This is a genomic window from Variovorax sp. AC194, assembly GCF_979257995.1.
Window position 1 is genome coordinate 4,654,678 of the sequence record NZ_OZ409823.1, and the last position, 55,061, is coordinate 4,709,738.

At 67.9% G+C, this 55,061-nt stretch carries 55 protein-coding genes and 2 pseudogenes (2 of these 57 only partly in view); 16 read left to right on the top strand and 41 right to left on the bottom strand.

Features of this window, described 5'->3' with window-relative positions; translation table 11 throughout:
• From ACZYRS_RS22095 to ACZYRS_RS22125, 7 genes and pseudogenes are all read right to left on the bottom strand, one after another.
• A protein-coding gene (locus ACZYRS_RS22095) for a hypothetical protein (protein ID WP_463420984.1) crosses the window boundary here: on the bottom strand, nt 1-111 show its 5' end (the start). The gene continues 966 nt to the left of window position 1, outside the view; only the first 111 of its 1,077 coding nucleotides appear in the window; it begins with the start codon at nt 109-111; its stop codon lies off the left edge, out of view.
• 63 nt (nt 112-174) lie between these two features.
• Complete coding sequence (locus ACZYRS_RS22100) at nt 175-1,764, bottom strand: MFS transporter (RefSeq protein ID WP_463420985.1); 1,590 nt, start codon at nt 1,762-1,764, stop codon at nt 175-177.
• Complete coding sequence (locus ACZYRS_RS22105; protein ID WP_463420986.1) at nt 1,761-2,132, bottom strand: YciI family protein; 372 nt, start codon at nt 2,130-2,132, stop codon at nt 1,761-1,763. Before ACZYRS_RS22105 ends, ACZYRS_RS22100 begins: the two co-directional genes overlap by 4 nt.
• A complete protein-coding gene (locus tag ACZYRS_RS22110; protein ID WP_463420987.1) occupies nt 2,129-2,491 on the bottom strand; it encodes a YciI family protein in 363 nt (120 codons plus the stop codon). Before ACZYRS_RS22110 ends, ACZYRS_RS22105 begins: the two co-directional genes overlap by 4 nt.
• 103 nt (nt 2,492-2,594) lie before the next feature.
• Nucleotides 2,595-3,848 carry an RNA polymerase sigma factor gene (locus ACZYRS_RS22115; protein ID WP_463420988.1) on the bottom strand — a complete coding sequence of 418 codons (1,254 nt, stop codon included), beginning with the start codon at nt 3,846-3,848 and terminating at the stop codon, nt 2,595-2,597.
• An 18-nt stretch (nt 3,849-3,866) separates the two neighbouring features.
• Entirely contained in the window at nt 3,867-4,358 is a 492-nt protein-coding gene (locus ACZYRS_RS22120) for an SRPBCC family protein (protein WP_463420989.1), read from the bottom strand.
• 146 nt (nt 4,359-4,504) lie between these two features.
• Nucleotides 4,505-4,720, bottom strand: a pseudogene (locus ACZYRS_RS22125) (ArsR/SmtB family transcription factor); the annotation flags it as partial.
• A 191-nt stretch (nt 4,721-4,911) separates the two neighbouring features.
• Between ACZYRS_RS22125 and ACZYRS_RS22130 the strand changes: the two are divergent.
• From ACZYRS_RS22130 to ACZYRS_RS22165, 8 genes are all read left to right on the top strand, one after another.
• Entirely contained in the window at nt 4,912-5,334 is a 423-nt protein-coding gene (locus tag ACZYRS_RS22130; RefSeq protein WP_198785960.1) for a cupin domain-containing protein, read from the top strand.
• A gap of 82 nt (nt 5,335-5,416) precedes the next feature.
• Nucleotides 5,417-6,352, top strand: coding sequence for a DUF2167 domain-containing protein (locus tag ACZYRS_RS22135; RefSeq protein ID WP_463420990.1), 936 nt, complete (start codon nt 5,417-5,419; stop codon nt 6,350-6,352).
• Nucleotides 6,353-6,377: 25 nt separating this feature from the next.
• Nucleotides 6,378-7,106 carry a site-2 protease family protein gene (locus ACZYRS_RS22140; RefSeq protein ID WP_463420991.1) on the top strand — a complete coding sequence of 243 codons (729 nt, stop codon included), beginning with the start codon at nt 6,378-6,380 and terminating at the stop codon, nt 7,104-7,106.
• 154 nt (nt 7,107-7,260) lie between these two features.
• Nucleotides 7,261-8,370: an ABC transporter substrate-binding protein gene (locus ACZYRS_RS22145; RefSeq protein ID WP_463420992.1), complete on the top strand. Its 1,110-nt coding sequence runs from the start codon at nt 7,261-7,263 to the stop codon at nt 8,368-8,370.
• 1 nt (nt 8,371) lies between these two features.
• Nucleotides 8,372-9,406, top strand: coding sequence for an adenosine deaminase (locus tag ACZYRS_RS22150; RefSeq protein ID WP_463420993.1), 1,035 nt, complete (start codon nt 8,372-8,374; stop codon nt 9,404-9,406).
• Nucleotides 9,403-10,236 (top strand): ABC transporter ATP-binding protein, encoded by an 834-nt coding sequence (locus ACZYRS_RS22155; protein ID WP_463420994.1) that lies wholly within the window; start codon nt 9,403-9,405, stop codon nt 10,234-10,236. The genes ACZYRS_RS22150 and ACZYRS_RS22155 overlap by 4 nt, the downstream gene beginning before the upstream one ends.
• Nucleotides 10,233-11,117, top strand: a complete 885-nt coding sequence (locus ACZYRS_RS22160; RefSeq protein WP_463420995.1) for an ABC transporter permease — start codon at nt 10,233-10,235, stop codon at nt 11,115-11,117. The genes ACZYRS_RS22155 and ACZYRS_RS22160 overlap by 4 nt, the downstream gene beginning before the upstream one ends.
• 40 nt (nt 11,118-11,157) lie before the next feature.
• On the top strand, nt 11,158-12,162 hold the full coding sequence (locus ACZYRS_RS22165; protein ID WP_463420996.1) for an isopenicillin N synthase family dioxygenase: 1,005 nt from the start codon (nt 11,158-11,160) through the stop codon (nt 12,160-12,162).
• Nucleotides 12,163-12,183: 21 nt separating this feature from the next.
• Here the strand turns inward: ACZYRS_RS22165 and ACZYRS_RS22170 are convergent, their stop codons facing one another.
• The 7 genes from ACZYRS_RS22170 to ACZYRS_RS22200 all read right to left on the bottom strand — a co-directional run bounded on the left by ACZYRS_RS22170 (nt 12,184) and on the right by ACZYRS_RS22200 (nt 18,586).
• Nucleotides 12,184-13,149, bottom strand: coding sequence for a LysR family transcriptional regulator (locus ACZYRS_RS22170; protein WP_198785953.1), 966 nt, complete (start codon nt 13,147-13,149; stop codon nt 12,184-12,186).
• 84 nt (nt 13,150-13,233) lie between these two features.
• Nucleotides 13,234-14,022 carry an enoyl-CoA hydratase-related protein gene (locus ACZYRS_RS22175; RefSeq protein ID WP_463420997.1) on the bottom strand — a complete coding sequence of 263 codons (789 nt, stop codon included), beginning with the start codon at nt 14,020-14,022 and terminating at the stop codon, nt 13,234-13,236.
• A gap of 1 nt (nt 14,023) precedes the next feature.
• Nucleotides 14,024-14,854, bottom strand: a complete 831-nt coding sequence (locus ACZYRS_RS22180; protein ID WP_463420998.1) for an SDR family NAD(P)-dependent oxidoreductase — start codon at nt 14,852-14,854, stop codon at nt 14,024-14,026.
• 42 nt (nt 14,855-14,896) lie between these two features.
• Nucleotides 14,897-15,316 carry a MaoC family dehydratase gene (locus tag ACZYRS_RS22185; protein ID WP_463420999.1) on the bottom strand — a complete coding sequence of 140 codons (420 nt, stop codon included), beginning with the start codon at nt 15,314-15,316 and terminating at the stop codon, nt 14,897-14,899.
• 14 nt (nt 15,317-15,330) lie between these two features.
• Complete coding sequence (locus ACZYRS_RS22190) at nt 15,331-15,771, bottom strand: MaoC family dehydratase N-terminal domain-containing protein (protein WP_463421000.1); 441 nt, start codon at nt 15,769-15,771, stop codon at nt 15,331-15,333.
• Between the two features lie 10 nt (nt 15,772-15,781).
• Nucleotides 15,782-16,966, bottom strand: a complete 1,185-nt coding sequence (locus tag ACZYRS_RS22195; RefSeq protein ID WP_198785948.1) for a lipid-transfer protein — start codon at nt 16,964-16,966, stop codon at nt 15,782-15,784.
• A gap of 60 nt (nt 16,967-17,026) precedes the next feature.
• On the bottom strand, nt 17,027-18,586 hold the full coding sequence (locus ACZYRS_RS22200) for a long-chain-fatty-acid--CoA ligase (protein WP_463421001.1): 1,560 nt from the start codon (nt 18,584-18,586) through the stop codon (nt 17,027-17,029).
• A gap of 110 nt (nt 18,587-18,696) precedes the next feature.
• Here ACZYRS_RS22200 and ACZYRS_RS22205 point away from each other — a divergent pair, with 110 nt between their 5' ends.
• The gene (locus ACZYRS_RS22205) at nt 18,697-19,773 is read left to right on the top strand and encodes an AraC family transcriptional regulator (RefSeq protein WP_463421002.1); all 1,077 of its coding nucleotides are present in this window, start codon (nt 18,697-18,699) and stop codon (nt 19,771-19,773) included.
• On the opposite strand, the gene ACZYRS_RS22210 is transcribed toward ACZYRS_RS22205, so the two are convergent.
• The 6 genes and pseudogenes from ACZYRS_RS22210 to ACZYRS_RS22235 all read right to left on the bottom strand — a co-directional run bounded on the left by ACZYRS_RS22210 (nt 19,770) and on the right by ACZYRS_RS22235 (nt 26,365).
• On the bottom strand, nt 19,770-20,879 hold the full coding sequence (locus tag ACZYRS_RS22210; RefSeq protein ID WP_463421003.1) for an acyltransferase family protein: 1,110 nt from the start codon (nt 20,877-20,879) through the stop codon (nt 19,770-19,772). The genes ACZYRS_RS22205 and ACZYRS_RS22210 overlap by 4 nt on opposite strands.
• Before the next feature lie 70 nt (nt 20,880-20,949).
• Nucleotides 20,950-21,911 (bottom strand): annotated as a pseudogene (locus ACZYRS_RS22215) (NAD(P)H-dependent flavin oxidoreductase).
• Between the two features lie 89 nt (nt 21,912-22,000).
• Complete coding sequence (locus ACZYRS_RS22220) at nt 22,001-23,791, bottom strand: acyl-CoA dehydrogenase (RefSeq protein ID WP_463421004.1); 1,791 nt, start codon at nt 23,789-23,791, stop codon at nt 22,001-22,003.
• Nucleotides 23,792-23,865: 74 nt separating this feature from the next.
• Nucleotides 23,866-24,798, bottom strand: coding sequence for an electron transfer flavoprotein subunit alpha/FixB family protein (locus tag ACZYRS_RS22225; protein ID WP_463421005.1), 933 nt, complete (start codon nt 24,796-24,798; stop codon nt 23,866-23,868).
• A 2-nt stretch (nt 24,799-24,800) separates the two neighbouring features.
• Nucleotides 24,801-25,550, bottom strand: a complete 750-nt coding sequence (locus tag ACZYRS_RS22230; RefSeq protein ID WP_463421006.1) for an electron transfer flavoprotein subunit beta/FixA family protein — start codon at nt 25,548-25,550, stop codon at nt 24,801-24,803.
• A 170-nt stretch (nt 25,551-25,720) separates the two neighbouring features.
• Nucleotides 25,721-26,365, bottom strand: coding sequence for a CGNR zinc finger domain-containing protein (locus ACZYRS_RS22235; RefSeq protein WP_463421007.1), 645 nt, complete (start codon nt 26,363-26,365; stop codon nt 25,721-25,723).
• A 216-nt stretch (nt 26,366-26,581) separates the two neighbouring features.
• Between ACZYRS_RS22235 and ACZYRS_RS22240 the strand changes: the two genes are divergently transcribed.
• Nucleotides 26,582-27,265 carry an alpha/beta fold hydrolase gene (locus ACZYRS_RS22240; protein WP_463421008.1) on the top strand — a complete coding sequence of 228 codons (684 nt, stop codon included), beginning with the start codon at nt 26,582-26,584 and terminating at the stop codon, nt 27,263-27,265.
• On the opposite strand, the gene ACZYRS_RS22245 is transcribed toward ACZYRS_RS22240, so the two are convergent.
• The 5 genes from ACZYRS_RS22245 to ACZYRS_RS22265 all read right to left on the bottom strand — a co-directional run bounded on the left by ACZYRS_RS22245 (nt 27,262) and on the right by ACZYRS_RS22265 (nt 32,312).
• Nucleotides 27,262-28,032: an SDR family oxidoreductase gene (locus tag ACZYRS_RS22245; protein ID WP_463421009.1), complete on the bottom strand. Its 771-nt coding sequence runs from the start codon at nt 28,030-28,032 to the stop codon at nt 27,262-27,264. The two genes, ACZYRS_RS22240 and ACZYRS_RS22245, sit on opposite strands and share 4 nt — an antisense overlap.
• A 49-nt stretch (nt 28,033-28,081) precedes the next feature.
• Nucleotides 28,082-28,852, bottom strand: a complete 771-nt coding sequence (locus tag ACZYRS_RS22250; RefSeq protein WP_463421010.1) for an SDR family oxidoreductase — start codon at nt 28,850-28,852, stop codon at nt 28,082-28,084.
• A gap of 29 nt (nt 28,853-28,881) precedes the next feature.
• The gene (locus ACZYRS_RS22255) at nt 28,882-29,733 is read right to left on the bottom strand and encodes an alpha/beta fold hydrolase (protein ID WP_463421011.1); all 852 of its coding nucleotides are present in this window, start codon (nt 29,731-29,733) and stop codon (nt 28,882-28,884) included.
• Nucleotides 29,734-30,038: 305 nt separating this feature from the next.
• Nucleotides 30,039-31,319: a mechanosensitive ion channel family protein gene (locus ACZYRS_RS22260; RefSeq protein ID WP_463421012.1), complete on the bottom strand. Its 1,281-nt coding sequence runs from the start codon at nt 31,317-31,319 to the stop codon at nt 30,039-30,041.
• A 39-nt stretch (nt 31,320-31,358) separates the two neighbouring features.
• On the bottom strand, nt 31,359-32,312 hold the full coding sequence (locus ACZYRS_RS22265; protein ID WP_463421013.1) for a histone deacetylase family protein: 954 nt from the start codon (nt 32,310-32,312) through the stop codon (nt 31,359-31,361).
• Between the two features lie 80 nt (nt 32,313-32,392).
• Here ACZYRS_RS22265 and ACZYRS_RS22270 point away from each other — a divergent pair, with 80 nt between their 5' ends.
• The 6 genes from ACZYRS_RS22270 to ACZYRS_RS22295 all read left to right on the top strand — a co-directional run bounded on the left by ACZYRS_RS22270 (nt 32,393) and on the right by ACZYRS_RS22295 (nt 40,080).
• The gene (locus ACZYRS_RS22270; protein ID WP_093433976.1) at nt 32,393-33,313 is read left to right on the top strand and encodes an AAA family ATPase; all 921 of its coding nucleotides are present in this window, start codon (nt 32,393-32,395) and stop codon (nt 33,311-33,313) included.
• Nucleotides 33,310-34,287, top strand: a complete 978-nt coding sequence (locus ACZYRS_RS22275; protein ID WP_463421014.1) for a DUF58 domain-containing protein — start codon at nt 33,310-33,312, stop codon at nt 34,285-34,287. Before ACZYRS_RS22270 ends, ACZYRS_RS22275 begins: the two co-directional genes overlap by 4 nt.
• 10 nt (nt 34,288-34,297) lie before the next feature.
• Nucleotides 34,298-36,319, top strand: coding sequence for a transglutaminase TgpA family protein (locus tag ACZYRS_RS22280; protein WP_463421015.1), 2,022 nt, complete (start codon nt 34,298-34,300; stop codon nt 36,317-36,319).
• Between the two features lie 53 nt (nt 36,320-36,372).
• Nucleotides 36,373-37,485, top strand: coding sequence for a lytic murein transglycosylase B (mltB, locus tag ACZYRS_RS22285; RefSeq protein WP_463421016.1), 1,113 nt, complete (start codon nt 36,373-36,375; stop codon nt 37,483-37,485).
• 4 nt (nt 37,486-37,489) lie between these two features.
• Nucleotides 37,490-38,113 carry an HD domain-containing protein gene (locus ACZYRS_RS22290; RefSeq protein WP_463421017.1) on the top strand — a complete coding sequence of 208 codons (624 nt, stop codon included), beginning with the start codon at nt 37,490-37,492 and terminating at the stop codon, nt 38,111-38,113.
• Nucleotides 38,114-38,718: 605 nt separating this feature from the next.
• Nucleotides 38,719-40,080, top strand: a complete 1,362-nt coding sequence (locus ACZYRS_RS22295) for a carbohydrate porin (RefSeq protein WP_463421018.1) — start codon at nt 38,719-38,721, stop codon at nt 40,078-40,080.
• Between the two features lie 42 nt (nt 40,081-40,122).
• Here ACZYRS_RS22295 and ACZYRS_RS22300 read toward each other — a convergent pair whose 3' ends face one another.
• The 16 genes from ACZYRS_RS22300 to glpD all read right to left on the bottom strand — a co-directional run.
• Nucleotides 40,123-40,626 (bottom strand): hypothetical protein, encoded by a 504-nt coding sequence (locus tag ACZYRS_RS22300; protein ID WP_463421019.1) that lies wholly within the window; start codon nt 40,624-40,626, stop codon nt 40,123-40,125.
• Nucleotides 40,627-40,649: 23 nt separating this feature from the next.
• Nucleotides 40,650-41,723: a beta-ketoacyl synthase N-terminal-like domain-containing protein gene (locus tag ACZYRS_RS22305; RefSeq protein ID WP_198785929.1), complete on the bottom strand. Its 1,074-nt coding sequence runs from the start codon at nt 41,721-41,723 to the stop codon at nt 40,650-40,652.
• Nucleotides 41,720-41,950 (bottom strand): acyl carrier protein, encoded by a 231-nt coding sequence (locus tag ACZYRS_RS22310; RefSeq protein ID WP_198786157.1) that lies wholly within the window; start codon nt 41,948-41,950, stop codon nt 41,720-41,722. Before ACZYRS_RS22310 ends, ACZYRS_RS22305 begins: the two co-directional genes overlap by 4 nt.
• An 80-nt stretch (nt 41,951-42,030) precedes the next feature.
• On the bottom strand, nt 42,031-43,188 hold the full coding sequence (locus ACZYRS_RS22315; protein WP_463421020.1) for an ABC transporter permease: 1,158 nt from the start codon (nt 43,186-43,188) through the stop codon (nt 42,031-42,033).
• 9 nt (nt 43,189-43,197) lie between these two features.
• Nucleotides 43,198-44,106: an ABC transporter ATP-binding protein gene (locus tag ACZYRS_RS22320; protein WP_463421021.1), complete on the bottom strand. Its 909-nt coding sequence runs from the start codon at nt 44,104-44,106 to the stop codon at nt 43,198-43,200.
• A gap of 4 nt (nt 44,107-44,110) precedes the next feature.
• Nucleotides 44,111-45,091 carry a BtrH-related acyltransferase DarH gene (darH, locus tag ACZYRS_RS22325; RefSeq protein WP_463421022.1) on the bottom strand — a complete coding sequence of 327 codons (981 nt, stop codon included), beginning with the start codon at nt 45,089-45,091 and terminating at the stop codon, nt 44,111-44,113.
• Nucleotides 45,088-45,483, bottom strand: coding sequence for a DarG family dialkylresorcinol biosynthesis protein (locus ACZYRS_RS22330; protein WP_198785925.1), 396 nt, complete (start codon nt 45,481-45,483; stop codon nt 45,088-45,090). Before ACZYRS_RS22330 ends, darH begins: the two co-directional genes overlap by 4 nt.
• A gap of 2 nt (nt 45,484-45,485) precedes the next feature.
• Nucleotides 45,486-46,622 carry a beta-ketoacyl-ACP synthase III gene (locus ACZYRS_RS22335; protein ID WP_463421023.1) on the bottom strand — a complete coding sequence of 379 codons (1,137 nt, stop codon included), beginning with the start codon at nt 46,620-46,622 and terminating at the stop codon, nt 45,486-45,488.
• Nucleotides 46,612-47,637, bottom strand: a complete 1,026-nt coding sequence (locus ACZYRS_RS22340; protein WP_463421024.1) for a dialkylrecorsinol condensing enzyme — start codon at nt 47,635-47,637, stop codon at nt 46,612-46,614. Before ACZYRS_RS22340 ends, ACZYRS_RS22335 begins: the two co-directional genes overlap by 11 nt.
• 187 nt (nt 47,638-47,824) lie before the next feature.
• Nucleotides 47,825-49,558 (bottom strand): ABC transporter substrate-binding protein, encoded by a 1,734-nt coding sequence (locus ACZYRS_RS22345; protein ID WP_198785923.1) that lies wholly within the window; start codon nt 49,556-49,558, stop codon nt 47,825-47,827.
• Nucleotides 49,559-49,646: 88 nt separating this feature from the next.
• Nucleotides 49,647-49,955, bottom strand: a complete 309-nt coding sequence (locus ACZYRS_RS22350; RefSeq protein WP_198785922.1) for a DUF2160 domain-containing protein — start codon at nt 49,953-49,955, stop codon at nt 49,647-49,649.
• Nucleotides 49,956-49,970: 15 nt separating this feature from the next.
• Complete coding sequence (locus tag ACZYRS_RS22355; protein WP_019656045.1) at nt 49,971-50,783, bottom strand: carbohydrate ABC transporter permease; 813 nt, start codon at nt 50,781-50,783, stop codon at nt 49,971-49,973.
• Complete coding sequence (locus tag ACZYRS_RS22360; protein ID WP_093434003.1) at nt 50,780-51,670, bottom strand: carbohydrate ABC transporter permease; 891 nt, start codon at nt 51,668-51,670, stop codon at nt 50,780-50,782. The genes ACZYRS_RS22355 and ACZYRS_RS22360 overlap by 4 nt, the downstream gene beginning before the upstream one ends.
• Nucleotides 51,667-52,737, bottom strand: a complete 1,071-nt coding sequence (locus ACZYRS_RS22365; RefSeq protein WP_463421025.1) for an ABC transporter ATP-binding protein — start codon at nt 52,735-52,737, stop codon at nt 51,667-51,669. The genes ACZYRS_RS22360 and ACZYRS_RS22365 overlap by 4 nt, the downstream gene beginning before the upstream one ends.
• A gap of 1 nt (nt 52,738) precedes the next feature.
• A complete protein-coding gene (locus ACZYRS_RS22370; protein WP_463421026.1) occupies nt 52,739-53,812 on the bottom strand; it encodes an ABC transporter ATP-binding protein in 1,074 nt (357 codons plus the stop codon).
• A protein-coding gene (glpD, locus tag ACZYRS_RS22375; protein ID WP_463421027.1) for a glycerol-3-phosphate dehydrogenase crosses the window boundary here: on the bottom strand, nt 53,812-55,061 show its 3' portion. The gene runs 427 nt beyond the window's last position; 1,250 of the gene's 1,677 nt are visible here — the last part of the coding sequence; the start codon falls outside the window, past its right edge; it ends in the stop codon at nt 53,812-53,814. The genes ACZYRS_RS22370 and glpD overlap by 1 nt, the downstream gene beginning before the upstream one ends.

Here is a 55,061-nt window from a genome sequence, read left to right on the forward strand (position 1 = left end):
GAAGAAGACAAGGACAAACAGTCCGCCGACTGTCATCACCGTGGTCGCAAATGTCTTTATTGGATTAGTGAGAACGAAATTCCAGAGAGGCTTTTTGTCATCTTTCATCATTTGCGATCAGGCAGTTTTCCCTCTTCGACGATAACTGCTTGAGCGCCTCATCCTGCCGAGTTTTTACTCTGGGCAATTCACACTGGCCGGCACTGACGCACCAGATCTCATGGCTCTTGGCAGCCGAAAGGCGACGAGGCCGGCCACGATGAGAAGCACCGCGGCGCAGATGCCGGCCGTCAGGCGCAGGCCGTGCAGCAGCGCGGCGCGGCCCGCGTCTAGCAGCTCGGTGCCCGCGCTGCCCGTGAGTTGGCCAGCGAGCGCGACCGCCCCGCCGAGCGTGCTGCGCGCGGCCTCGACCTCTACCGCGCCCGCCAGCCCCGCGGGCACCGCATCGGCCATCGTGCTGCGGTAGATCGCCGCGCCGATGCTGCCGAGGATCGCGATGCCCAGCGCGCCGCCGAATTCCGAACTGGTCTCCGAAATGGCCGAGGCCACGCCGGCCCGCTCGGGCGGCGCGCTGCCCACCACCACGTCGGTGGCCAGCGTGAACACCGGCGCGAGGCCCAGCGACGAGATGACCGCGCTCGCGACCAGCCACGCGAGCCCGCCCTGCGCGGCGGACGCGGGCAGCACCACGAGCATCGCGAACCCCACCGCCGCCACGGCCAGCCCGCCGCCCATCACGTAGGCCGGGCGCATGCGCCGCACGAGCGCCGAGACGACCATCGAGCCGACGATGAAGGCGCCCGCGCCCGGCACGCTCCACAGGCCCGCATGCAGCGGCGACATGCCCAGCACCAGCTGCAGGTACTGCGCGTTGTACAGAAAGAGCCCGAACATCACGAAGCACGCGAGCATGTAGGCCGCGAGCGAGACGGTGAAGGCCGGCAGGCGAAAGAGCTGCAGGTCGATCATCGGATTGGCGAGCCGCTTCTGCCGCCGCGCGAACACCCAGCCGAGCGCCGCGCCCACCGCGATCGACAGCGCGGGCACGACGCCCGGCCCGTGCTCGGCGATCTGCTTGATGCCGTAGATGACCGCCAGCACCGCGCCCAGCGACAGCGCCACGCTGGCCAGGTCGAGCCGCCCCGCATCGGGGTCGCGGTACTCGGGCAGAAGGATCGGCCCGAGCACCAGCAGCAGCACCATCACCGGCACGCCGATGAGAAACACCGAGCCCCACGGAAAGAACTGCAGCAGCACCCCGCCCAGCACCGGGCCGATGACGGCGCCGGCCGAATAGCTCGATATCCACACGCCGATGGCCACGGTGCGCTGCGCCGGGTCGAGGAACATGTTGCGGATCAGCGAGAGCGTCGAGGGCGCGAGCGTCGCGCCCGCCACGCCGAGCAGCGCGCGCGTGGCGATGAGCATGTTCGCGCTGGTGGAAAACGCCGCCAGCACCGAGGCGATGCCGAACGCGGCCGCGCCGATCAGGAGCAGCCGGCGCCGCCCGATGCGGTCGCCCAGCGTGCCCATGGTGACCAGGAGGCCCGCAACGAAGAAGCCGTAGATGTCGACGATCCACAAGAGCTGCGAGGCCGTGGGCTTGAGCTCCTCGCTGATCGAGGGGATCGCGAGGTTCAGCACCGTGAGGTCCATCGAATAGAGCATGCACGGCAGCGCGATGACGGCCAGGCCGGTCCATTCGCGCACCGTGGCACGCGCAGGGGGCGCGGCGGGCGGCGTCGCGGGCGGCGCGCCGCTCATGGCGTTCGCTCCGCGCCGCGCGTGCTGCCCTTCACGCGCCGCACTTCGACGCTGCTGAAACGCGCGGACGGAATGCCGGCCGCGAGTTCGAGCGCCTCTTCGTCGCTGCCGGCTTCGACCAGGTAGAAGCCGCCGAGGTATTCGCTGGTTTCGGCGAACGGGCCGTCGGTGACCGAGAGCTTGTTGCGGCGCATGCGCACGACGGTCGCCGTCTCGGCGGGCTGCAGCGCCTCGGAGGCGACGAGCTTGCCGCGGGCCTGGAGGGCGTGGTCGTAGTCGAGGTGTTCGTTCACGTAGTGGTCCATTTCGCGGGGAGAGAAGTGCGCGGTCTCGGCGTCGGTGCCGTAGATGATGCAGAGGTACCTCATGCCGCTCTCCTTTCGAGGGTTTCCACAGGCCGGACTTCGATGGCGCCGTAGCGCGCCATCGGAATGCGCCCCGCCAGCTGGATCGCCGCATTGAGGTCGCGCGCCTCGATGAGGATGAAGCCGCCGAGCTGCTCGCGCGCCTCGGCGAACGGGCCGTCGACGTGGGAGCGCTTGCCGCCGCGCACCTGCACGACCTTGGCAGTCTTCACGGGTTCGAGCGCGTTCGAGGCGATGTAGTGGCCGGCCCGCTCGAGCGCGCGGTCATAGGCGGCCGATTCGTCGCCCAGCGCCTTGAGTTCATCGGGCGGCATCGTGTCGATCACCGCTTCGTCGTAGTGAACGAGGCAGAGGTATTTCATGGCGGTATCTCCTTGAAAAGGGAATGAAGGGAATGTAGACACCACTGGTCGATTGGCCATGGCGGAAATCGACATGTCCGGCACACCTGATCCAAAAAAATTTCTACTTGAGGTGCAGCAGGGTCAGTTGCCGCTCCAGGAATTTCCGCTCGGGCAGCTGATGCGCCAGCGACAGCGCACGCTCGTAGGCGCCGCGCGCGTCGCCGATGCGCCCGAGGCGCCGGCACAGTTCGGCGCGGGCGCCGTGGGCCAGGTGGTAGTCGGCCAGCTCGCCGCGCGCGAGCAGCGCATCGATGAGCGCCAGCCCCGCCGCGGGCCCGTCGCGCATGGCGATGGCGGCGGCGCGGTTGAGCTCGGCCACGGGCGAGGGGTCCAGGCGCAGCAGCACGTCGTAGAGGCCGACGATCTGCGGCCAGTCGGTGGTGGCGGCATCCTCGGCTTCCGCATGCACGGCGGCGATGGCGGCCTGCAGCGCGTAGGGGCCGAAGCGGCGCGACAGCAGCGCGCGCTCGACCAGCGCCGCGCCCTCTTCGATCTGCGCGCGATGCCAGAGGCGGCGGTCCTGCGCATCGAGCAGCACGAGCTCGCCGCCCGGCGAGGTGCGGGCCGCGCGGCGCGAGTCGTGCAGCAGCATCAGCGCGAGCAGGCCGAGCGCCTCGGGGTCGGGCAGTAGGCCGGCGAGCAGGCGGCCCAGCCGGATCGCCTCGGCCGAGAGATCGGCGCGCGTGACGCTCTCGCCCGACGAGGCCGCATAGCCCTCGTTGAACACCAGGTACACCACGCGCAGCACCGCATCGAGCCGCTCGGGCAGCTCTGCCAGCGAAGGCACCTGGTACGGAATGCGCGCATCGCGGATGCGGGCCTTGGCGCGCACGATGCGCTGCGCGATGGTGGGCGCGGGCACGAGAAAGGCGCGGGCGATTTCCTCGGTCGCGAGGCCGCACACCTCGCGCAGCGTGAGCGCCACCTGCGCATCGGGCGCGAGCGCCGGGTGGCAGCAGGTGAAGACCAGGCGCAGGCGATCGTCTTCGAGGTCTTCGGTGCTGTCGTCGTCCCATGCCGGGGCGGGATCGGCCAGCGCCGCGGTGTGCTCGGCCGCGTCGTCCCACGCGGTGAAGCGCGCCTGCCGGCGGATGCCGTCGATGGACTTGAAGCGCCCCGCCGACACCAGCCAGGCGCGCGGGTTCGCGGGCACGCCATCGCGCGGCCATTGTTCGAGGGCGCTGCGGAAGGCGTCGTGCAGCGCCTCTTCGGCCAGGTCGAAATCGCCGAGCAGGCGCACCAGCGTGGCGAAGATGCGGCGCGACTCGGTGCGGTAGATCGCGTCGAGCGTGTCGGCGATCGGTGCGGTGGTCATGCGGTGGTCATGCGGTGTTCATGCGGTTGCGCCGTGCAGCCGCTGTTCGAGCTTGACGAGGGCGCCGCTCCAGCCGTGCGCGTGCGCGTCGCGCGCCGCCTGGTCGAAGAACTGCTCGTGCATCAGCACCAGTTCGCAGCCGTTGCCATCGGGCTCGATCTGCACGGTGACGCGCGATTCGCGCTCGGGCGTGCTGCGCCAGGCCCAGCTGAAGACCAGCTTGCGGTTGGGCACGATCTCCAGGTAGGTGCCGCTCACGTCGTGCGTCTGGCCGTCGTCGGCGAGCATGGTCACGCGAAAGCGCCCGCCGACGCGCAGGTCGATTTCAACGAGCGGCACCGAGACGATTTCGCCGGGGCCGAACCAGAGCCTCAGCGCTTGCGGGTCGGTCCACGCGCGCCAGACCTTGTCGGGCGCGACGCGGTAGTGCCGGCGGAGGGTGAGCGCGGGGCGCCCTTGTTCTTCGGCTTCTCGGTCGGGATGGGGGTCGGGGTCGGCAGGGTGTGCCATTCGGTCTCCTCCTGTTGGTAGAGAAAGCGCGCCAGTGCATCGAGGCGCCCGGTCCAGAATTTCTCGTAGCGCGTGAGCCACACGGCCGCCTCCTGCAGCGGCCGGGGCGACAACTCGCAGCGCACGATGCGGCCCTCTTTCGTGCGGGAGATGAGGCCTGCGTTCTCCAGCACGCGCAGGTGCTTCATGAAGCCGGTGAGCGACATGCCGTGCGGCGCGGACAGCTCGGTGATGCTGAGGCTGCGCTCGCCCAGGGTTTCGAGCACGGTGCGGCGCGTGGGGTCGGACAGCGCGGCAAAAACAGCGTCGAGGGTGGCGGCGTCAAGGGTGGCTGCTTCGGGCGGGGCGGCGGGGTGAACCATGCGGTTGAGTATGGGAAGGGGGTCGGGGAGCGTCAAGGGTGTTCATCGAGGGCTGAGGTGGCGTGAATGCCGTGGGCCCTCACCCCGCCCTCTCCCAGAGGGAGAGGGAGAAAGTCAAGAAGCGCCCCCATCGTCAGGAACGCTTTATGCGTGCTGCGCCGCAACACAACCACCCTGCGAAGGAGCGCCCCATGCTGGACCGTACCGCCACCCAGTTCTCCCACGTCAAGCCCGGCGACACCGAGTTCGTGCCGGGGGGCCTGCGCGATTTCTTCGTGTACCGCGACCTGGGCGTGGCCGAGGCCACCAACGGCAAGGTCATCGCGCATCTGGTCAAGGCCAACATGGCACCGGAAACGGGCACCGGCTGGCACCGCCACGAGGCGGACTTCCAGATCGTCATCATGGTCAAGGGCTGGGCCCGCTTCATGTACGAGGACAAGGAAACCCTGGTCGAGGCCGGCGACGTGGTGCACCAGCGGCCGGGCATCCGGCACTTCTTGTTCGACTACTCGCCCGACATGGAGTACCTGGAGATCGTCTCGCCGGCGGACTTCAAGAGCATCGACGTCGAGCCGGTGTGCGAGATTCCGCCGCCCACGCCCTGGCCCTGAAAACGCACTGTTGGGCGCAAGCAAGAGCGCCGATAAACTCCTCGCGTCTCACAAAAACCGACAACAACCGAGGAGAGAGAACTTGCGTATTCATACTGCCCGCCTGACGGCCGGCTTGCTGCTCGCGTGCGCCCTTGCGGCCACCAACACCGGCAACGCCGCGCCCCCTGCCACTTCCACCGCGCCTGCCACGGCCTCCGCAGCGAACTCGCTCGAAGCCGAACAGGAAGCCGCCTTCAAGGCCGCCAAGGCCGTGCAGAAGGCCGGCCCCGCCGACATCCCGTTGCGCGACCAGGCGCACCTGAAGCTGCCCGAGGGCTACATCTGGGTGCCCACGCCCGCGGCCGCGCAGCTCATGCGCAGCATGGGCAACCGCACCGACGACACCTTCATCGGCGCGATCTTTCCCGCCGACGACGCCGACTGGATGGCCGTCGTCAAGTTCGTGAAAGAGGGCTACATCAAGGACGACGACGCGAAGGACTGGAACGCCGACGACCTGCTCAAGAGCCTGAAGGAAGGCACCGAGGCCGCCAACGAGGAGCGCGCCAAGCGCGGCATCCCGGGCATCGAGGTCACGGGCTGGGCGCAGAAGCCGCAGTACGAAGCGCAGACGCACCGCCTCGTGTGGTCGGCCCTCTCGAAGAAGAAGGGCGACACGGGCGACAGGCAGGGCGTGAACTACAACACCTACGCGCTGGGCCGCGAGGGCTACCTGAGCCTGAACCTCATCACCAACGCCAAGGACCTGGACACCTACAAGCCCGATGCCGCCAAGCTCCTGGCCGCGCTGCAGTACGACGACGGCAAGAAGTACGCGGACTTCAATTCGTCCACCGACAAGGTCGCCGCCTACGGCCTGGCGGCACTGGTGGCCGGCGTTGCGGTGAAGAAGCTGGGCCTCTTCGCGCTCGCCCTCGCGTTCCTGGCCAAGTTCGCGAAGATCGCGGTCGTGGCCGGCGGCGCGGCGCTCTGGGGCATCGCCAAGATCTTCAAGAAGAAGACGCCCGAGGCCTGAGCGCCGAAGGACTGAAGGGCGATCCATGGTCAAGCTGCTGCTGGTCCTGCTGAGCGCGGGCAAGCTGGGCAAGCTGCTGCTCTCGGGCGGCACGATGCTGCTGTCGGTGGTGGCCTATGCCTTCGTGTTCGGCTGGCGCTATGCGGCGGGGTTCGTCGCGCTCATCCTCGTGCACGAGATGGGCCACTACCTCGCGGCGAAGCAGCGCGGCCTGGATGTCGGGCTGCCCACCTTCATTCCGTTCGTGGGCGCATGGATCGAACTGAAGGACCAGCCGCACGACGTGGAGACCGAAGCCTGGGTCGGCTTCGGCGGCCCGCTGCTCGGCAGCCTCGCGGCGCTGGCCTGCTATTTCGTGGCGCGCGAATCCGACAGCCGGCTGCTGCTGGCGCTCGCGTATGCGGGCTTCTTCATCAACCTCTTCAACCTGATTCCGCTCTCGCCGTTCGACGGCGGGCGCATCACCGCGGTGCTCACGCCGCGCGTGTGGCTGGTGGGCGTGCCGGTGCTCGCGGCCCTCTTCTTCTGGCGGCCGAGCCCGATGCTGATCCTGGTCGCGGTGCTCGCCGCGCCGCAGGTGATGCGGGCCTGGAAGTACAACCCGAAGGACCCCGCCAACCAGCAGTACTACGCCGTCTCCACCGAGACGCGGGTGACGTACAGCGTGTACTACATCGGCCTCCTGGCGTTCCTTGCGGTGATGGCGCACGACACGCACGAGATGCTGGGCGCGGCGCGCGTGCTGGGCGGCTGACGGCAGCGCCGCGCGGCGCTGCCTGCACCGGAACGGCGGGCGCTCCCGCTCGGCCAATGTACGAAAAATCAGAACAATATTGACGGAATATTGATCCAAAGCGATTGGTTTCCGGGACTAATCTCGCAGCGATCCGAGCACCACAGGATCGTTCATGTCCCCTCACCTCCACGCCGTCTTCGCCCGCCTTGCCGCAGGGCTTGCCACCCTGGGCCTCCTGCTGTCGGGCCCCGCTGCGCAGGCCCAGAACAAGCCGCTCAAGCCCGTGACCATCGCGCTGGGCACGCAGGTGGTCAATGTCACCTACCCCTGGCTCACGCTGCCCATTGCGCTCGGGTACTGGAAGGCCGAGGGCTACGACGTGAAGATCGTCACCACCGGCGGCTCGCTGCAGGGCATCCAGCAGATGGTGGCCGGCGGCGTCGATTTCGCTCAGGTCAACTCCACCGGCCTCATCCAGGCCAACACCGACAACAACGTCGCCGTGCGCGGGCTCATGGGCACCGGCGTGATCGACTGGGGCATCGGCGTGCCGCAGGACAGCCCCGTGAAGACGGTGGCCGACCTCAAGGGCAAGAAGATCGGCATCTTCAGCCTGGGCACGGGCGGCATGCCGCTGCTCAAGGGGTACCTGCGCGCCAACGGCATCAACCCCGACACCGAGGTGCAGATCATCGCCACCGGTGCCGGCGCGCCGGCGCTGGAGGCGATGCGCGCGGGCCGCGTGCAGGCGCTGATGTTCTGGGGCTCCGCGCTCACGGGCTTCCAGAACGCGGGCGCGAACATGCGCGTGCTGTTCGACCCGGCGTGGCGCTCGCTGCCCGACTTCACTTTCGCCACCATGCAAAAGACCATCGATGCCGACCCGGCGATGGTCGAGGCCATCGCGCGCGGCGCGGCCAAGGCGACGCTGTTCGCGCAGACCGCCCCCGAGTGCGCGCGCCAGATCCACTGGAAGTACTTTCCCGGCGGCAAGCCCACGGGCGCCGACGAGGCCACGCTCGCCAAATGGGACCTGGCGCTGCTGAAGACGCAGCTGGAGACGATGGCCGATGCGCAGACCATGAACGGCGGCAAGCTGATCGGCGCGATGAGCCCCGCCGCCTACGGCCGCATGCAGGACGCGATGCAAAAGGACGGCCTCATCAAGCGCACGCTGCCGCCCGAGTCGATGCTGTACCTGAAGCCCGGCTTCGTGGAAGCCATCAACCGCTTCGACCGCAACGCCGTCATCGAGGCCGCCAAGGCCTGCAAGGGGCTGTGACATGACCCCCGAACAATTCGTGGCGGGCCTGCCCAAGGCCGAACTGCACATGCACATCGAAGGCTCGATCGAGCCTGCGCTCTTCCTGCAACTGGCCCGGCGCAACGGCGTGGCGCTGCGCTGGCAGACCGAAGACGAGCTGCGCGAGGCCTACCGCTTCACCGACCTGCAGGACTTCCTGAACCTCTACTACGACGGCTGCCGCGTGCTCGTGCAGCCCGAGGACTTCCACGACGTGACGCGCGACTACCTGCGCCGCGCCCATGCCGACCGCGTGCTGCATGCGGAGATGTTCCTCGGCGTGCAAGGCCACACCAGCCGCGGCGTGCCGCTGACCACGGTGATGGAGGGCGTGTTCGGCGCGATGGCCGCCGCGCAGGCCGGGGACGGCATCAGCGCGGGCCTGATCGTCGTCGTGCAGCGCCACCGCAGCGAAGACGAGGCGCTCGCGCTGCTGGAGGAACTGCACCCGTGGTACGGCAGGCTGCTGGGCTTCGGCCTCGGCGGCGCGGAGGTGGGCAATCCGCCGTCGAAGTTCGCCGAGTTCTTTCGCCGCTGCCGCGAGCGCGGCTTCAGGGTGGTGGCGCATGCGGGCGAGGAAGGGCCGGCCGCGTACGTGCGCGAGGCGGTCGAGCTGCTGCAGGTGCAGCGCGTGGACCATGGCAACGCCTGCCTGGACGACCCCGCGCTCGTCGCGCAACTGGTGCAACGGCGCATTCCGCTCACGGTGTGCCCGCTGTCCAACCTGAAGCTGCGGCTGGTGCCCTCGATGGCCGCGCATCCGCTGCGCAGGCTCATGGACGCGGGCCTGTGCGTGACCGTCAACTCCGACGACCCCTCCTACTTCGGCGGCTACGTCAACGACAACTACCTCGCCTGCCAGGAGGCGCTGGGCCTCGGGCGTGACGAGCTGGCGAGCCTGGCGCGCAACAGCTTCGAGGCCGCCTTCATCACGCCCGAGCAGCGTTCGGCCGCGGTCCGCGCCGTCGATGCGTGGGTCGCCCTGGCCGGCGGCGAGCAGCAGGCGGCGGCATGAGCGCGCTGGTCCAGTTCCCCGTAGAGCGAACGACGCTGCACGAGGCATCGGGCGCCGTGCCGGCGTTCCGCTTCCAGGGCCTGCACAAGACCTTCCGCTCGAAGGACGGCGCCGACGTGGTCGCGCTGCACGACGTGAGCTTCAGCGTCGCGCGCGGCGAGTTCGTCACCGTGGTCGGCCCGAGCGGCTGCGGCAAGAGCACGCTGCTGCGCATCCTGGCCGGGCTGGAGCGCGCGAGCCGCGGCACGGTCGAGCTGGGCGGGCGGCGCCACAGCGGGCCGAGCCGCGACATCGGCGTGGTGTTCCAGTCGCCCGTGCTGCTGCCGTGGCGCAACATCATCGACAACGTGCTGGTGCCCGCGCAGATCCAGGGCCGCGATGCGAAGGTGGCGCGCGAACGCGCCCTGCACTACCTGCATCTGGTGGGCCTGGAAGGCTTCGAGACCAAGTACCCCGGCGAGCTCTCCGGCGGCATGCAGCAGCGCGTGGGCATTGCGCGCGCGCTGGTCAACGACCCCATGCTGCTGCTGATGGACGAGCCCTTCGGCGCGCTCGACGCCATGACGCGCGAGACCATGAACGTGGAGCTGCTCAAGCTGCGCGAGCGCACCGGCGCCACGATCATGCTGGTGACGCACAGCATTCCGGAGGCCGTGTTCCTCGGCGACCGCGTGATCGTCATGTCGCCGCGGCCGGGACGCGTCACGCAGGTGATCGAGGTCGACCTGCCCGCCGTGCGCACGCTGGACCTCATCAACACCGAGCGGTTCGGCAGCCACGTTCGCGGCATCCGGACCAACCTGAACGCCAGTGGAGGGCTCGACGGATGAACACCGCGCACATCACCAACACCACCAACACCACCAACACCGAAAGCATCGAGAACATCGAGCGCATCGGGAGCACCGACTTCGAGCCGCCCGCCCCATGGCTCACCCCCGCGCGCCGCAAGGTGCTGATCGTGGCCGTCTTCGTGGCCGTGGTGGCCGCGTGGCAGCTCGCGGTGAGCGCGCTGGGCGTGTCGCACCTGATCTTTCCGGGGCCGGTGGGCGTGGCCCGTTCGATCCACGACATCTTCCAGTCGGGCGAGGTGTGGCCGCACCTGTGGGTGACGCTCTACGAGATCCTCGCGGGCTTCGCGCTCGGCGCGTTGGCGGGCTTCGTGCTGGGCGCGCTGATCGGCCAGAGCGCGCTGCTCGAGCTGGTGCTCTACCCCTACGTGGTCGCCTTCCAGACCGTGCCCAAGGTGGCGGTGGCGCCGCTGTTCGTGCTGTGGTTCGGCTTCGACACCACCTCCAAGGTGGTGATCACCGCGACCATCGTCTTCTTTCCGGTGCTCGCCAACACCATCGTGGGCCTTCGCTCGGCGCCCCGGGACCAGATCGACCTGATGCGCGCGTTCACCGCCTCGCCCTGGCATGTGTTCCGCATGGTGCGGCTGCCGCATGCGCTGCCCTATGTGTTCGCGGGATTGGACATCGGCATCGTGCTGGCCGTGATCGGCGCGATCGTGGGCGAGTTCGTGGGCGCGCAGGCGGGCCTGGGCTACCTCATCCTGCAGCGCAACTTCTCGATGGATGCGGCGGGCATGTTCGCCATCCTCGTCGTGCTCTCGGCCATCGGCATCGTGCTGCACGGCCTGATGAAGGCGATCGCGCGGCGCGTGGTGTTCTGGGCCGAGGCGTTCACCGACCTGTCCCGCGGCACCTGAAGCAACAACAACCCAACCCCGACAAAAAAGGAGCAACGCAATGAACCCCGACGAACAGAAGCTCGAAGCCCCCCGCAGGGCCTCGGCGGAGGAGATGCCGATCCTGGACCTGGGCCCGTGGCTGGCCGGCGGCCCGATCGGGCCTGTGGTCGAGCAGTTCAAGGCCGCCTGCACCAACACCGGCTTTTTCTACGTGAAGAACCACGGCGTGCCGCAGGCCGTGATCGACACGGTGTTCGACGCCACCCGGCGCTACATGTCGCTGCCGATGGAGGAGCGCCTGAAGGACCGCATCGACGAGCGCTTTCGCCGCGGCTTCATGCCCATGGGCGTCACGCAGCACCCGGGCCACAAACCGGACCTGAAGGAGAGCTACGAGCTGGGCATGGACCTGCCGCTGACCGACCCCGACGTGGCGAGCGGCCTGCCGCTGCACGGCCCCAACCGCTGGCCCGCGGACAAGCCCTGGCTCGAACCCGCGGCCATGGCGTACTTCGACGCCACCATCGCGCTGGGGCGCAACCTGCTGAAGATCTTCGCCACGGCCGTGGGCCAGGACGAAGGCTTCTTCCTGCAGTACGCCACCAAGCCGATGGTGCAGTCGCGGCTCTTTCACTACCCGCCGCAGGAGTCGTTCACCAACCTGGAGCTGGGCGCCGCCGCCCACACCGACTACGGCATGCTGACCGTGCTCGCGCAAGACCCCATCGGCGGCCTGGAGCTGTGCACGCGCGGTGGCGAGTGGGTGGGTGCGCCCTATGTCGAAGGCACGCTGGTTGTCAACCTGGGCGATCTGGTGAAGGTGTGGACCAACGATGTCTACGTGTCCAACCCGCACCGGGTGGCGAATCGCACGGGCAGGGAGCGCTACTCGATTCCCACCTTCTTCAACCTCGACTACGACACGCCGGTGGCGTGCCTGCCCGAGTTCGCGCCCGGCGAAGGCGAACCGCGGCATGCGCCCATCAAGTCGGGCGACTACCTGGTGCGGCGCTTCGCGGCGGTGCAGAAGTACAAGACGCCCGCGGAGCTGGCCGCGGGTTGACGCGCCGCCGCGGCGCGCACCTTACTTGGCCTGTCGGCTGCGCGGTGCGCGGGGTTCGGCACGCGGCTCGGCCAGCTTCTCGGCCGCCTCGAGCGCGGCGGTGAGTTCCGACAGGAAGGCGGCCACCGGGATCGGCAGGCTGCGGCCCTTGTGCACGCTCAAGGCCAGGCGCTGCGGCCGGGCGCGCGGGTCTTTCAGCGGCACGTAGGAGCCCGCCCTCGGGCGCCCGAACGGGTCTTCCAGCGGCGCGGTCGTGAAGGTGAGGCACATGCCCTCGGCCGCCACGTTGCGCATGAGCTCGTAGGAGTTGGTCTCCAGCGCGATGCGCGGGCGGATCTTCGCCTTGGCGAGCATCTCGTCGTACTGCTGCCTCGCCCACAGCGACGAATCGAGCCACGACAGGCCGTACTCGGCGCACTGGGAAAGCCGCAGCGACTTGCTGCCCTCGAGCGGGTGCCCGGTCGGCACCATCACGTACAGCGGCAAGAGGCGCGAATAGACCACCGACAGGTCCTGGAACGCGATGTCGCCGAAGGTGAAGCATGCATCCAGGTCGTCTTCCAGCAGCATCTCGGCCAGCGTGGGGCTGCCGCTGACCTTCACGCTGAACGAGATGCCCGGATAGCGCTTGGAGAAGGCGGAGAAGAACTGCGGCATGAAGTCGCGCGTGAGCGATTCGGGCATGCCGAAGTTGACGTGGCCGCGCTTGAGGCCCTGCAGCGCCTCGATCTCGGAGTGCAGCCGCCCGGACTCCTTGACGATGTTTTTGTGATAGCGCATCAGAAGCTCGCCGGCCGCGGTGAGCTTGACCTTGCCGCGCCCCTGGCGGCGCTCCAGCAAGGGCGCGCCCAGCGAGTCTTCCAGCATCGCCAGTTGCCGGCTGATGGCGGAGGCCGCGACGTACAGGTTCTCGGACGCCGCCCTGATCGAGCCGGCGCGAACGACTTCGGCAAAGTAACGAAGCGCGGTCGTGGAGACAAGACTCAAGAGAACTCCGTGGGCTGAGCGCAAGGCGCAAGGCGAAAGGGCCGCGGCGATTCTTGCATGCGCCGCGGCGGCGCCACCCTCGCTTCAGCGGCCCGTGAAGCGCGGCGCGCGCCTTTCGACGAACGCCGACACGCCTTCGCGCGCATCCTCGCTGCCCGCACGCGCGTGCAGCAGCTTCTGCTCCATCGCGAAGTGTTCTTCGATCGGCCGGCCCGGCGCGCCACCGCACAGGGCCTTGATGCCTGCGAACGACGCACTCGCGCCGGCGGCCAGCCGCGCCACCAGCGCTTCGGCTGCCGCGGCGAGCCCCGCATCCGGATAGACCGCATCGACCGCGCCAGTCGCGAGACATCGCTGGCTGTCGATGGCGTCGCTGAGCATCAGCCACTGCTGCGCCCGCACCGGCCCCACGCGGCGCGAGAGGAAGTACGAGGCGCCCGCATCGGGCGAGAGGCCGATGGCCGCATAGCCCGTGCGCAGCTTCATCGACTCCGCCGCGAGCACGAAGTCGCCGCACAGCGCGAGCCCGACGCCCGCACCGCCGGCCGGTCCGTTCACGGCAACGACCAGCGGTGCCGGGCCTGTCGCCAGGCGCAGCAACGCGGGATGAAGCCCGTCGAGAATTTCGTTCACCAGCGCGGGCAGCCGCTCGCCGGCGGCCACGAACTCGTCGATGTCGCCGCCCGCGCAGAACGCCCTGCCCTCGCCGGTCAGGAGAATGGCGCGCGGCTTCTGTTCGAGCACCTCGTCGATCGCGCGAACCAGGGCCCGCACGCCCGCCGACGTCAGCGCATTCGCGCTCCCGGGCCGCTGCAGCACGATGCGGCCGATGTCGCCCTGCACGCTCCAGCCGATGCCTTCGGCGGCGTTCATGTCAGATGCCGGTGAGGCCGCCGCTGCACATCAGCGTCTGGCCGCTCACGTAGTCCGACTCGGGCGTGCACAGCAGGTACACCGCGCCGGCCGCTTCCTCGGGTGTACCGCCGCGGCCGAGCGGAATCGACTGCTCCATCATCGCGAGCAGCCCGGGGTTGATGCCGACCTTGATCTCGCGGCCCTCGATGTTCGCGGTGGCCGCCTCGGTGGTGCTCGCGGTGAGCCGGGTCTGGATGAAGCCGAAGGCCACGCAGTTGACCGTGACGTTCATGCGCCCCCACTCCTTGGCGAGCGTCTGCGTCATGCCGACGATGCCGGCCTTGGCGGTCGAATAGTTGGCCTGGCCCGCGTTGCCGAAAAGGCCCGCCACCGACGAGATGTTGACCACCTTGCGCACCACGCGCTGGCCGGACTCGCCCTCGGTCTTGGACAACGCGCGGATCACCGGCTGCGCCGCGCGCAGGATGCGGAACGGCGCCGTCAGGTGCACGTCGATCATCGCGTACCACTGTTCGTCGGTCATCTTCTGCACGACGCTGTCCCAGGTGTAGCCGGCGTTGTTCACAAGGATGTCCAGGCCCTTGTATTCGCTCACCGCGGTGCCGACGAAGCGCTCGGCGAAGTCCGGCGCCGAGACGCTGCCCACGCAGGCCACGGCCTGCCCGCCCGCCGCGCGGATGGCCTCGACGGTTTCCTCGGCCGGTTCGGCATCGAGGTCGTTGACCACGATGCGTGCGCCTTCGGACGCGAGCTTGAGCGCGATCGCGCGGCCGATGCCGCGGCCCGAGCCGGTGATGAGGGCGACCTTGCCTTCGAGCTTGAGTGCCATGCCGTTTTTTCTTTCGTTGTTTCGTTGTTTCTTTGAAATCGTTCAGGCGAACGCCACCAGCGCCTCGCCGGCGATGCGCGCCTGGCCGTACTGGTTGGCGCTCAGCACCTCGACGCGCACGCAGCGCTCGCCGTTGTGCTCGAGCTTCTCGACCACGCGGCCGGTGCAGCGCACCGCATGGCCGATGTGGGTGATGCCCTGGAAGCGCACGTCGAAGCGGCGCAGCTGCGACTGCGGCGCCCACTGCGTGACGAGCCGGCCGAGCCAGGCCATGCCCAGCATGCCCTGCGCGAACACGTCGGGCATGCCGGCCTTGCGGGCGAAGTCGGTGTCGATGTGGATCGGGTTGTGGTCGCCCGAGGCGCCCGCGAAGAGCGCGAGCGTGGTGCGGTTGACCGGTGGCAGTTGCAGTGCGGGCAGCTCGTCGCCGACCTGCACGTCGTCATAGCGAAGGGTGGTCATGGCTGATCTTTTTTTCAGTGGCGGCACACGATCACCGTGCGCAGCTCGGCCACGAGCTCGTCGCGCTGGTTGGTCGCGCGCGAGGTCTTCACGACGAATTCGAGCGCGCCGTTTTTCTTGTCGTAGATGTCGCTGATGGTGGAACGCACCGTCACCGTGTCGCCCACGCAGGCGGGGCGGTGGTAGCTGAAGCTCTGCCCGCCGTGCAGGAGCTTGGAGAGCGGAATCTGCAGGTCGTCGAGCAACTGGTTCGAAGCGCCCGAATCCAGCTCGGCCGCAAAGAGGAACGTGGGTGGCGCGGGCAGGTCTGCGTAGCCCGCGTCACGTGCGGCGGCGGCGTCGGTGTAGACCGGGTCGGTCTCGCCGATGGCCTTGGCGAAGAACTGCAGCCGCGTGCGCTCGATGGGGAGCACCGAGGCGGGCAGCGCGTGGCCGATCCATTTCTTGTCGATCATGCGCAGTGCCTCAGACGCGTTCGTACAGCGTGACCACGCACGCGCCGCCCAACCCGAGGTTGTGCTGCAGCGCCATCCGCGCGCCTTCGACCTGCCGCTTGTCTGCCGTGCCGCGCAGCTGCTGGACCAGCTCCGTGCATTGCGCAAGTCCGGTCGCCCCGAGCGGATGTCCCTTGGACAGCAGCCCGCCAGACGGATTGGTCACCACCTTGCCGCCATAGGTGTTGTCGCCGTCGACCACGAACTTCTCCGCGCCGCCGACAGGGCAGAGGCCCAGCGCCTCGTAGCTGATGAGCTCGTTGTGCGCGAAGCAGTCGTGCAGCTCGACCACGTCGATGTCCTGCGGGCCGACGCCGGCCGCGTCGTACACCTTCTGCGCGGCCTCCTGCGCCATGCTGAAGCCGACGACCTCGCGCATGTCGCGGCTCTCGAAGGTCACGGGGCGGTCGGTGGTCATGGCCTGCGCCTTGATGCGCACGCTGCGGTCCAGGCCGTGGCGTTCGGCAAAGCGCGGCGAGCAGACGATGGCCGCGGCCGCGCCGCAGGTCGGCGGGCAGGCCATGAGCCGGGTCATCACGCCGGGCCACATGACCGGGGCGGCCATCACCTCGTCTTCGGTGACGACGGTGCGAAACAGCGCCACCGGGTTGTTCGACGCGTGGCGGCTCGCCTTGGCGCGGATCTTGGCGAAGGTGGACATCTGCGTGCCGTACTGCTGCATGTGCGCCAGGCCCGCGCCGCCGAAGTAGCGCAGCGCGAGCGGCACCTGCTCGTTGCCGACCAGCTCGTCGGTGATGCTCTCGAAATTGTCGAACGGGCTCGGGCGGTCGTTGAACACCGCGCCCAGCGCGCCGGGGCTCATGTGCTCGAAGCCGAGCGCGAGCACGCAGTCGGCCGCGCCGCTGGCCACGGCCTGGCGCGCGAGGAAGAGCGCGGTCGAGCCGGTGGAGCAGTTGTTGTTGACGTTGACGACCGGGATGCCGGTCATGCCCACCTCGTACAGCGCGCGCTGGCCGGCGGTGGAGTCGCCGTACACGTAGCCCACGTAGGCCTGCTGGACGAGCTCGTAGCCGATGCCCGCGTCCTTGAGCGCGGCATTGGTCGCGTGTGCGGCCATCTGCGGATAGGGCTGGTTCGCGCCCGGCTTGGTGAAGGGGATCATGCCGACCCCGACCACATAGACGTCTTGACTCATGAAGGTCTCCTTGATGTTCGGATTGGAAAAATGCTTTGAAAAAATACTTTTTAAAGAAGCTCAGGCCACGCTGCGCTGGCGGTCTTGCCAGAAGGGTTCGCGCAGCTTGGTCTTGAGCACCTTGCCCGCGCCCGACAGCGGCAGCGCCTCGACCACGGCCACGCTGCGCGGGCACTTGTAGCCGGCGATCAGGGTCTTGCAGTGCGCGATCAATTCCTCGGACTGCACGCCCTGCCCGGCCTTGAGCACCACCACCGCATGCACGGTCTCGCCCCACTCCTCGCTGGGGATGCCGATGACCGCGCACGCCGCCACCGCGGCGTGCTGGTTGATGGCGTTCTCGACCTCGGCGGAATACACGTTCTCGCCGCCGCTGATGATCATGTCCTTCATGCGGTCGACCACGAAGATGAAGCCGTCGGCGTCCATGTAGGCGCCGTCGCCGGTGTGCATCCAGCCGTCGCGCAGCGCGGCGGCCGTTTGCTCGGGCTTGTTCCAGTAGCCCTGCATCACGTTGGGGCCGCGCACCGCCACTTCGCCCACCGTGCCGCGCGGCACCTCGGTGCCGTCGGCATCGACAATGCGCACTTCCATGCACACGCTGGCACGCCCCGCCGAGCGCAGCTTGCCGGTCTTGCGGCCCTCGGCCGTGTGGAAGAAGGCCGGGTGCAGCGTGGCGATGGGCGACAGCTCGGTCATGCCGTAGGCCTGCACGAAATCGACGCCCGGGAAGGCTTCCATGGCGCGGTTGAGCACCGCCTCGGAAATGGGCGATGCGCCGTAGGTGATGCCCTTGAGGCTGCTCAGGTCGCGCGGTTTGCGCATGGCGGGATGGTCGACCAGCATCTGGATCATGGTGGGCACCAGGAGCAGGCTGGTCACGCGGTCGCGCTCGATGGCGTCGAGCACGCCCTCGGGCGTGAACATCGGCAGGATCGCGTGCGTGTTGCCGGCGAACCAGTGCGGCGTGGCCAGGCCCATGTCGGCCAGGTGGAACATCGGCGCGGCATGCAGGTAGCAGCCGCCGTCCGGTGCCAGGCCCTCGGCCTGCGCCGCCAGCGCCGAGCTGCAGATGTTGATGTGGCTGAGCATCACGCCCTTGGGAAAACCGGTGGTGCCGCCGGTGTAGAAGATGCCGGCCAGGTCCTCGCCGCGGCGCACGGCGTCGGGCACCGGCGAGGCGGCGTCGATCAGCCCCTCGTAGCTGTGCATGCCGGCCGGCAACGGGCCGTCGCCGCAGTAGATGACTTCGCGCAGGCTCTTGGATTGGGTGCGCATCTGCTCGACCACGGCGCGGAAGGTCTCGTCCACCAGCAGGATGCTCGAGCCGGAGTCTTCCAGCGAGTAGAGGATCTCGGCGGGCGACCAGCGGATGTTGCAGGGGTTGAGCACGCCGCCGGCCCAGGGCACGGCCATCTGGTATTCCAGGTAGCGGTCGGAGTTGAGCGACAGCATGGCGACGCGGTCGCCCGCCTGCATGCCCAGCGCCTGGAGCGCGCCGGCCAGGCGCGCGACGCGTTCGGCAAAGTCGCGAAAACTGCGGGCGCGGCCGGCAAAGCGCACCGCGATGGCGTCGGGGCGTTGCTGCACGGCGCGGTGAAGGCCCTGGGTCAGGTACATGGGTTTGTCTCCGTCTGGTTCTTGTGCAGTGGCATGGTAGAAATCCCCGCACTGCCCGGCGATTGCAGTTCGCTTCGATCGCATGGCAGAAAACGTCAATCCACCGACACATGCTGCAACCGCCCATCACCATTCCGATCGCTTTCGTGCAGGGCATGCTCTCGGGCGTGCAGGCGCGCGGGGCCGAGGGGGCGGTGTGCATCGACACGGCGCTGGAAGACGCGGGCATCGCGCCCTCGCTGCTGCAGGAGGCGGGCGCGCGCGTCACGGGCGAGCAGTACGTGACCCTTTTCGCGCTGCTGATGCAGCGCATGGACGACGAGGCGCTGGGCTTTCTCACGCGGCGCCTGCGCTGCGGCAGCTTCGCGCTGATGCTGCGTTCTTCGCTGGGCGCGCCCACCTTCGAGGTGGCGCTGCGCCGCGTGGCGCACACCTTCAGCCTGCTGCAGGACGACCTTTCTCTGGTGCTGCTGAAGGAAGGTTCGCTCGCGGGCTTCGGCCTGCGGTTGAACAACCTGCAGGCGCTGCACCAGAACTTTTTGCACGAGCTGATGCTGCGGGTGTATTGGCGGCTCTTCGCATGGCTGCACGGCGGCCGGCTGGTGGCACGGCGTTTCGATTTCGGCTTCGAGCTGCCGCCGTATGCCGATGGCTATGCCAAGGTGTTTCCCGGCCCGCTGCAGTTCGGCCAGTCGCTGACGGCCATGTGGTTCGACGCGAGCGCGCTCGCCACGCCGATGCACCGCGATGCGCACGCGATGCAGGTGTTTCTCTCGGCGTCGCCCGCCAACGTGATCCTGCCGCGCCTGGCCGAGCAGGCGGTGAGCGCGAAGGTGCGCGCGGTGCTGCAGCAGAACCGGCCCGCGTGGGCCGACCTCGCGACCACCGCGAACAGCCTGCACATGTCGGTGAGCACGCTGCAGCGCCACCTGGCGACGGAAGGCACGTCGTTCCAGTCGCTCAAGGACCAGCTGCGGCGCGACGTGGCGATCGTGCGGCTCAACACCAGCACCGTGCCGCTCGCGGCGCTGGCCGAGGAGCTGGGGTTCGCGGACAGCGCGGCCTTCCAGCGGGCGTTCAAGACCTGGACGGGCGGTGCGCCGGGCTCATACCGGTCGGCGGCGGCGCGCGCGTCGCCTCGTGCGGGCGGCAACCCGGGCGCCGGACCGGGCGCCGAACTGGGCTAGTACGACACGGCGATGCCGCTCACCAGCAATGCGGCGAACAGCGTGAACACGGCGCGCCACGAGGCCGGGCGCGCCTCCACCCAGCGGTACAGCAGCGCCGCCGCGGCCACCGAAAGACCGAAGGTCGCGACCATGCCCAGCAGGTCGAGCCACGGCCCGTGCGGCGCGAGGTTCGCGACCAGGGCGTTCATCGCCAGCAGCACCGGAAAGTGGATCAGGAACAGCGAGTACGACATGCGCCCCAGGCGCTGCAGCGGCACCGCCGCCACCGGCCACTTCGCGGGCGAGAGCCAGTGGTGGTGCTGCGCGAGCGCGATCAGCAGCGCCGTCACCAGCGCCGTCGCGATGCGGCTGCGCCATTCGATGGCCAGCGCGCCTGCGCCGACCAGCACCAGCAGCGCCACTGCGCCCTGCCAGGTGCTTGCCCGCGTCGCGCGGCCGATCCAGAACACCAGCATCCCGAGGCCGTAGGCGCCGAAGAAATAGAGCGCCGTGTCGTCCAGGCTGGCGTTGCGATTGAAGAGCACCAGCGAGGTCACGGCCAGCGCGAGCACCAGCAGCACGGGCATCCATCGCGACGATGGATTGACAGCGCCCGGCGTCGGCGGGCTCAGCATGGCCGGCAGGCCCACGAGCATCAACGCCAGCGCGAACAGCTGGAAATCGATGGCCACGTACCAGACGCCGGTGGACAGCGACTCGTAGCCCAGCAGGTCCTGCAGCAAGAAGCCGTGCGCGAACAACTGGCCGATGGTCGGCGATGCCGGTACCACGTCTTCATCGAGCCACGGCCGCACCAGCGCGGCCACCAGCACGCAGACGGTGAGCGCGGCCAGGTACGGCATCACGAGCCGCCCATAGCGCTGCAGGATGCGCGCGATGGGACGGTCCACGCGCAAGAGGCCGTCGGGCGCGAGGCTCGCCGCCGCGAGAAAGCCCGCGATCACGAGGAACACCTGCACCGCGAGCCGGCCGTCTTCGGCCAGCCAGCCGAAGAAATCGGGCGCGAGCCCGTAGGCGCCCGCGGGCATCGGCCCGTAGCGCGAGAGGTGGTGCCCGACGATCACCGCGCAGGCGAGCCCCTTGGCCGCATCGAGCAAAGGCATGCGCCCCGCTTGCGAAGGCGGGGGCGGCAGGGGCGAGGACGCGATGGCTGAGGCCACGGTCAGTCGGCGCTCAGAGCGCCAGCCGCTGCCTTGCTTCCTGGTATTCGCGCTTGAGCTTGTCGATGAAGGCCGCCGCGCTCGCAACCTCGGTCACGGCGCCAATGCCTTGGCCCGAGCCCCAGATGTCTTTCCAGGCCTTGGCCTTGCTGCCGTCGCCGCCGCCGAAGTTCATGGTCTTCACGTCGCCTTCGGGCAGGTTCGCAGGGTCCATGCCGGCCTTCACGATGCTGGGCGCCAGGTAGTTGCCGTGCACGCCGGTGAAGAGGCTGGAGTAGACGATGTCGTCCGAATTGCCATCGACGATGGCCTGCTTGTAGTCCTCGCTCGCGCGCGCTTCCTCGGTGGCGATGAAGGCGGTGCCGATGTAGGCGAAGTCCGCGCCCATGGCCTGCGCCGCGAGCACCGCGCCACCGGTGGCGATGGCGCCCGACAGTGCGATCGGGCCGTCGAACCACTGGCGGATTTCCTGCACCAGCGCGAACGGGCTCTTCACGCCCGCATGGCCGCCGGCACCGGCCGCCACGGCGATGATGCCGTCGGCGCCCTTCTCGATCGCCTTCTGCGCGAACTTGTTGTTGATGATGTCGTGCAGCGTCACGCCGCCGTAGCTGTGCACCGCGTCGTTCACGTCGGTGCGCGCGCCCAGCGAGGTGATGACGATCGGCACCTTGTAGTTCACGACCATCTCCATGTCGTGGTCCAGGCGGTCGTTGCTCTTGTGCACGATCTGGTTGATGGCGAACGGCGCGGCGGGCTTGTCGGGGTTGGCCTTGTTGTAGGCGGCCAGTTCCTCGGTGATCTCGATCAGCCACTCTTCCAGCTGCGCTGCGGGGCGCGCGTTGAGCGCGGGCATCGAGCCGACCACGCCGGCCTTGCATTGCGCGATCACGAGCTTGGGGTTGCTGATGATGAACAGCGGCGAGCCGATGATCGGCAGCGGCAGGTTCGCCAGGACGGGGGCAGCTTGGACATGTTGTCTCCGGGAGATGGGATCGGTTTTATAAGAGAGGGAGGCCCGCGCCGCCGGTCAGATGGGCGACACGGGCCGCATGCCGCATGGCTCAGAACGCGTCGAGCGCCAGCGCCGTGACGCTCTCGGCGCCGTCCACGATGCTGTCGCGCAGGCCCGGCGCCTTGTTCAGGATGTGCTCGGCGTAGAAGCGCGCGGTCGCGATCTTGGCCAGCATGAAGTCGGTGTCGAAGCTGCGGGAAGCCAGGTCCTCTGCAATGATCAGCGAGCGCGCAAGCTGCCAGCCGGCCACGAGATTCCCTGCGAGCATCAGGTACGGCACGCTGCCCGAGAACACCGCATTGGGCGAGGCCTTGGTCTGGCCCGCGACGAAGTCGACCACTTCGATGAAGGCTTCGCGCGCGGCCTTCAGGCGCTTGTGCACGGACGCGGCTGCGGCGCTTTCGCTCTTGGCCAGTTCGGCTTCGGTCTTCTCGATCTGTGCCGCAATCGCCTTGGCGGTCTGGCCGCCGTCGCGCGCGGTCTTGCGGCCCACGAGGTCGTTGGCCTGGATCGCGGTGGTGCCTTCGTAGATCGTGAGGATCTTGGCGTCGCGGTAGTACTGCGCCGCGCCGGTCTCCTCGATGAAGCCCATGCCGCCGTGCACCTGCACGCCCAGCGAGGTGACCTCCAGGCTCATCTCGGTGCTGTAGCCCTTGACCAGCGGCACCATGAATTCGTAGAAGGCCTGGTTCTGCTTGCGGGCGTCGGCATCGGGGTGGTGGTGCGCGGCGTCGTAGGCGGCGGCGGCCACCGAGGCCATCGCGCGGCAGCCTTCGGTGTAGGCGCGCATCGTCATCAGCATGCGCTTGACGTCGGGGTGGTGAATGATCGGCGCGCTCGCGTTGATGGAGCCGTCGACCGGGCGGCTCTGCACGCGGTCCTTCGCGTAGGCGACGGCGTGTTGATACGCCCGCTCTGCAATGGCGATGCCCTGCATGCCCACGGCGTAGCGGGCCGAGTTCATCATGATGAACATGTACTCCAGGCCGCGGTTCTCCTGGCCGACGAGGTAGCCCACGGCGCCGCCGTGGTCGCCGTACTGCAGCACGGCGGTCGGCGAGGCCTTGATGCCCATCTTGTGCTCGATGCTCACGCAGTGCACGTCGTTGCGCGCGCCCAGCGCGCCATCTTTGCCGACCATGAACTTGGGCACCACGAACAGGCTGATGCCCTTGACGCCTTCGGGCGCGCCGGTCACGCGGGCCAGCACGAGGTGCACGATGTTCTCGGCCATGTCGTGCTCACCGTAGGTGATGAAGATCTTGGTGCCGAACACCTTGTACGTGCCATCAGGCTGCGGCTCGGCGCGGCTGCGCACCATCGCGAGATCGCTGCCGGCCTGCGGCTCGGTGAGGTTCATCGTGCCGGTCCACTGGCCGCTCACGAGCTTCTCGAGATAGATTGCCTTGAGTTCGTCGGAGCCGGCCGTGAGCAGCGCCTCGATGGCGCCATCGCTCAGGAGCGGGCACAGCGCAAAACTCATGTTGGCCGAGTTGAGCATCTCGCCGCAGGCGGCGCCGATGGTCTTGGGCAGGCCCTGGCCGCCGAAGTCCGACGGATGCTGCAAGCCCTGCCAGCCGCCCGAGACGTACTGCGCGAAGGCGTCCTTGAAGCCCGGCGTGGTGGTGACTTCACCGCCCTTGAAGGACGACGGGTTGCGGTCGCCCTCGATGTTCAGCGGCGCGACCACGTCCTGGTTGAATCGCGCGCACTCCTCGAGCACGGCCTGCGCGGTTTCCAGGCCTGCGTCTTCGAAGCCGGGCAGCTTGGCGATCTCGCCGATGTTGGCCAGGTGCTCGATGTCGAACAGCATGTCCTTGAGGGGGGCGGTGTAGCTCATGTCTTGTCTCCAGATACAGCGGATACGAAAAGGGCATCGCGAACGATGCCCTCCGGCTCAATGCAGCGATGCGATCAGAGCGCTTTCACCAGCTCGGGCACGGCCACGAACAGGTCGGCCACCAGGCCGTAGTCGGCGACCGAGAAGATCGGCGCCTCTTCGTCCTTGTTGATCGCCACGATCACCTTGGAGTCCTTCATGCCGGCCAAGTGCTGGATCGCACCCGAGATGCCCGCCGCGATGTACAGCTGCGGCGCGACGATCTTGCCGGTCTGGCCCACTTGCCAGTCGTTGGGGGCGTAGCCCGCATCCACAGCTGCGCGGCTGGCACCCAGGCCCGCGTTGAGCTTGTCGGCCAGGGGCGCCATCACTTCGGTGAACTTCTCGGCGCTGCCCAAGGCACGGCCGCCGGAGACGATGATCTTGGCGGCGGTCAGTTCAGGGCGTTCGCTCTTGGTGACTTCACGGCCGACGAAGCTGCTCTTGCCACTGTCTGCGATGCCTTCGGCCGTTTCGACCGTTGCGCTGCCACCCGTTGCGGCTGCGGCGTCGAAGCCGGTCGTGCGCACGGTGATCACCTTGGTGGCGTCGCTGCTCTGCACGGTGGCGATCGCGTTGCCGGCGTAAATCGGGCGCTCGAAGGTGTCGGGGCTGTCGACCTTGGTGATGTCGCTGATCTGCGCCACGTCCAGCTTGGCGGCCACGCGCGGTGCGACGTTCTTGCCGTTGGCGGTCGAGGGGAACAGGATGTGGCTGTAGTTGCTGGCGATGGCCAGCACTTGAGCTGCCACGTTCTCGGCGAGGTTCTCGGCCAGGCTCGGGCTGTCGGCCACGATGACCTTCGACACGCCGGCGATCTGGGCGGCGGCCTTGCCGGCTTCGGCGGCATTGGCACCAGCCACGAGCACGTGGACGTCGCCACCGCAAGCGAGGGCTGCGGTCACGGTGTTGAGGGTCGCGGGCTTGACGGTCGCGTGGTCGTGTTCGGCAATAACAAGTGCGGTCATGTTCAGATCACCTTCGCTTCGTTCTTCAGTTTGTCCACCAGCGTTGCAACGTCCGGCACCTTGATGCCTGCGCCGCGCTTCGGGGGCTCGCTGACCTTCAGGGTCTTCAGGCGGGGTTTGACGTCGACACCCAGGTCTTCAGGCTTGAAGATGTCGAGCGTCTTCTTCTTAGCCTTCATGATGTTGGGCAGCGTGACGTAGCGCGGCTCATTGAGGCGCAGGTCGGTCGTGATGACGGCCGGCAGCGTGAGGGTCAGCGTCTCCATGCCGCCGTCGACTTCGCGTGCCACGGTGACCTTGTCGGCCGCGAGATCGACCTTGGAGGCGAAGGTGGCTTGGGGCAGATCGGCCAGTGCAGCCAGCATCTGGCCCGTTTGATTGGCGTCGTCATCGATGGCTTGCTTGCCGAGGATGATGAGCTGGGGCTGTTCCTTGTCGACCAGCGCCTTCAGGAGCTTGGCGACGGCCAGCGGCTGCAACTCTTCGGTCGTTTCGACGAGGATGCCGCGATCAGCGCCGATGGCCATCGCGGTGCGCAGGGTTTCCTGGCACTTGGTATCGCCGCAGGAGACGGCGATCACTTCCGTGACCACGCCCTTTTCCTTCAGGCGGACCGCTTCTTCGACAGCGATCTCGTCGAAGGGGTTCATGCTCATCTTGACGTTGGCAATGTCCACCCCGGTGCCGTCGCTCTTGACGCGCACCTTCACGTTGTAATCGACGACCCGTTTGACAGGTACAAGAACCTTCATTGACTTGACTCCATTGGATTGCAAAAAGGGGGCTTCGAGGGCAACCGGTCATTCTAGGGTTTGACCTTTGTGACCTCTGCGTTCGTTTCGATGGGTATCGGGGGCGAAGAAAAAGAACGGTCGTGCTTTTTCTTGATTATAAAACAGCGCCGGCGCTCGCCGGCAGCCACTTACCTCTTGTCGCCACTCGCCCGCAAGCGATGTGCGGCCTGCTTGGCGCGATTGCCGCAGACGGCCATGCTGCACCACCTGCGGATGTGGCCGCGCGTGGTGTCGAGAAACATCAGCGTGCAGGTCGGGCCTTCGCAGGCCTTGACCTGCACGAAGTCCGCGGTGGCCAGCAACTCGGCCATGGCTTTGGCGACCGGCAGCAGCAGCGCTTCGGGCGAACGCCAGCGCCGGCGGCGCACCCAGGTCAGTTCGGAGGGATCGTCGGGGCCGGCCGCATCCTTCGCGCGCACCTCGACCTGATCGAACTCCTCGTCCCGCGCCAGCAGCCGGTTCAACGGCTCCAGGTCCTTCAGGGCCTTTCGCGTGAGCCGCGCGCCCTTGTGCGATTGCACGAATCCCCTGAACCATTCGCGCAGGGCACGCGCCTGCGCGGCCACGGCGTCCAGCTCACCCGGGCCGGCGCCTTCGCACACGTCCTTCAGTTCTTCGGGGCTGACCAATCCGGCTTCCTGGAGCCAGTTCACAAAGTCTTCCCCGGATTCCAGCCACTCCACCTCGGTGTCCACGGGGAAGCCGACGGAGTTCAGGAAATCGATGGCCAGTGAATCCGCCAGGAACATGGCCGGAGGCCGCTTCTCCTTCATCAACTCTCCTTGGTACTGCCTGTTCGCAGTGATCCGCGACGTTCGCGGAGACCTCCTGCAAGGGAGGCGATTTTATTCGGCCCTTTGCGACGACAGCGCTTGCGGCGCATGCCGCGCCCATGCAGAATAACCATTCCAATCAACTTAGACAAGTTACTGTCGATGCGCACGTCAGCCGGCAGACAGCTTGTCTCGACACACGCGAAGGACTTGAACATGGCCAATCAAACGACAGTGGTGCTGGTGCACGGCGCCTGGGCGGACGGATCGAGCTGGACCCCGGTGATCGAATCTCTCGCCCACGCGGGAATCAAGTCGGTCGCGGCACCGCTGCCTTTGACCACCCTGGAAGACGATGTGAAATCGCTCAAGCGAAGCCTTGCGCGCATCGAAGGCCCTGTGCTGCTGGTCGCGCATGCCTACGGCGGCGCGGTGATCGGGGCGATCGAGAGCGACAAGGTCGCGGGGCTCGTCTACATCGCCGCGCTGGCACCCGATGAAGGCGAGACGGTGGCAGACGTCTTCTACCGCGCGCCACCCCATGCCCTCGCGCCGAAGCTCGCACCGGACGCCGATGGATGGATCTGGCTGCCCGAAGACGCCTTCGCCTCGGCGTTTGCGCAGAACGCGTCGGCGCAGAACCTGCAGGTGCTGGCCGCGGTGCAGCGCCCCATCGCCCCGCCCTGCATCACCGTTCCCGTGGGACGCCCGCTCTGGAAGTCCAAGCCCAGCTGGTACTTGGTTGCAGAAGACGACCGGATGATTCCGAAAGACACCCAGGTCTTCATGGCCGACCGGATGGGCGCGACCCAGCGGCTCGCCGCCGTCGACCACACCCCGAGCGTGTCGGTGCCGGACGAAGTGACCGGCTTGATCGTCCAGGCGCTTCGCTCCTTCTAGACCGATTTGACTTCGCCACCGTCCATGCGAAGGACGGTGCCGGTCATCCAGCGCGCGGGCGGCGAGACGACGAAGGCGATGAGATCGGCGATCTCTTCCGGCTCGCCGAACCGCGCGATCCCCGCCTGCGCCAGGAAGAGCTTCTTCGCGTCGTCCACGCTGACCTTGCGTGCGGCAGCCGCCTTCTCGATCATGGCCATTCGCCGGCCGGTCATGACCGCGCCGGGCGACACGCTGTTGACCTGCACGCCGTCTGCGATCCCGCGGTCGGCGAACGCCTTGGCCAGCGCCTCGATGGCGGCGTTGATCGCGCCCACGGCCGCGGCACCCGCCTTCGGAGTTTCCGCCGCATTGCCGGAGATGAAGACGACCGATCCGCCGGCGGCCTTGAGAGCCTCCCACGCGCGCAACGTCAGCCGCCGCGCGCCGTGGAATTTCAATGCCATCGCGCCGTCCCACTGTTCGTCGTTCATCTCGAAGACGTCCAGGCCGGGAACGGCGCCTGCGACATTCACCAGCGCATCGATGCGCCCGAAGGCTTCGAGCGTGCGTTCGACCACCGCGTCCGCGCTCTTCGCATGGCCGAGGTCGCCTTCGACGACCAGCGCCTCCGCGCCGGCAGACTTCACCGCGGCCGCCACATCGTCGAGCCGTTCACCGCTTCTCGCGGCCAGCACGACGCAGGAGAAATCGCGTGCCAGGCGCAGCGCCGTGGCCTTGCCAATGCCTGAGCTTGCGCCCGTAACTATCGCGACAGATTTCGTCATCTTCATTCACTCAAAAATTGGGGTGGTTCAAAAAAAGAAAGTGGCGCGGCTAGACCGACTTGACTTCGCCGCCGTCCATGCGCACGGCCGCACCGGTCATCCACTTGGCCGCTGGAGACACAAGGAACGCGATGAGGTTCGCGATCTCTTCCGCCTCGCCGTACCGGGCGATGCCTGCTTCTTTAGGAAACTTCGCGAACGCCTCCTCGACCGTCATGTCGTGCGCCGGCGCCCAGTGCTCCAGGTACGAGCGCCGGCGCCCCGTCATCACCGGCCCGGGAAGAACGCTGTTGACGGTCACGCCGTCGCGAATTCCGAGATCGGCAAACGCCTTCGCCAGCGCCACGATCGCCGCGTTCACCGTGCCGACGGCCGCATACGACGCCTTCGGAAACAGCGCCGAATTGCCCGACGTGAGAATCACCGAGCCCTTGCTCGCCTTCAGGTGCTCCCACGCCTTGACCGTCAGGCGCCGCGCGCCGTGCAGCTTGAGGCTCATGCCGTCGTCCCACTGCGCATCGGTCATCTCGAGCAGATCGACCTGCGGCACCGCGCCTGCGATGTTCACGACGGCATCGATGCGGCCAAACGCTTCGACAGTGCGTGCGACGACTTCTTCCGCGGTCGCCGGGACGCTCAAGTCAGCGGGGAGCACGAGGCTCTGCGCGCCCGCGGCCTTCACCTTTGCGGCGGTGGCATGGAGCTTCTCTTCGTTCCTGGCGACCAGCACCAGCCGGCCGAAGTCACGAGCGAGGCGAACCGCTGTGGCCTCGCCGATTCCCTGGCTCGCGCCAGACACGATGGCTACTGAATTCTTCATCTCGTTTCCCCGGTCATGCGACGCGGACTTCAGGCCAGGAAATCGCGAATCGCCGCGGCGATCTGCGTGGCGTGCGTTTCCAGCGCGAAGTGCCCCGTGTCGAAGAACACGACCTGTGCATCGGGCACATCCTTCTTGAAGGCTTCAGCGCCGGCCGGAAGGAAGAACGGATCGTTCGTTCCCCACACGGCCAGCACGCGCGGGCGGTGCGTGCGCAGGTATTTCTGGAACGCCGGATAGAGCTGCACGTTGCTCTGGTAGTTGCCGAAGAGGTCCAGCTGGATCTCGGCCGAGCCCGGCCGCGCCAGGTAGAAGGTGTCGAGCGTGTAGCCGTCCGGAGAGATCGCCGATTCGTCCGACACGCCATGCGTGTACTGCCACTTCGTCGTCTCGGGCGAGAGGAACGCGCGCAATGCGTCGCGGTTGGCCTGCGAGGCGTCTTTCCAGTACGCACGGATGGGATTCCAGCCGTCGCTCAGACCCTCTTCGTACGCATTGCCATTCTGCGAAATGATCGCCGTCACCCGCTCCGGATGCCGCAAGGCCAGCCGGAAGCCGACCGGCGCGCCGTAGTCGAACACATAGACCGAGAAGCGATCGAGCTTCAGCTTTTCTGTGAAGCCATCGATCACCTCGGCCAAGTGGTCGAAGGTGTAGGCGAACGCTTCGCGCGACGGCATCGCGGACTGGCCGAAGCCCGGCAGGTCGGGCGCCACGATGTGGAAGCGATCCGCCAGCAACGAGATCAGGTCCCGAAACATGTGGCTCGAGCTGGGAAACCCGTGCAACAGCAGCAAGGTCGGACGGCTGCGATCGCCAGCCTCCCGGTAGAACACATTCACACCATCGACGTCGATGGATCGGTTGGCAACAACGCTCATGACTGACTCCTGAAAAAGAATTGAAAGTAACCTATTAAAATCTATTTATAAGGTTACTTCTCGATGACGTAACTTGTCAAATTCTTTTGGTCGGTTACTCAGGGACGTGCGTTGGCGCGCGGCGCTGCCGAGCAAGACTCGGGCGTCGTCCGTTGGAAATCAGGCAGCTGGGGAAGCGTCGCGGCCCTGACGGCGGGCGGCGAGATTCGGTTCTGGAATGCGGAGGCGGCCTGCAATGGGCGGTCTCCGCGAAAGGCATGCCGCGACGAGGGCCCTGTCAGGGCGCCCCGCCGCTCACCCGGCGATTACTTTTTCTCGGGCTCTGCTGCTGCGGCGGCGGCCGGCAGCGATTCCACCCGCACCACGCGCTGCGGATACGGAATGTCGATGCCCGCGCCGCGCAGGCCTTCGAGGATCGCGATGTTGATGGCCGAACGCAGGTTGTCCTTGCCCTTGTCCGGGTCGGCCACCCAGAAGTGCAGGCTGAACTCCAGGCCGTCGGGCGCGAAGTTCATGAGGTAGGCGATCGGCTCCGGATCGGTCATCACGCGCGCCTGCGCCTTGGCCGCCGCGCACAGGATGGCCTGCACCTGCGCCACGTCGCTCTCGTAGCCCACCACGATGTTGGTCGTGATGTTGAACTTGCGGTCGGCCAGCGAGAGGTTTTCGACCCGGCTGGTGATGAGCGATTCGTTCGGCACGATGGCCTCGCGCCCGTTGCCCGCGCGGATGAGCGTGTAGCGCGTCTTGATGTCGGTGATGCGGCCTTCGAAGGTGTCGACCTTCACGTTGTCGCCGATGCGGATCGAGCGCTCCAGCAGGATCACGAAGCCGCTCACATAGTTGGCCGCCAGCTTCTGCAGGCCGAAGCCCAGGCCCACGCCGAGCGCTCCGCCCAGCACCGAGAGCGCCGTCAGGTCCACCCCCACCGCCGACAGCGCGAACAGAAGGCCGATCAGGAGCAGGAAGGCGCGCACCGCGTTCGAGGCCACCTTGCGCATCGAGAGGTCGGTGACGGCTTCCCGCAGGATGCGCTTCTCGATGGTCGAGGCGATCCACAGCGCGATCACCAGCACCAGCCCGGCCGAAAGCACGCCCTGGAAGATCGTCTGCACGCTCACGCGCGTCTTGCCGAAGGCCAGCGTGATGTTGTCCAGCTCGGCCAGCACCGGCGGCAAGAGCCCGACGATCCACAGCACGGCCGCGATCCACGCGAGCCAGGAGATCGTGCGCTCGATCAGCCGCACCAGGTTGGAGGTGGGAAACACCGCCCGCAGCACCCGCGCGAACAGCCGGATGACCATCAGCGACAGAAACACCGACACCGCGATGCGCAGCACCAGCACCGGCTGGAAATCGATCACCACGCGCCGCGCGAGATCGGTGAACACCAGCGACAGCAGCGGGAACAGCACGCCGTCGAAGGTGCTCTCGCCGAACCAGATGGAGTCCTTGGGCTGGTCGCGCCCGAACCATTTGCAGATGGCCCAGGCCAGCGCCACGCAGGCCACCAGCGCGGTCAGTTCGATGCCGATGCCGCGCGCATCGACCGCATTCACGCGTTGGAGGAAATCGTTGAAATTCATCGGTTCAGAAAACGGGGCGCCGTGCCGCGCCCCCTGTCGTTACAGGTCCGCGAGAACGCGGATGTGCGCTTCCACGCTGCGCGCGAGCGCATCGAGGTTGTAGCCACCCTCCAGCATCGAGACGATGCGCCCGCGCGCATGGCGCTTGGCAATGTCGTGGATGCGGCCGGTGATCCAGGCGAAGTCGTTCTCGGTGAGGCCCAGTTGGCCCAGGTCGTCTTCGCGGTGGGCGTCGAAGCCCGCGCTGATGAAGACCATCTGCGGGCGGAATTCCTCCAGCCGCGGCATCCAGGTGGCTTCGATGAGTTCGCGCACGTCCATGCCGCGGGTGTAGGCCGGGATCGGCAGGTTCAGCATGTTCGGCGCCGGATGCTCGGTGCCGCTGTACGGATAGAACGGGTGCTGGAAGAAGCCGACCATCAGCACGCGCGGATCGTTCGAGAGGATGTTCTCGGTGCCGTTGCCGTGGTGCACGTCGAAATCGACGATGGCCACGCGGTCGAAGCCGTGCACCTCCAGCGCATGGCGCGCCGCGATGGCGATGTTGTTGAAGAAGCAAAAGCCCATCGCCTGCTCGCGGCAGGCGTGGTGGCCGGGCGGGCGCACCGAGCAGAAGGCGTTCTCGATGTCGCCTGCGATCACTGCATCGGTCGCGGCGATGGCCGCGCCGGCGCCGCGGCGCGCGGCCAGCAGCGTGAAGCGGTTCAGGGAGGTGTCGGGGTCGAGCTGCGCGTGATCGGGGCCGCCGGCGGGCTCGTCGGCCACCAGGCGCATGTGGAGCTCTTCGAGGAGCTCGACGTGCGCCACGCTATGAGCGCGGGTGAGCTGCTCCAGGGTGGCCAGCGGCACTTCGCAGTGCTCCAATGCATCGCTGACGCCCGTCAGGAGCAGCCGGTCTTCGATGGCATCCAGTCGCTCGGGGCACTCGGGATGGCCCCGGCCCATGTCGTGCTTCCAGAAGTCGCGGTGTGTGAAGTAGCCTGTCTTGCCCATGTGTCTCTGTCGCCACGTCTAGACCTCACGCGGCATGGGGCCGCCAAGTCTTACGGTATCGTTTGCATATGGATACAAATATGGACGTTGCTGCGAAGCTTGCCACTTTGCTGAGTCAGCTTAACACGGTGATCGTGGGCAAAGAGGCGCAAGTGCGCGACTGCGTGGCCTGCCTGCTCGCGGGCGGCCACCTCTTGATCGAGGACGTGCCGGGGGTCGGCAAGACCACCCTCGCCCACGCGCTTTCGCACACATTCGGTTTGCAATTTTCGCGTGTCCAGTTCACCGCGGACCTGATGCCGGGCGACCTGTCGGGCGTGGCGATCTACGACCGGGGCCAGCAGGCCTTCGTGTTCCACCCCGGGCCGATCTTCGCGCAGGTGCTCCTGGCCGACGAAATCAACCGCGCGAGCCCCAAGACCCAGAGCGCGCTCCTCGAGGCGATGGAAGAAAAGCAGGTCACCATCGAAGGCGAGACCCGCCCGCTGCCCACGCCCTTCTTCGTGATCGCCACGCAGAACCCGCAGGACCAGCTGGGCACTTTCGCGCTGCCCGAATCGCAGCTGGACCGCTTCCTCATGCGCATCTCGCTCGGCTACCCCGACCGCGCCGCCGAGCGGCTGCTGCTCTCGGGCGTCGACCGGCGCGAGATGCTCGCGAGCCTGCCCGCCATGCTGACCGCCGGCGAGCTCACCGCCATCCAGCAGCGCGTGCAGCAGGTGCATGCCTCCGAGCCGCTGCTGAACTATGTGCAGGACCTGATCGCCGCCACGCGCTCGGGCCGCTGGTTCCTGCAGGGCCTGTCGCCGCGCGCCGGCATCGCGGTGCTGCGCGCCGCCAAGGCGCAGGCGCTGCTGGCCAACCGCAACTACGTCGCGCCCGACGATGTGCAGGCCGTGCTGCCGCAGACGATCGCGCACCGCCTCACGCCCGTGGGCGACGCGGGCCGCGGCGCCGTCGAGCAGGTGCGCGCGATGATCGCGGCGGTGCCACTGCCGTGAGCCCGGTCGGCGCCCTGCGCTCGCGCATCGATGGCTGGTTCCTGTCCCGGCGGCCGCCGTCGGACACGCTGGAGCTCACCCAGCGCAACGTCTACATCGTGCCCACGCGGGCCGGATGGACGCTGGCCGCCACGCTGCTCGTGCTGCTGATCGCGTCGATCAACTACCAGCTCAACCTCGGCTACCTATTGACCTTCTTGCTGGCCGGCAGCGTCGCGGTCGGCATGCACGTGTGCCACGCAACGCTGCGCGGCCTGGCGATGCGGATGATGCCGCCCGAGGCGCACTACGCCGGCGCCGCGGCCGTCTTCCGGGTGGTGCTGCACAACGAGCGGCGCAGCGTGCGCTACGGCATCGGCATGGCCGTGCGCGGCAGCGGACAGTGGGCGTGGACCGACGTGCCGGCCGAAGGCATGTCGACGGTCGAGATCGCATTCCTGCCCGAGCGGCGCGGGCTGCACCCGGTGCCGCCGCTGACCGCTGAAACACGTTTCCCGCTCGGCACGTTCCGCGTGTGGACGGTCTGGCGCCCGGCCGCGCAGATGCTGGTGTACCCGGCGCCCGAGGCACATCCGCCGCCGTTGCCGCCCGGCGAGCCGCTGTCGGGGCCGGCCGCCATCTCCGCCGCGCAGCGCGCGCACAGCGCCGGTGAGTACGACGGCGTGCGCGCATACCGGCGCGGCGATCCGTTGAAGCTCGTGGTCTGGAAAAAGGCCGCGCGCGCGCAAGCGGCCGGCTCGGAAGACCTCGTGAGCCGCGACACGCAGCACACGCAGCGCGAAGAGCTCTGGCTCGATGCGCAGGCCGCCGCGCTCCCCGACACCGAAGCCCGCCTGTCGCGCCTGTGCGCCTGGGTGCTGATGGCCGACCGGCTGGGCGTGGACTACGGCGTGCGGATCGCCGGCCGGGTGATGAAGCCCTCCCAGGGCGAGGCCCACAAGCGCGCCTGCCTGGAGGCGCTCGCCTTATGTTGAGCCGCACTGCATGAACAAGCTGATGCTCAAGCTCGCGGCCCTGCCGCGGGACGCCCGGGACACCCTCTTCCTGCTGGCGGTCATCGCGCTGATCGTGCTGCCGCAGGTGGAGAACCTGCCCTGGTGGTGCACGGCGCTCACGGCGCTGGTGCTGCTCTGGCGCGGCTCGCTCGCCGTCGAGGCCCGTCCCCTGCCCAGCCGCTGGTGGCGCATCGCGCTGCTTGCGCTCGCGCTCGCGGGCACCTACGCCACCCACCGCACGCTGCTCGGGCGCGACGCGGGCGTCACGCTGATCGTGATCCTTCTGGCGCTCAAGACGCTGGAACTGCGCGCGCGCCGGGACGCCTTCGTCGTCTTCTTCCTGGGCTTCTTCGCGATGCTCACGAATTTCTTCTATTCGCAGTCGCTCTTGACGGCCTTCACGATGCTGCTCGCGCTGCTGGGGCTGCTCACGGCGCTGGTCAACGCGCACATGCCCGTCGGCCGGCCGCCGCTGATGCAGGCCGCGCGCACGGCGGGGTGGATGGCGATCGCGGGCGCGCCGATCATGCTGGCGCTCTTTCTGCTGTTCCCGCGCTTCGCGCCGCTGTGGGGCACGCCGGGCGATGCGATGGCCGGGCGCATGGGCCTCTCGAACACGATGCGCGTGGGCACCATCGCCGAGCTGGCGCTGGACGACAGCATCGCCGCGCGCGTGAAGTTCGACGACAACCGCGCACCGCCGCAAAGCCAGCTCTATTTCCGCGGCCCCGTGCTCGGCCAGTTCGACGGCCGCGAATGGACCGCGCTGCCGCCGTGGGGACGCGGCGGCCAGGGCCTCACCAACCTGCGCGTGACGGGCGAGCCCGTGCGCTACGAAGTCACGCTGGAACCCAGCAACCGCCCCTGGCTGCTGACGCTCGATGCGGCGCAGAAGGCGCCCGAAGCGCCCGGCCTCGAAGTCCTGGGCACGCCCGATCTGCAATGGATCTCGAACCGCCCCGTCACCGACCTGCTGCGCTATCGCGCGGAGAGCTACCCGCGCTTCCAGAGCGGCCCGGTGCGCCGTGCGGGCGGGCAGTTGCAGGCCTACCTGCAGTTGCCGCCCGGCACGAACCCGCGCACCGCCGCACTCGCCGCCCAGATGCGCAACGATCCGGCCCTGGCCAGCGCCGCCACGCCCGCCCTCGTGCAGGCCGTGCTGCAGCGCCTGCGCACCGGCGGCTACACCTACACGCTGGAGCCCGGCCTCTACGGCAACGACACGGCCGACGAATTCTGGTTCGACCGCAAGGAGGGCTTCTGCGAGCACATCGCCTCGGCCTTCGTCGTGCTGATGCGCAACCTGGGCATTCCCGCGCGCATCGTGACCGGCTACCAGGGCGGCGAACTCAACAGCATCGACAACTACTGGATCATTCGCCAGCGCGATGCGCATGCCTGGGCAGAGGTCTGGCAAGAAGGCGCGGGTTGGGTGCGCGTCGATCCGACAGCGTCGGTCGCGCCCGGCCGCATCGGCCAACTGCAGCGCCTGACACCGCAGCCGGGCCTCTTCGCCGGCGCCATCGGCGCGATGAGCCCGACGCTGGTGCAGAACATGCGCGCCGCCTGGGAGGCGATGAACAACGGCTGGAACCAGTGGGTGCTCAACTACACGCAGAGCCGCCAGCTCAACCTGCTGAAAAACCTCGGCTTCGAAGCGCCCAGCCTCGAAGACCTCGCCTACGTGCTGCTCTACCTGGTCATTGCCGCGAGTCTCGCGGGCGCGGGCTGGACGCTCTGGGAGCGCAGCCAGCACGACCCGTGGCTGCGCCTCCTGGCCCAGGCGCGCGCGCGTCTCGCGAAAGCCGGCCTCGCCGTGCCCGAGACCGCGCCGCCGCGCCAGATCGCCGCCGAGGCCGATGCGCGCTTCGGCCCCGCCGCGCAACCCGTTCGCGACTGGCTGCTGAAGCTCGAAGCCCAGCGCTACGCCCAGGCCGCGCCGCAGACCCTGTCGGCGCTGCGCGCGGAGTTCCGCCGGCTGGCCTGGCCCACGGCAAATTCGCGCGGCTGAAACCACTTGTGTCCCGCCGGCAGCGCCGCGCGGGCGGGCGGCACAATCGGCCGATGCGATCCTTTCTCCCCAGGTTTCTCCCCACGCCCTCCCGCACCGCCGCCGCCCTCGTTCTTCTCGCCGCGTGCTGTGCATGGTCCACGGGGGCTTCGGCCCAGAAATCCGCCAACGGCCGCAACGGCGCCGCGAGCCCCGTGCGCGGCACCATCCCCTACGCCACGCGCGACGACGCGATGCAGTTCGCCGACGACGTGGCCGCGCGGCGCGGCCTCGATCGCGAATGGGTGCGCGCCACCATCGGCAGCGCGCGGCTGCTGCCCAATGTGCCGCGGCTCATGCTGCCCGGCCCGGTGGGCACGGTGAAGAACTGGCAGACCTACCGCGGCCGCTTCATCGACCCGGTGCGCATCGCGGCCGGCGTGCGCTTCTGGCGCGACAACGCGGCCACGCTGGCGCGCGCCGAGCAGGTGTACGGCGTGCCGCCCGAAATCATCGTCGGCATCATCGGCGTGGAGACGATCTACGGCCGCAACATGGGCAGCTTCCGGGTGATCGATGCGCTGGCCACGCTGTCGTTCGACTTCCCGCAGGGCCATCCGCGCGCGGCCGAGCGCGAGGCGTTCTTCCGCGGCGAGCTCGAGAGCTTCCTGAGCACCGAGAGCCGCACCGCCGAAGACCCGCTGGTCCCCCTGGGCAGCTACGCCGGTGCCATGGGCATGCCGCAGTTCATGCCCAGCAGCATCGCCAAGTACGCGGTCGATTTCGACGGCGACAGCCGCATCGACCTGGTCAACAACACCGCCGACGTGATCGGCTCGGTCGCGAGTTATTTCAAGGCCTTCGGGTGGAAGGCCGGCATGCCTGCAACGTACCCCGTGCATTTCGATGAAGCGCGCCTTCAGAAGGCGCTGCTGCTCGCGCCCGACATCCTGCCGAGCTTCAGCGCCGACAGCTTCGTGGCCGCCGGCGCGGTGCCCGAAGGCGAGGGCCTGCGCCACAAGGGCCTGCTCGCGCTCGTCGAATTGCAGAACGGCGCCGACGCACCGCCGACCTACGTGGCCGGCACGCGCAACTTCTACGTGATCACGCGCTACAACTGGAGCAGCTACTACGCGATGTCGGTCCTGGATCTCGGGCAAGAGGTCAAGGCCGCGATGGAGCAATAGCACCGTGACGCCCGAGGCGCTGCTGGCGAACTGGACCGAGGCCTGGCGCGCGTTGGGCATCGAAGCGCCCGACGCGGCGCTGTGCCTCGACCTGCAGCGCCGCTACGGCGAGCCGCAGCGCCGCTATCACACGATGCAGCACCTGGGCGAATGCCTCGCCTGGTTCGAACGCGAGAAAGCGCTGGCCGAGCGCCCCGGCGAAGTGGCGATCGCGCTCTGGTTCCACGACGCCATCTACGACGTGCATGCGCACGACAACGAAGCGCGCAGCGCCGACTGGGCACGCGAGGCCCTCAGGGCCGCGGGCGCGAACGACGATGCAGCCGAACGTATTCATGCGCTCGTGATGGCCACGCGCCACGACGCGGTGCCCGAAGGCCGCGACGCCGAACTGCTGATCGACATCGACCTCTCCATCCTCGGTGCCGAGCCGGCGCGCTTCGCCGAGTACGAGCGCCAGGTCCACGCGGAGTACGCCTTCGTGCCCGACGAGGTGCGCCTGCCGCGCCGGCGCGCGATCCTGCAGCGCTTTCTGGACCGCCCGGCGATCTACGCCACGCCGCGGATGCACGCACTGCTCGAAGCCCGCGCGCGCATCAACCTGCGGCAATCCATCGACGCGCGCTGAGCCCTGCAACGGGCATGTCCGCGCCGCTGCGGCGGGCTGCGATCTTTGTTGCGTTGCCAACGCTGTGTTGCGTGCGGGAAATCACACTGCGCATCGCGAAACCGCGCCCCTACACTGCGGCCGAAACACGCACGGGCTCCCTCGGGAAACGCCCCTCCCCGCACACGAACACCCCAAGACGCTGCCGATGAGAAGCAGAAAGAACTGAGGAGATACAGCATGCCGACGACCTGCTCGCTCACCCGTCGCGATGCGACGCGCGTACCGCCGCTCATAGCGCCCCTCGTCGCGCCTCTCGTGCCTCGCCGCCGAGCCGCGTAGCGCTCTTTCCCTGACACCGCCGACGCGAAAGGCCACGGCCTTTCGCGGGGGATACGCACGCCTTTTTTCCGCACGCCTCCATCCACCGCACGCCAACAGAAGGAGTCGATCCATGGACCTCTGACGAACGCCGGTCGCGTCGCTCGATGAAGCGGTAGCGCGGCCTTCTCCCCTTTGTTGCGCCTGCATCCGTCACTGCCGCCAGCGGCCGGTGTGGGCCTGCTTTTGCCCGGCGCAGCCGACCCCTGCCTCCACAACCAAACCCAACCAAGGAGACATCCCCTGTGAACACCAGACTGACCCAACTCGCCACCGCCGTGCTGCTGCTCACCGGCCTGCATGGCCATGCCAATGCACAGACCCAACAGACCGAGCAGACCGACGAGCCGCCGCAGGCCGAAGCCAAGGACCCCACCAAGGAGTTCGTCAAGAAGATCAACGACGCCACGGGCCTGGAGTTCTGGGGCTACGGCCGCGGCGGCTTCTACAGCACCGGCAAGGGCAACCTCAAGGGCGGCTATTCGCTGGGCGGCGACCTGCAGAAGTACCGCCTGGGCAACGAGGGCGACAACTACCTGGAGTTCGGCATCGGCAAGAAGTTCGACCTGGGCGACGGCATCAAGTGGGGCGTGTTCTACATGCCCACCATCTACAACGGCAAGAGCGGCACCGCGCAGGCGTACTTCTCGCTCAGCGGCATCTTCGGCAACGCCGCGTCGCTCTGGGCCGGCCAGCGCTACCACCGAATCCAGGACGTGCACATCGTGGACAAGTGGGTGGTGGAAGACGGCGACAACTACGGCGCCGGCATCGACGACATCCCGCTGTGGGGCGTGGGCCGGCTGAACGTGGCCGTGCACACCGCGGACTCGGTGGACAACAAGAGCGGCAACCCGAACAACGCCAAGCGCATCAACCTGCAGTGGCGCGACATCCCGACCAACCCTGGCGGCAAGCTCACGGTGACGGGCGGCCTCGTCTCCGGCGACTTCGCCAAGGGGCGCGACGGCGGTGCGCTCGGGGTCATGCACATCCAGAAAAACCTCCTGCCGGGCCTGAACAACATCGTGATCCTGCAGGCCTCCAGCGGCCATGCCTCACTAAGCGGCAAGTTCTACAACCTGGACAACAGCACCACGACCACGGGCCTCTTCCTGCCACCGGGCTTCGGGCTGGAGAACACGCTCCTCTTCGCGCCGCTGGTGGAGCGCACGGTGATCACGCCGCAGTCGGGCGCCAAGCAGCGGCGCATCCTGGATTCGATGGACTTCCAGTTCGGGCGCTTCGGCGGCCAGGGCCTCATCGGCTACCAGACCACGCGCCCGGACAACGGCCCGGAGACCAAGGACTTCTCGCTGGGCGGACGCGTCTCCTACGGCATCGCCAAGTACACCAAGCTGCTGGCGGAGGTCTCGACCACGCGCCGTAGCACCGACGACCAGCCCAAGCAGACGCTGAACAAGGGCACGATCGCGGTGGCGTTCTCGCCGAACACCGATTTCTGGACGCGCCCGGAATTCCGCATCTACGCCACGCGCGCGAGCTGGAACAAGGCGGCGGGCGATGCCAACGCCGGCAGCTTCGGCGCCGATGGCCGCAGGCACGCGACAACCTTCGGCATCCAGATGGAAGCCTGGTGGGAGTGACGGTGGGGGCGAAGCCCCTCCGTTGACCTGCGCAGGGCCGCGTCAGGCAGGCACGAGGCGCCACCACTCGGAGCGCGGGAGCTCGTCGTTGCGCGCCTCCTCGACGATGCCGAACAGCAGGCCGTCGCGGGGAGTGCCGAGCTTGGCCAGCTGCAGCAGGCGCTCGGGGTCGCGGCACAGCATGAAGCTCGCGTCGCCCTGCCATTCGAGGCAGCGGCCGACCTCGGCGAGCATCAGCGCAGGCTGGCTCTGCATGAAGGTGAACGGCATCGGCAGGCCGGCATCGAGTTGCTCCAGCCCTGCATGCGTGGCGCCCCAGGCGCCGCGCTTGCTGGCCACGCGCAGGCGCGCGGCCTGAGGCAGCGCGGCTTCGTCGGCCGCATCGAGGCAGCGGCGCGCGCCGTACATCGCGAGCTCGGTCCAGAGGCCGACGCGGCGCGGCCTACGGCCCAGGCGCCTGGCGAGGTCGTCGCGCCAATCGGCGGGGGGCGGATGAACGACGAAGTGGGCGACGGTGCGCCAGGCGGTTGCGGTTCCGGCATTCATGGCGATCTCTCTGGGCAAGGCGCTCATGCGTGGCAGTCCCTCAGCAGCAGCGAAGCGTGTCCACCGCCGAAGCCGACCACGTTGAGCAAGATGTTGCGCAGCCTCGTGGGCGCCCGGGTGCTCAGCGCGATGCCCAGCGTGTCGTCCAGCGGATAGTCGGTCGACGGCCAGGCCCCGCCCTCGATGCAGCCCACCAGCAAGGCCAGCTCGGCGGCGCCCGCGGCGCCCAGCGTGTGGCCGAGCGAGGACTTGAGCGACACCAGCGGCGGCAGCTGTCCGAACACGTCCTTGAGCGCCTCCACCTCGATGGCATCGTTGACCGGGCTGCCCGCCGCCTGCACCTTGATGAGGTCGATGTCTTCCGGGCGCAGACCGCTCTGCGCGAGCGCCGCCTGGCACATGGCGCGCACGGCGCTGGCCTCGGTGCCCGAGGGGTTGCGCCCATCGACCACGTTCGCGCCGCCCGTGATGCGCCAGCGCGCGGGCCGCGCGCCCAGGCGCAGCGCGGCCACGGCCTCGCCGAGCACCAGCCCCCTGCGCTCCGCGCCGAAGGGCTGGGCGCTGCCCGAGGCGAGCAGCTGCATCGCGCGAAAGCCCGCGGCGGTGAACCGGTTGTCCAGCTCGGCGCCGAGCACCAGCGCCTCTTCGGCGCCGCCGCTGCGGATCAGGTCGGCGGCCGCCAGCACGGCGTTGAGCGCCGAGGTGCAGGCCGTGGAAATGGTGAAGACCGGGCCTTCCCAGTCGAGCGCCGCAGCCACGATGCCGGCAAAGTCCTGCAGGTCGCCGCCCAGTCGCAGGTCGGGCTTCTCGTACTCCATGTAGCCGATGTCCAGCGACGACGAGGCGACAAAGAGCGGCGCCGTGCGGTCGCCCCAGTCGCCGGTCTGCGCGACCACGTTGCGCACGGTGCGCCGCAAGCGCTCGAGCCAGCCGCCCTCTTGCGGCGGCAGCTTGTAGACCGGCCAGCCGACGCCCCGCGCGGTGGTCACCGGCGTCGGCGCCACGCCGCCGCGCCGCAACGCGTCGAGCGCGCCGGGCATGTCGTTGCCGAGCACGCAGGCCAGGCCGGTGGCGGCCAGGTAGACGCCGCCGCTCATGCCTTTCCCGTCTGTGCGAGATGTTGCGCGAGGTGAGCGATGGAGGTCAGCGCGCGGCGCGTTTCCTTGCTGTCGGGCATGCGCACGCCAAAGCGCTGCTGGATCGTCATCGACACCTGCAGGGCATCGAGCGAATCGAGGTCCAGCCGCGCCTCGGGGCCGAACAGCGGCTCGTCGTCGCCCAGGCCCCCGGGGGGCGCCTCTCGCTCGACGGATTCGAGCACCATCGTCTTGAGGCTGGCGATGAATTCGGGGGTGACAGGGTGAACGGTACTCACGGGTGACTCACTGGTGACTCAGGGGTTGCTTACGGTGTGCGCCTGCGAAAAAGAAAGACCGCGAGAAGGAACATGGCCGCCGCAAACACGATCAGCCGGCCGATCTGCGGCCATGCATCGGCCACGCCGCCGCCGCGCAGCAGCACGGTCAGCAGCGCCTCGAGCCCCCAGTTCATCGGCGAGACCTCCACCAGCCGCTGCATGAAGCCCGGCATGACGAACTTGGGCACCATGATGCCGCCTGCGGCCGCCATCAGCACGTTGACCATGGGCCCGAGCGTAGCGGCCTGCGCATGGGTTCGCACGAGGCATGCCAGCGCGAGCGACAGGCTCACCGCGGCCAGGCTCACGGCCGCGAGCGACAGCAGCAAGGCGCCCCAGTGGATGCCCGCGAGCGAGAGCGCATCGCCGCCGACGAGCGGCATGAACCAGATGCCGGCCGCCAGCATCAGGATCGCCTGCAGCGCGTTCACGCCGAGATAGGGCAAGGCCTTGGAGGCCAGCAGCATCGTGCGCGAGACGCCCAGGCTCTGCAGCCGGCCGAGTGCGCCCGAGCCGCGCTCCTGCACGAAGAGGCTGGAGAGCGAGGCCACCACGAAGAACATGCCGAAGACCAGCCACGCCGGCACGTTCTGCTGCACCGAAGTGGGCCGCGGGCCGGCGGTGGAGAAGCGCTCGGCCTGCACCATCGCCTGGATGGAGGCATCGGGCGCGGGGCTCGCGGTGCCGGGCACGGCCAGCGCGAGGCGCGCCTTCAGCTCGCCCGATGCGCCGATGAGTTCCGCGCGCAACGCGTTGAAGAGGTTGGCGTCGATGCCGGGCTCGGCCAGCAGGCGGATGTACGGCTTCGTCGAGAGCGCGGCCGATTCAAGTTCGTCCGAGAGGCCCGGCTCCAGCACGATCACGTACTTGAGCGAGCCGCTGCGAAGGCGCTCCTGCCAGTCCGCGCCCAGCGGCTGCGGCGCGCCGTGGTTGCGCTGCCAGACCTGCAGCAGCCACTTGGCCGGCGTCGCGGTGTCGCGCGCATCGACGGCATAGGTCAGCTCGGCCAGCGGCGGGCGGTAGATGTCTTTCAGCGTGAGCGACATCAGCACGATGAAGACCATCGGCATGAGGAACAGCACGGCCAGCCCGTGCATGTCGCGCACGAGGGCGAGCAGTTCCTTCCTGATGAGCGCGATGAGCATTGGCGTCGGTCAGTCGCGCAGCGAACGGTGGGTGAGGGTCATGAAGAGTTGCTCGAGGTCGTGGCGGCCGAACTCGGCGTGGCGCACCTGGATGCCCGATGCCTCGAGCGCCGCCAGCACCGGACCGGGGCCGCTGCCGGGGTTCAGGTGGATGCGCCATTGCGCCGCGCCCTGCTCCACCGTGCCGAAGCGCGACAGCATGTCCATGTCCAGCCCGTCGGCCGCCAGTGTCAGCAGCATCGCACTCCTGGACAGCAGATCGTCCAGAGACCCTTCGCGCAGCACACGGCCATGGTCGAGGATCGCGACGCGGTCGGCAATGGCCTCGATCTCTTCCATGTAGTGCGAGGCATAGATCACCGCCGCGCCCGCCGCTGCCAGGCTCTTGATGGCGTCCAGGATGAACGCGCGCGACTGCGGATCGACGCCGACGGTGGGCTCGTCGAACAGCATGAGCTCGGGCTCGGGCAGCAAGGCGATCGCGAGGTTGAGCCGCCGCTTGAGGCCGCCCGAGAGCCGGTCGGCGCGCACGCCGGCGAACGCCTCCAGCTGCGAAAAATGCATGCAGGCGTCGATGCGCGTCTTCTTGCGCGCGCCCGACAGCCGGCTCGCGGCGGCAAAGCACGCGAGGTTCTCCGACACCGTGAGCATCGGATAGAAAGCCTGCTCCTGCGGCGCGACCGCGATGCGCGTCGGCGTCTTCGCGCGCACCGCGTGCAGCGGCTGGCCGTCGACGAGGATCTCGCCCGACTGCACCGCGAGCGCACCCGAGAGGTGCGAGATCAGCGTGGTCTTGCCCGCGCCGTTCGGGCCGAGCAGCCCCAGCACGCAGCCCCGCGGCACGGCGAGCGAGACATCGGCCAGCGCGGGGGCCGTGGCGTGCGGGTAGCGGTGTCCGAGATTCTTCAGCGCGAGCATCGGTTCAGGCGACGGCAGCCTTCAGGTCGCGAAAGAACGTCTCCTCCTGCTGCGCTTGCTCGCGCAGCTTGCCGGCCAGCGCGGCCGGATCGACGGGCTCGCGCCCTTTCACCATGCGCGCCGCCTTGAGCGCGAAGGCGCGCCAGCCGTCGCCGATGGCGATGAGCCGCTCCGACATCTGCGTGAGCTGCGGCTTGTCGAGCAGCTGCGCGGCCTCTTGCAGGAAACCCGCGTAGATGAAGCGAAAGCCCGCCCCGCCCGTGCCGATTTCTTCCTGCATGCGCACCAGGTGGCCGATGAAATCGACGCTGCGCGGATCGGCGGCCGAAAGCCGCTGCATCCGGTTGGCCAGCGTGCGCATGCCGCGCACGCCGACGATGGGAATGGGCGCGAGCATGTTGCGCACCGTCTTGCGGATGGCCTTGGTCACCGAGGCGGCATCGACCGCCTTGCGATCGATGGCCTGCGGGTAGTACATGAGCCCCTTGGGCGCGAGCACGCCCTTGGCGAAGCGCGCGCGGGAGAGGTCGGCGCTCGCGCAGCGCACGGGTTCCTCGAACACCGGGTCGCTGATCAGGTAGTCGTCGCCCTCCTTGCCGTAGACCAGGAGGTTGTGCGCGTTGAAGTGAAAGCGCATGTTCGGCGGAAAGTACGGCAGCCAGTAGACCGAGGTCTGCAGGCCCACCAAGCGGCCATCGGCCAGCAGCGCATCGAGCCGCTGCTGCCCGGCCTCGGGGCTTCGGAAGGTCTCGAAGCTGAAGCGCGCGGCCATCGGTGCCAGGAGGCCCTTGATGATCGCCTTGGGCGGCATCCGGTACGAGATGAGCGGCAGGCCCGACAGCTTGATGAACGGCAGGTACGCGAACGACAGCGCCGACGAGAGGCCCAGCGCCATGGCCTCGGTCATCGGCGCGCCGTGGTGGCGCATGAGGCTGGAGATGACGCCGCTTTCGCAGTGCGCCGCCTGTTGATGCTGGAAGTTCACGGCAGGGCCTGCAAGGTGGAAATCGGAAGGCCCAGCGCCTGGGCGTAGCGCGCCAGGTGCGCCTGGGAGAGCGCGGCGAAATGCCGGGGCTGCAGGTGGCGCCGCACGCGCCATTGCCAGAAGCCGCTGGTCTGCGAGAGCAGCGCCACGTCCATGCGGCGCTCGTACATCCAGTATTCGAGCGGCGATGCGAGGCCGGCCTGCGCCCGCGCCTTCGCTTCTTTCGCCTGCTCGACCAGCACGTCGACCGCATGGCTGGTGACGATCTCTTCCGCCTCCCAGCCGCGCGAGGTGGTGGTGACGACGCGGCCCTGTGCATCGCGCGCGTACATCAGCTTGGAATGGCCGTCGAGGGTCGCGTTGCCCTCCTGCGGAACTGCGTCGAGGTCCATGGCTATACCGCTTCCATATGGATGAAGCCGCTGGAGAAGCGGCCGCTTTCGGGCACGAACATCAGGAGCTTGTGCCCGGGCTGGATGCGCCCCGAACGGAACAACTCGTCGAGCATGATGTATGGCGAGGCCGACCCGGTGTTGCCCTTGCGCGAGAGGTTGCTGAACCAGCGCTCGCGCGGAATCGAAAAACCCATCGCATCGAGGCAGCGGCTCACGGGCTCGACGAAATAGTTGGACGACAGGTGCGGCAGGAACCAGTCGATCTCCTGCGACTTCAGCCCGCGCTTCTCGATGATGGCCGCGAGCGGCTCGCCGAGCGTGGCGCGCACGATGTTCTCGTTGAGCAGCCGCACGTCCTGCTTGACCGCGAAGGTCGAGTCGCGGTGCCAGTCGGCGGGCGCGGTGCGGGCCCAGCCATCGAGGCCGCCGCCAGCGTTCTTGTCGGCGCCGGCATACATGCAGACCGGCAGTTCGTGCGCGGCGGACGACAGGTCGATCCAGTTCACCCGCAGCGACAGCGGCCCGCGCGGCTCGCGCTCCAGCAGCACGGCGCCGGCGCCGTCGGACAGCATCCAGCGCAGGAAGTCTTTCTCGAACGCGAGTTCAGGACGCTCCTCGAGCGCCTCGAGCTTGTGCTCGAGCTCGGCCTCGAAGTTGGCGCCGCGCATCACGGCCGACGCGAGCTCCGAGCCGGTGGCCACCGCGCGGCGCGCATCGCCCGCGCGCACCGAGAGCCACGCGTGCTTGAGCGCCGTGGTGCCGGCCAGGCAGATGCCCGCGCAGGCCACCACTTCCAGGCGCGGCCAGCCGAGTTCGCCGTGCACCATGACCGCATGGTTGGGCATGAGCTGGTCGGGAAGCGACGTGCCGGTCGCGAGGCAATCGACCGGGCCGATGTCATCGCCCAGGCCGCGGATGGCCGAGGCGGTGAGCTGCGCATTGGTCATGGCCAGCTGGCCGGTGGCGCGGTCGATGGCGTAGTGGCGCGACTGGATGCCGTTGCTGCGAAGGATCAGCCGCCGCGCGCGCGATGCCTTGCCGGCGATGCGTCCGAGGACTTCTTCGATGTCTTCATTGCTGACCGGGGAAAAGGGCAGGAAAGCGGCGGTGCGGGTCAGGAAGACATCAGTCGTCATAGAGATGGGAGCGGTCCGTGGCGGAGCCCGACGGGCACTCGAATTGGGCTGTCATTTTAGTCAGCCACCCCTTGAACAACGGTCGCAGAAGCGCCTGCAGCGTCAAGCTCACGGGCACGACCGTGACAATGAGCGCAAGCAGGAACACCACGTAGAGCAGCAGCAACGGCTTGCGCTGCCAGGCCCCGGGCCCGCCGGCCGCCATGATGAGCTTGCCCCAGAGGAAGAAGCTGCGCGTGCCGGCCTTCTCGCTGATGAGCAGCCGCGCATTGGCCTTCACCGCGCCCAGGCCCGCCAGCAGCGGCCCGGTGCCGCGCTCCAGGTCGTCATGCAGCGCATCGCGCAGCGCGCGGCCGAAACGGCCCGAGCTACGAATTTGCGTAGTGCTCAACCCCGCATCGGGCATGCCCCAGAAGCCGCGCTTGCGGCCCCAGATGAGCCACGCGGGCGTGGTGAAGAAGGTGGCGAGCGTCGGGCCGGGGTCGGTCAGCACCACGTTGTCGATGAGGCGCGCGCCCGCGTCGTCGAGCATGCCCTTGAGCTTTTCATGGGCCAGCAGCCACATGTTGCGGCACGCGATGACCGTGACCACCGGCTTGCCCGCGAGCAGGCGCCTGGCCAGCGGGTGCTTCAGGAACGCGGTGACCGGCTGCGAAGGCGCGAGAAACCACACCTGGTACGGCAGGATGACGAGGTCGAAGTCTTCCTCGCCTGTGAGCGAGAGCGGCGCGAGCGGCGGCGGCTTCAGGTGGGCCGATTCCGGGAACGCGTCGAAGAAGGTGATGAAGGGCCAGGGGAACGGGAACGGCGCCTCTGGGCGCAGCGTTTCCTCGTGCACCGCGATCGACGGATCGGCCCTGAGCGGCGCGACGATCTGCTCGGCGACGCTGTCGAGCTGTCCGGATTGCGAGTAGTGGATCACCAGGACGCGCTTGGGGCGTGCGGCAAGGCCGGGGCTGCTGGCGGTGCTGGCGGTGCTGGCGGTGCTGGCGGAGCTTGGAGAACTGGAGGTCACTGGGTGGGCGGTTTCGAGGGCCGTCGAATGTAAGCCAAGCATCGGCCGAACGCATCTGCCATTGGTCATGCCGTCGCGCCGATCCCACGACCGGGGCTGTTCCCGATAGGCATAGCAAAAAAGGGGCCGCGCCCTGCGGCACGGCCCCTTTCACTCGAGCGGGCTCTATCTTTTCAGGCAGGCGCGCTCAGCGCACCTTGCCTTCCTTCCAGGCGCCCAAGAGCTTGTTGTAGTCGATGGTCTCGCCCTTGGGCTTTTCGTTGGCCAGCTTCTTCCACGGGGCGTGGTCGTCGCTCAGGTACTTGGCCGGATCGCCCTTGGGGTTGAGCTTGGGCGCGCAATGGGCCATGCCGGCGCGCTCCAGGCGGGCCATCACGTTGTCCATCTCGTCGGCCAGGTTGTCCATCGCCTTCTGCGGGGTCTTCTCGCCGGTCACGGCCTCGGCCACGTTCTTCCACCACAGCTGCGCAAGCTTGGGGTAGTCGGGCACGTTGGTGCCGGTCGGGGTCCATGCCACGCGCGCGGGGCTGCGGTAGAACTCGATCAGGCCGCCGTACTTGTTGGCGTTCTGCGTGAAGTAGTCCGAGCGGATGTCGCTGTCGCGGATGAAGGTCAGGCCCGTGATCGACTTCTTCAGCGAGGTGGTCTTGGCGGTGATGAACTGCGCGTAGAGCCAGGCTGCGGCCGTCTTGTTGGCGTCATGGCCCTTGAAGAAGGTCCACGAGCCCACGTCCTGGTAGCCGTTCTGCATGCCCTGCTTCCAGTACGGGCCGTTGGGGCCCGGGGCCATGCGCCACTTGGGCGAGCCGTCGTCGTTCACGACCGGCAGGCCCTTCTTGGTCATGTCGGCGGTGAAGGCCGTGTACCAGAAGATCTGCTGGGCGATCTGGCCCTGCGCGGGCACCGGGCCGGATTCGCCGAAGGTCATGCCCATGGCTTCCTTGGGCGCGTACTTCTTCATCCAGTCGATGTACTTGGTGAGCGCATACACGGCCGCCGGCGAATTGGTGGCGCCACCGCGCGATACCGAGGCGCCCGTGGGCGTGCACTTGTCGGCGGCCACGCGAATGCCCCACTCGTCGATCGGCATGCCGTTCGGGATGCCCTTGTCGGCCGCGCCGGCCATGGAGAGCCATGCGTCGGTGAAGCGCCAGCCGAGCGACGGGTCCTTCTTGCCGTAGTCCATGTGGCCGTAGATGGGCTTGCCGTCGATGGTCTTCACGTCGACGCTGAAGAATTCGGCGATGTCCTCGTAGGCGCTCCAGTTCAGCGGCACGCCCAGGTCGTAGCCGTACTTGGCCTTGAACTTGTCCTGCAGGTCCTTGCGCGCGAACAGGTCGGCGCGGAACCAGTACAGGTTGGCGAACTGCTGGTCCGGCAGCTGGTAGAGCTGGCCGTCGGGCGCGGTGGTGAAGCTGGTGCCGATGAAGTCCTTCAGGTCCAGGCCCGGGTTGGTGAACTCCTTGCCGGCGCCCTTCATGTAGTCGGTGAGCGACATGATCTTGCCGTAGCGGTAGTGCGTGCCGATCAGGTCGGAGTCGGACACCCAGCCGTCGTAGATCGACTTGCCCGACTGCATCGAGGTCTGCAGCTTCTCGACCACGTCGCCTTCCTGGATCAGGTCGTGCTTGACCTTGATGCCGGTGATTTCCTCGAAGGCCTTGGCCAGCGTCTTGGATTCGTACTCATGGGTGGTCAGCGTTTCGGAAACGACCGACACCTCCTTCACACCCTTGGCCTGCAGCTTTTTGGCGGCGTCGATGAACCACTTCATCTCCTCCATCTGCTTGTCCTTGGACAGGGTCGACGGCTGGAATTCGCTGTCGATCCATTTCTTGGCCTCGGCCTCTCCGGCCGACGCAGCACCGTGCGCGGCGAACATCGCCGCTGCCAGTGCCAATGCCGTGTAGCGCATCTTCATGAATGTGTCTCCTCGGTTGTGCTTCCCCGGTTTTTTCATCGCGGCTCCGGGGAGGCGGAGAGCCGGACGCGTCTCGAAAATCGGTGGGCTAGCCTTTGCGCATGACAAGGGCGAGCACGAACATCGACAGCACGAAGCTGATCCAGATCGAGGGCTCGGCCTCCAGGCTCATCCATTCCTGGAACTTGCCGGCCAGGCCGATGAAGACCAGGTTCACATAGGCCGCCGACAAAAGGCCGATGAAGAGCCGGTCGCCGCGCGTGGTGGCGATCGGCAGCCAGCCGCGGCGCATCGTGGTGGGCGACTTGAATTCCCACACCGTCATGCCGACCAGCATGAGCGCGATGCAGATGAAGAAAACGGCCACGGGCGTGGTCCAGACCATCCAGTCGAACATGTCGCCTGCCTCCTCTTAAACGCGGCCCATCGCGAAACCCTTCGCGATGTAGTGACGCACGAACCAGATCACGATCGCGCCGGGCACGATGGTCAAGACGCCCGCTGCCGCGAGCGTCGCCCAGTCCATGCCCGAGGCGCTGACCGTGCGCGTCATCGTCGCGACGATGGGCTTGGCGTTCACGCTCGTGAGCGTGCGCGCCAGCAGCAGCTCGACCCAGCTGAACATGAAGCAGAAGAACGCCGCCACGCCCACGCCGGCCTTGATGAGCGGCAGGAAGATGGTGAGGAAGAAGCGCGGGAACGAGTAGCCGTCGATGTACGCCGTCTCGTCGATCTCGCGCGGAATGCCGCTCATGAAGCCTTCCAGAATCCACACCGCCAATGGCACGTTGAAGAGCAAATGCGCGAGCGCCACGCCCAGGTGCGTGTCCATCAACCCCACGGTGCTGTAGAGCTGGAAGAATGGCAGCAGGAACACCGCGGGCGGCGTCATGCGGTTCGTGAGCAGCCAGAAGAACACGTGCTTGTCGCCCAGGAACGAATAGCGCGAGAACGCATAGGCCGCGGGCAGCGCCACGGTGAGCGAGATCACCGTGTTGATGGCCACGTAGATCAGGCTGTTGATGTAGCCCGAGTACCACGACTCGTCGGTGAAGATGCGCGCGTAATTGGCCCAGGTGAGCTGCTGCGGGAAGAACGAGAAGCTCGAGAGGATCTCCTCGTTCGTCTTGAAGCTCATGTTGATCATCCAGTAGATGGGCAACAGCGCGAACAGGATGTACAGCACCAGGAAGATGCTGCGCTTGTGAAATCTTTTCTCGTTCATTTTTCCACCTCCACTTCCTGCGTACCCACCCGCTGCATCCAGTTGTAGAGCACGAAGCAGAACAACAGGATGATGAGGAAATAGATGAGCGAGAACGCGGCCGCCGGCCCGAGATCGAACTGCCCCACGGCCTTCTGCGTAAGGTACTGGCTCAGGAACGTGGTCGCGTTGCCCGGCCCGCCGCCCGTCAGCACGAAGGGCTCGGTGTAGATCATGAAGCTGTCCATGAAGCGCAGCAGCACCGCGATCATCAGCACGCCGCGCATCTTGGGCAGCTGGATGTAGCGGAACACCGCGAACTTGCTCGCGCCGTCGATGCGCGCGGCCTGGTAATAGGCATCGGGAATGGAGCGCAGGCCCGCGTAGCAGAGCAGCGCCACGAGCGGCGTCCAGTGCCACACGTCCATCACCAGCACCGTGAGCCACGCGTCGGTCGCGCTGCCGGTGTAGTTGTAGTCGATGCCCATGACCTGCAGCGCATGGCCCAGGAGGCCAATGTCGGCGCGGCCGTAGATCTGCCAGATGGTGCCCACCACGTTCCATGGAATCAAGAGCGACAACGCCACCACCACCAGCACCGCCGACGACTTCCAGCCCTTGGCCGGCATCGACAGTGCGAGGCCGATGCCCAGCGGAATCTCCACCAGCAGCACCGACAGCGAGAAGCCCAGCTGGCGCCACAGCGCCTGGTGCAGCTCGTCGTCGCGCATCACCGAGGCGAACCATTCGGTGCCCACGAACACGCGGCGCTCGGGCGAGATGATGTCCTGCACCGAGTAGTTGACCACCGTCATCAGCGGCACGATGGCCGAGAAGGCCACGCAGATCAGCACCGGCAGCACGAGCCACCAGGCCTTTTGATTGATGGGCTTGTTGGTGGCGTTCATGCGACCAGTTCCTCGTCTTTGTAGTAGCAGGTGTGGGCATCGAGCACCCGCAGCCACACCGTGTCTCCCGGGGCCGGCGGCTGCTCGTCGGAATGCAGCCGCACCTTGATCACGATGCCGTCGACTTCGGCGCTCAGCATCGCGTGCGTGCCGACGTCCTGCACCTGCTTGACCACCGCAGGCACGGCGCCCGCGGCGCCGGCGTTCGACAGGCGCAGGTACTCGGGGCGGATGCCGATCTTCAGCGGCCCCTGCGGGAGCTCGCGCGTCGGCACGAGCGGCGTGCCCGCCACTTCGAGCGCGCCGTTCGTGCTCTTGGCCGAGAGGAAGTTCATGCCCGGCGAGCCGATGAAGTGCCCGACGAAGGTGTGGGCCGGCCGCTCGAACAGCGCCTCGGCGCTGCCCACCTGCACGGCCTTGCCGCGCGTCATGACCACCACCTCTTCGGCGAAGGTGAGGGCCTCGACCTGGTCGTGCGTCACGTAGATCAGCGTGAGCTTGAGCTCGCGATGGATCTGCTTCAACTTGCGGCGCAGTTGCCACTTCAGGTGCGGATCGATCACGGTGAGCGGCTCGTCGAAGAGCACCGCCGACACGTCGCTGCGCACGAGGCCGCGGCCCAGCGAGATCTTCTGCTTGGCGTCGGCCGCCAGGCCCGCGGCGCGCTGGTTGAGCTGGCCGCTCATGTCGAGCATTTCGGCGATCTCGCCCACGCGCTTCTTGATCTGGTCTTCGGGCACCTTGCGGTTGCGCAGCGGAAACGCGAGGTTCTCGGCCACGGTCATGGTGTCGTAGATCACCGGGAACTGGAACACCTGCGCGATGTTGCGCTCCTGCGGCGTGGCGCGCGTCATGTCGCGGCCGTCGAAGGTCACCGTGCCCTGCGAGGGCACGAGCAGGCCCGAGATGATGTTGAGCATGGTGGTCTTGCCGCAGCCCGAGGGGCCGAGCAAGGCGTAGGCGCCGCCGTCGCGAAAGCTCATCTTCAGAGGCAGCAGCGCATAGTCGCTGTCCTGCGTGGGGTTGGCGCGGTAGGCGTGGGCCAGGTCGAGATCGATGCGTGCCATCTCAGTTTCCTTTGCGCCATGCGGGCGCCAGCGCCAGCTTCTCGCCGGCATCGAACACATAGGCTTGCGAGGCGCTGAAGTACAGCGTGATCGAAGCGCCCAGCTCGAAGCGGTGCACGCCGGTGAGCTGCGCCACCAGTTCGCCCACCGCGGTATCGACGTGCACGAAGGTGTCGGAGCCCGAGATCTCGGCCAGCTCCACCTTGCCGGGCAAGGCGATGTCGCCCTCGCCCGCGCCCACGTTCAACGCACTCGCGCGCAGGCCGACGGTGACCGCGCCCGAAACGCTTTCGGGCAACGCCAGCGCCAGTGCCGGGCCGCCCGCCAGTTGCACCTGGCCCGCGGTTGCGGTGCCGGCCAGAAGGTTCATCGGCGGATCGCTGAAGGCGCGCGCCACGCGCAGCGATTGCGGCGCATGGAACACCTCGGCGGTCGGGCCGTATTGCAGCAGCTCGCCCGCATCCATCACCGCGGTGTAGCCGCCCAGCAGCAGCGCCTCGCCGGGTTCGGTGGTCGCGTAGATCACGGTCGAATCGCCGGTGGCGAAGAGCTGCGTGAGCTCTTCGCGAAGGCCTTCGCGCAGCTTGTAGTCCAGGTTCACGAGCGGTTCGTCCAGCAGCATGAGCGGCGCGTTCTTGGCGAGCGCGCGCGCCAGCGCCACGCGCTGCTGCTGCCCGCCCGAGAGTTCGGCCGGCAGGCGGTCCAGGAACATGCCGATGTGCAGCTTGTCGGCCAGCGCCTTCACGCGCGCATCGATGTTCTTCTCGCCGCGCAGCTTGAGCGGCGAGGCGATGTTGTCGGACACCTTGAGCGAGGGGTAGTTGATGAACTGCTGGTAGACCATCGCGACGTTGCGCTCGCGCACCGGCATGCCGGTCACGTCCTTGCCGTCGACCAGCACCTTGCCCGTCGTCGGCGTGTCGAGCCCCGCCATCAGGCGCATCAGGCTGGTCTTGCCGGCCTGCGTGGCGCCCAGCAGCACGGTCACCGCGCCGCTCTTGGGGGCGATGCTCTGTTCATAGAGCCATGTCTGCGCGCCGACCTTCTTGGTGACGTGCTCCATCGTCAGCTGCATCAGCTCACCTCCACTTCCACTTTGTCGTTGTTCTTCGCGCCGGCATTGGCCTGCAGCCAGGCCGCGACCTGTTCGCGCTCGGCCGGCGTGTAGTGCAGGCCGAGCTTGGAGCGGCGCCAGAGCACGTCGTCCGCGCTCACGGCCCATTCATGGGTCTGCAGGAAACGCAGTTCGCGCTCGTGCAGGTCGGGCGCCACCGCGGGGCCCAGGTCGGCGAGCGATTTCGCATCGCCGAGCAGCTCGGACACCCGCGCCCCGTAGGCGCGCGCGAGGCGGCGCGTGAGCTTGCCGTAGAGCCATGGGTATTTCGCCTGCACGGCCGAGACGAAGCGCTCGAAATCGTCGTCGGGCCGGCGCGCGGCGCCGATCCATGCGGACAGGTCGCCGCCGGCGAGGAACGCCCCGTCGGTCCACGCGGGACGCTGCGCATTCGACTGGCCCAGCATCTTTCCCACCTCGTCGGCCGCGTCTTCCGCGAGCTTGCGGAAGGTGGTGATCTTGCCGCCCCACACCGACAAGAGCGGCGCGGCGGTGGTGTTCGACTCGAGCATGTAGTCGCGTGTGACGGCCGAGGGGTCGCCCGAGGCGTCGTCCAGCAGCGGGCGCACGCCCGAGTAGGTCCACACCACGTCGGCGGGCACGATGGGCTTCTCGAAATAGCGGCTGGCCTGCGTGCAGAGGTAGTCGATCTCTTCCTGCGCGATGCGCGCGGCGCCGGGGTCGTCGCCGTTCAGCTCGATGTCGGTGGTGCCGATCAGCGTGAACTCGTCCTGGTAGGGGATCGCGAAGATGATCCGCTTGTCGGGGTTCTGGAAGATGTACGCGTGGTCGTGCTCGAACAGGCGCGGCACGACGATGTGGCTGCCCTTCACCAGGCGCAGGCTCTTGGTGGCCAGCGATTCGCCCTTGGCCGATTGCGCCACGCCGCGCAGGAACGATTCGGCCCACGGCCCGGCGGCATTCACCACGGCGCGCGCGCGCACGGTGCGCGTGCCCTGCGGGCCTTCGAGCGTGGCGGTCCAGCCGTCGGCATCGCGCCGGGCATGGGTGCAGCGGGTGCGCGTGAGCACTTCGGCGCCGCGTGCTTTCGCATCGAGCGCGTTCAGCAGCACCAGGCGCGCATCGTCGACCCAGCCGTCGGAGTAGACGAAGCCGCGCTTGTACTGGTCCTTCAAGGGCTTGCCGGCCGCGTGCTTGCGCAGGTCGATGCTGCGCGAGCCCGGCAGCACCTCGCGTTTGGCCAGGTGGT

Excerpts from the sequence above, each read along its gene's own strand:
- ACZYRS_RS22105 (WP_463420986.1), bottom strand. The coding sequence starts at position 2,132 with ATGAGGTACCTCTGCATCATCTACGGCACCGACGCCGAGACCGCGCAC.
- ACZYRS_RS22100 (WP_463420985.1), bottom strand. The coding sequence starts at position 1,764 with ATGAGCGGCGCGCCGCCCGCGACGCCGCCCGCCGCGCCCCCTGCGCGT.
- ACZYRS_RS22180 (WP_463420998.1), bottom strand. The coding sequence starts at position 14,854 with ATGGCACTCAAGCTCGAAGGCAAGGTCGCCCTCATCACCGGCTCGGGC.
- ACZYRS_RS22115 (WP_463420988.1), bottom strand. The coding sequence starts at position 3,848 with ATGACCACCGCACCGATCGCCGACACGCTCGACGCGATCTACCGCACC.
- ACZYRS_RS22245 (WP_463421009.1), bottom strand. The coding sequence starts at position 28,032 with ATGACGAAATCTGTCGCGATAGTTACGGGCGCAAGCTCAGGCATTGGC.
- ACZYRS_RS22345 (WP_198785923.1), bottom strand. The coding sequence starts at position 49,558 with ATGAAGATGCGCTACACGGCATTGGCACTGGCAGCGGCGATGTTCGCC.
- ACZYRS_RS22255 (WP_463421011.1), bottom strand. The coding sequence starts at position 29,733 with ATGAGCGTTGTTGCCAACCGATCCATCGACGTCGATGGTGTGAATGTG.
- ACZYRS_RS22320 (WP_463421021.1), bottom strand. The coding sequence starts at position 44,106 with ATGCTCGCGCTGAAGAATCTCGGACACCGCTACCCGCACGCCACGGCC.
- ACZYRS_RS22260 (WP_463421012.1), bottom strand. The coding sequence starts at position 31,319 with ATGAATTTCAACGATTTCCTCCAACGCGTGAATGCGGTCGATGCGCGC.
- ACZYRS_RS22240 (WP_463421008.1), top strand. The coding sequence starts at position 26,582 with ATGGCCAATCAAACGACAGTGGTGCTGGTGCACGGCGCCTGGGCGGAC.
- ACZYRS_RS22310 (WP_198786157.1), bottom strand. The coding sequence starts at position 41,950 with ATGGTGCTCGAATCCGTCGAGCGAGAGGCGCCCCCCGGGGGCCTGGGC.
- ACZYRS_RS22175 (WP_463420997.1), bottom strand. The coding sequence starts at position 14,022 with ATGAACGCCGCCGAAGGCATCGGCTGGAGCGTGCAGGGCGACATCGGC.
- ACZYRS_RS22155 (WP_463420994.1), top strand. The coding sequence starts at position 9,403 with ATGAGCGCGCTGGTCCAGTTCCCCGTAGAGCGAACGACGCTGCACGAG.
- ACZYRS_RS22120 (WP_463420989.1), bottom strand. The coding sequence starts at position 4,358 with ATGGCACACCCTGCCGACCCCGACCCCCATCCCGACCGAGAAGCCGAA.
- ACZYRS_RS22110 (WP_463420987.1), bottom strand. The coding sequence starts at position 2,491 with ATGAAATACCTCTGCCTCGTTCACTACGACGAAGCGGTGATCGACACG.
- ACZYRS_RS22230 (WP_463421006.1), bottom strand. The coding sequence starts at position 25,550 with ATGAAGGTTCTTGTACCTGTCAAACGGGTCGTCGATTACAACGTGAAG.
- ACZYRS_RS22220 (WP_463421004.1), bottom strand. The coding sequence starts at position 23,791 with ATGAGCTACACCGCCCCCCTCAAGGACATGCTGTTCGACATCGAGCAC.
- ACZYRS_RS22365 (WP_463421025.1), bottom strand. The coding sequence starts at position 52,737 with ATGGCACGCATCGATCTCGACCTGGCCCACGCCTACCGCGCCAACCCC.
- ACZYRS_RS22350 (WP_198785922.1), bottom strand. The coding sequence starts at position 49,955 with ATGTTCGACTGGATGGTCTGGACCACGCCCGTGGCCGTTTTCTTCATC.
- ACZYRS_RS22205 (WP_463421002.1), top strand. The coding sequence starts at position 18,697 with ATGCTGCAACCGCCCATCACCATTCCGATCGCTTTCGTGCAGGGCATG.
- ACZYRS_RS22315 (WP_463421020.1), bottom strand. The coding sequence starts at position 43,188 with ATGCTCATCGCGCTCATCAGGAAGGAACTGCTCGCCCTCGTGCGCGAC.
- ACZYRS_RS22190 (WP_463421000.1), bottom strand. The coding sequence starts at position 15,771 with ATGATCGACAAGAAATGGATCGGCCACGCGCTGCCCGCCTCGGTGCTC.
- ACZYRS_RS22250 (WP_463421010.1), bottom strand. The coding sequence starts at position 28,852 with ATGAAGAATTCAGTAGCCATCGTGTCTGGCGCGAGCCAGGGAATCGGC.
- ACZYRS_RS22150 (WP_463420993.1), top strand. The coding sequence starts at position 8,372 with ATGACCCCCGAACAATTCGTGGCGGGCCTGCCCAAGGCCGAACTGCAC.
- ACZYRS_RS22305 (WP_198785929.1), bottom strand. The coding sequence starts at position 41,723 with ATGAGCGGCGGCGTCTACCTGGCCGCCACCGGCCTGGCCTGCGTGCTC.
- ACZYRS_RS22355 (WP_019656045.1), bottom strand. The coding sequence starts at position 50,783 with ATGAACGAGAAAAGATTTCACAAGCGCAGCATCTTCCTGGTGCTGTAC.
- ACZYRS_RS22270 (WP_093433976.1), top strand. The coding sequence starts at position 32,393 with ATGGACGTTGCTGCGAAGCTTGCCACTTTGCTGAGTCAGCTTAACACG.
- ACZYRS_RS22160 (WP_463420995.1), top strand. The coding sequence starts at position 10,233 with ATGAACACCGCGCACATCACCAACACCACCAACACCACCAACACCGAA.
- ACZYRS_RS22335 (WP_463421023.1), bottom strand. The coding sequence starts at position 46,622 with ATGACGACTGATGTCTTCCTGACCCGCACCGCCGCTTTCCTGCCCTTT.
- ACZYRS_RS22165 (WP_463420996.1), top strand. The coding sequence starts at position 11,158 with ATGAACCCCGACGAACAGAAGCTCGAAGCCCCCCGCAGGGCCTCGGCG.
- ACZYRS_RS22330 (WP_198785925.1), bottom strand. The coding sequence starts at position 45,483 with ATGGACCTCGACGCAGTTCCGCAGGAGGGCAACGCGACCCTCGACGGC.
- ACZYRS_RS22145 (WP_463420992.1), top strand. The coding sequence starts at position 7,261 with ATGTCCCCTCACCTCCACGCCGTCTTCGCCCGCCTTGCCGCAGGGCTT.
- ACZYRS_RS22185 (WP_463420999.1), bottom strand. The coding sequence starts at position 15,316 with ATGACCACCCTTCGCTATGACGACGTGCAGGTCGGCGACGAGCTGCCC.
- ACZYRS_RS22235 (WP_463421007.1), bottom strand. The coding sequence starts at position 26,365 with ATGAAGGAGAAGCGGCCTCCGGCCATGTTCCTGGCGGATTCACTGGCC.
- ACZYRS_RS22210 (WP_463421003.1), bottom strand. The coding sequence starts at position 20,879 with ATGCCTTTGCTCGATGCGGCCAAGGGGCTCGCCTGCGCGGTGATCGTC.
- ACZYRS_RS22370 (WP_463421026.1), bottom strand. The coding sequence starts at position 53,812 with ATGCAGCTGACGATGGAGCACGTCACCAAGAAGGTCGGCGCGCAGACA.
- ACZYRS_RS22300 (WP_463421019.1), bottom strand. The coding sequence starts at position 40,626 with ATGAATGCCGGAACCGCAACCGCCTGGCGCACCGTCGCCCACTTCGTC.
- ACZYRS_RS22280 (WP_463421015.1), top strand. The coding sequence starts at position 34,298 with ATGAACAAGCTGATGCTCAAGCTCGCGGCCCTGCCGCGGGACGCCCGG.
- ACZYRS_RS22200 (WP_463421001.1), bottom strand. The coding sequence starts at position 18,586 with ATGTACCTGACCCAGGGCCTTCACCGCGCCGTGCAGCAACGCCCCGAC.
- ACZYRS_RS22225 (WP_463421005.1), bottom strand. The coding sequence starts at position 24,798 with ATGACCGCACTTGTTATTGCCGAACACGACCACGCGACCGTCAAGCCC.
- ACZYRS_RS22360 (WP_093434003.1), bottom strand. The coding sequence starts at position 51,670 with ATGAACGCCACCAACAAGCCCATCAATCAAAAGGCCTGGTGGCTCGTG.
- mltB (WP_463421016.1), top strand. The coding sequence starts at position 36,373 with ATGCGATCCTTTCTCCCCAGGTTTCTCCCCACGCCCTCCCGCACCGCC.
- ACZYRS_RS22265 (WP_463421013.1), bottom strand. The coding sequence starts at position 32,312 with ATGGGCAAGACAGGCTACTTCACACACCGCGACTTCTGGAAGCACGAC.
- ACZYRS_RS22140 (WP_463420991.1), top strand. The coding sequence starts at position 6,378 with ATGGTCAAGCTGCTGCTGGTCCTGCTGAGCGCGGGCAAGCTGGGCAAG.
- ACZYRS_RS22195 (WP_198785948.1), bottom strand. The coding sequence starts at position 16,966 with ATGAGTCAAGACGTCTATGTGGTCGGGGTCGGCATGATCCCCTTCACC.
- ACZYRS_RS22130 (WP_198785960.1), top strand. The coding sequence starts at position 4,912 with ATGCTGGACCGTACCGCCACCCAGTTCTCCCACGTCAAGCCCGGCGAC.